This window comes from Acinetobacter sp. 809848 (assembly GCF_000581275.1).
Classification (GTDB): Bacteria; Pseudomonadota; Gammaproteobacteria; order Pseudomonadales; family Moraxellaceae; genus Acinetobacter; species Acinetobacter pittii.
This window is the reverse complement of the sequence record NZ_JEXG01000021.1, coordinates 1-57671: the sequence shown is the minus strand read 5'-3', so window position 1 is coordinate 57671 and position 57671 is coordinate 1. Positions and strand designations below refer to the sequence as shown.

The 57671-nt window shown below is 38.3% G+C and carries 55 protein-coding genes and 1 pseudogene (1 of these 56 running past the window's edge); 21 read left to right on the top strand and 35 right to left on the bottom strand.

Going from position 1 to position 57671, the window contains the following annotated elements:
- Positions 1 to 40, top strand: partial view of a hypothetical protein gene (locus J536_RS16285; protein WP_032063361.1) — the end only. The gene continues 431 nt to the left of window position 1, outside the view; only the last 40 of its 471 coding nucleotides appear in the window; its start codon lies beyond the left edge, outside the window; its stop codon occupies positions 38 to 40.
- A gap of 56 nt (positions 41 to 96) precedes the next feature.
- Here the strand turns inward: J536_RS16285 and J536_RS16280 are convergent, their stop codons facing one another.
- The 3 genes and pseudogenes from J536_RS16280 to J536_RS0104545 all read right to left on the bottom strand — a co-directional run bounded on the left by J536_RS16280 (position 97) and on the right by J536_RS0104545 (position 3757).
- Complete coding sequence (locus tag J536_RS16280) at positions 97 to 843, bottom strand: hypothetical protein (protein ID WP_032063360.1); 747 nt, start codon at positions 841 to 843, stop codon at positions 97 to 99.
- Positions 844 to 1071: 228 nt separating this feature from the next.
- Positions 1072 to 1248 (bottom strand): annotated as a pseudogene (locus J536_RS26200) (TetR family transcriptional regulator); the annotation flags it as partial.
- Between the two features lie 109 nt (positions 1249 to 1357).
- Positions 1358 to 3757, bottom strand: a complete 2400-nt coding sequence (locus J536_RS0104545) for a membrane-bound PQQ-dependent dehydrogenase, glucose/quinate/shikimate family (protein ID WP_032063358.1) — start codon at positions 3755 to 3757, stop codon at positions 1358 to 1360.
- Positions 3758 to 4290: 533 nt separating this feature from the next.
- Between J536_RS0104545 and J536_RS16275 the strand changes: the two genes are divergently transcribed.
- Positions 4291 to 5208, top strand: coding sequence for a LysR family transcriptional regulator (locus J536_RS16275; protein ID WP_032006253.1), 918 nt, complete (start codon positions 4291 to 4293; stop codon positions 5206 to 5208).
- Positions 5209 to 5327: 119 nt separating this feature from the next.
- On the opposite strand, the gene J536_RS16270 is transcribed toward J536_RS16275, so the two are convergent.
- From J536_RS16270 to J536_RS16265, 3 genes are all read right to left on the bottom strand, one after another.
- Entirely contained in the window at positions 5328 to 5939 is a 612-nt protein-coding gene (locus J536_RS16270) for a glutathione S-transferase family protein (RefSeq protein WP_032063357.1), read from the bottom strand.
- 249 nt (positions 5940 to 6188) lie between these two features.
- On the bottom strand, positions 6189 to 6428 hold the full coding sequence (locus J536_RS26190) for a DoxX family protein (RefSeq protein ID WP_228130716.1): 240 nt from the start codon (positions 6426 to 6428) through the stop codon (positions 6189 to 6191).
- A 12-nt stretch (positions 6429 to 6440) separates the two neighbouring features.
- A complete protein-coding gene (locus J536_RS16265) occupies positions 6441 to 7013 on the bottom strand; it encodes an FMN-dependent NADH-azoreductase (protein ID WP_017403365.1) in 573 nt (190 codons plus the stop codon).
- 158 nt (positions 7014 to 7171) lie between these two features.
- On the opposite strand from J536_RS16265, the gene J536_RS16260 reads away from it, so the two are divergent.
- A complete protein-coding gene (locus tag J536_RS16260) occupies positions 7172 to 8089 on the top strand; it encodes a LysR substrate-binding domain-containing protein (RefSeq protein WP_000654049.1) in 918 nt (305 codons plus the stop codon).
- A gap of 78 nt (positions 8090 to 8167) precedes the next feature.
- Here J536_RS16260 and J536_RS16255 read toward each other — a convergent pair whose 3' ends face one another.
- Both J536_RS16255 and J536_RS25865 read right to left on the bottom strand, forming a co-directional pair.
- On the bottom strand, positions 8168 to 9229 hold the full coding sequence (locus J536_RS16255; RefSeq protein ID WP_017481061.1) for an MBL fold metallo-hydrolase: 1062 nt from the start codon (positions 9227 to 9229) through the stop codon (positions 8168 to 8170).
- A gap of 193 nt (positions 9230 to 9422) precedes the next feature.
- The gene (locus J536_RS25865) at positions 9423 to 9599 is read right to left on the bottom strand and encodes a hypothetical protein (protein ID WP_017481060.1); all 177 of its coding nucleotides are present in this window, start codon (positions 9597 to 9599) and stop codon (positions 9423 to 9425) included.
- A 312-nt stretch (positions 9600 to 9911) separates the two neighbouring features.
- On the opposite strand from J536_RS25865, the gene J536_RS16250 reads away from it, so the two are divergent.
- The gene (locus J536_RS16250; RefSeq protein ID WP_032063354.1) at positions 9912 to 11246 is read left to right on the top strand and encodes an MFS transporter; all 1335 of its coding nucleotides are present in this window, start codon (positions 9912 to 9914) and stop codon (positions 11244 to 11246) included.
- A 49-nt stretch (positions 11247 to 11295) separates the two neighbouring features.
- Complete coding sequence (locus J536_RS16245) at positions 11296 to 12159, top strand: alpha/beta hydrolase (RefSeq protein ID WP_032052080.1); 864 nt, start codon at positions 11296 to 11298, stop codon at positions 12157 to 12159.
- 38 nt (positions 12160 to 12197) lie between these two features.
- On the opposite strand, the gene J536_RS16240 is transcribed toward J536_RS16245, so the two are convergent.
- From J536_RS16240 to J536_RS16200, 10 genes are all read right to left on the bottom strand, one after another.
- Positions 12198 to 12764: a TetR/AcrR family transcriptional regulator gene (locus J536_RS16240; protein WP_081404157.1), complete on the bottom strand. Its 567-nt coding sequence runs from the start codon at positions 12762 to 12764 to the stop codon at positions 12198 to 12200.
- A gap of 234 nt (positions 12765 to 12998) precedes the next feature.
- The gene (locus J536_RS25705; protein ID WP_153227538.1) at positions 12999 to 13160 is read right to left on the bottom strand and encodes a hypothetical protein; all 162 of its coding nucleotides are present in this window, start codon (positions 13158 to 13160) and stop codon (positions 12999 to 13001) included.
- A 349-nt stretch (positions 13161 to 13509) separates the two neighbouring features.
- Positions 13510 to 14412: a bile acid:sodium symporter family protein gene (locus J536_RS16235; protein WP_032063352.1), complete on the bottom strand. Its 903-nt coding sequence runs from the start codon at positions 14410 to 14412 to the stop codon at positions 13510 to 13512.
- 74 nt (positions 14413 to 14486) lie between these two features.
- Positions 14487 to 16127, bottom strand: a complete 1641-nt coding sequence (locus J536_RS16230) for an AMP-binding protein (RefSeq protein ID WP_032063351.1) — start codon at positions 16125 to 16127, stop codon at positions 14487 to 14489.
- A 137-nt stretch (positions 16128 to 16264) separates the two neighbouring features.
- A complete protein-coding gene (locus J536_RS16225) occupies positions 16265 to 17638 on the bottom strand; it encodes an outer membrane protein transport protein (RefSeq protein WP_032063349.1) in 1374 nt (457 codons plus the stop codon).
- 156 nt (positions 17639 to 17794) lie between these two features.
- On the bottom strand, positions 17795 to 19618 hold the full coding sequence (locus J536_RS16220; protein ID WP_032063348.1) for an acyl-CoA dehydrogenase: 1824 nt from the start codon (positions 19616 to 19618) through the stop codon (positions 17795 to 17797).
- Between the two features lie 3 nt (positions 19619 to 19621).
- On the bottom strand, positions 19622 to 20089 hold the full coding sequence (locus J536_RS16215; RefSeq protein ID WP_017386095.1) for a MaoC family dehydratase: 468 nt from the start codon (positions 20087 to 20089) through the stop codon (positions 19622 to 19624).
- Between the two features lie 2 nt (positions 20090 to 20091).
- Positions 20092 to 21003 carry an SDR family NAD(P)-dependent oxidoreductase gene (locus J536_RS16210; protein WP_032063346.1) on the bottom strand — a complete coding sequence of 304 codons (912 nt, stop codon included), beginning with the start codon at positions 21001 to 21003 and terminating at the stop codon, positions 20092 to 20094.
- A 44-nt stretch (positions 21004 to 21047) separates the two neighbouring features.
- Complete coding sequence (locus tag J536_RS16205; protein ID WP_032063345.1) at positions 21048 to 21803, bottom strand: SDR family NAD(P)-dependent oxidoreductase; 756 nt, start codon at positions 21801 to 21803, stop codon at positions 21048 to 21050.
- A gap of 12 nt (positions 21804 to 21815) precedes the next feature.
- Positions 21816 to 22580 carry an SDR family oxidoreductase gene (locus tag J536_RS16200; protein ID WP_032063344.1) on the bottom strand — a complete coding sequence of 255 codons (765 nt, stop codon included), beginning with the start codon at positions 22578 to 22580 and terminating at the stop codon, positions 21816 to 21818.
- 179 nt (positions 22581 to 22759) lie between these two features.
- On the opposite strand from J536_RS16200, the gene J536_RS16195 reads away from it, so the two are divergent.
- The 3 genes from J536_RS16195 (at position 22760) to J536_RS16185 (ending at position 25517) form a co-directional block, all read left to right on the top strand.
- On the top strand, positions 22760 to 23695 hold the full coding sequence (locus J536_RS16195) for a LysR family transcriptional regulator (protein WP_032063343.1): 936 nt from the start codon (positions 22760 to 22762) through the stop codon (positions 23693 to 23695).
- 93 nt (positions 23696 to 23788) lie between these two features.
- Positions 23789 to 24358 (top strand): TetR/AcrR family transcriptional regulator, encoded by a 570-nt coding sequence (locus J536_RS16190; RefSeq protein ID WP_000113715.1) that lies wholly within the window; start codon positions 23789 to 23791, stop codon positions 24356 to 24358.
- 139 nt (positions 24359 to 24497) lie between these two features.
- The gene (locus J536_RS16185; protein WP_017403376.1) at positions 24498 to 25517 is read left to right on the top strand and encodes an MBL fold metallo-hydrolase; all 1020 of its coding nucleotides are present in this window, start codon (positions 24498 to 24500) and stop codon (positions 25515 to 25517) included.
- Between the two features lie 57 nt (positions 25518 to 25574).
- Here the strand turns inward: J536_RS16185 and J536_RS25265 are convergent, their stop codons facing one another.
- Entirely contained in the window at positions 25575 to 25943 is a 369-nt protein-coding gene (locus J536_RS25265; RefSeq protein ID WP_079381131.1) for a hypothetical protein, read from the bottom strand.
- Positions 25944 to 26350: 407 nt separating this feature from the next.
- Here J536_RS25265 and J536_RS16180 point away from each other — a divergent pair, with 407 nt between their 5' ends.
- Positions 26351 to 26899, top strand: a complete 549-nt coding sequence (locus J536_RS16180) for an RrF2 family transcriptional regulator (RefSeq protein ID WP_017386088.1) — start codon at positions 26351 to 26353, stop codon at positions 26897 to 26899.
- A gap of 158 nt (positions 26900 to 27057) precedes the next feature.
- A complete protein-coding gene (locus tag J536_RS16175) occupies positions 27058 to 28263 on the top strand; it encodes an NAD(P)/FAD-dependent oxidoreductase (RefSeq protein WP_017386087.1) in 1206 nt (401 codons plus the stop codon).
- Positions 28264 to 28357: 94 nt separating this feature from the next.
- Here the strand turns inward: J536_RS16175 and J536_RS16170 are convergent, their stop codons facing one another.
- The gene (locus J536_RS16170) at positions 28358 to 29050 is read right to left on the bottom strand and encodes a type 1 glutamine amidotransferase domain-containing protein (RefSeq protein WP_002113715.1); all 693 of its coding nucleotides are present in this window, start codon (positions 29048 to 29050) and stop codon (positions 28358 to 28360) included.
- A gap of 156 nt (positions 29051 to 29206) precedes the next feature.
- Here J536_RS16170 and J536_RS16165 point away from each other — a divergent pair, with 156 nt between their 5' ends.
- Complete coding sequence (locus tag J536_RS16165; protein WP_002113932.1) at positions 29207 to 29623, top strand: MerR family transcriptional regulator; 417 nt, start codon at positions 29207 to 29209, stop codon at positions 29621 to 29623.
- A gap of 226 nt (positions 29624 to 29849) precedes the next feature.
- Here the strand turns inward: J536_RS16165 and J536_RS16160 are convergent, their stop codons facing one another.
- From J536_RS16160 to J536_RS16150, 3 genes are all read right to left on the bottom strand, one after another.
- Positions 29850 to 30917 carry a saccharopine dehydrogenase family protein gene (locus tag J536_RS16160; protein ID WP_017386086.1) on the bottom strand — a complete coding sequence of 356 codons (1068 nt, stop codon included), beginning with the start codon at positions 30915 to 30917 and terminating at the stop codon, positions 29850 to 29852.
- 15 nt (positions 30918 to 30932) lie between these two features.
- Positions 30933 to 32171 (bottom strand): NADH:flavin oxidoreductase/NADH oxidase family protein, encoded by a 1239-nt coding sequence (locus tag J536_RS16155; protein ID WP_032063342.1) that lies wholly within the window; start codon positions 32169 to 32171, stop codon positions 30933 to 30935.
- Between the two features lie 160 nt (positions 32172 to 32331).
- Positions 32332 to 33162, bottom strand: coding sequence for an alpha/beta fold hydrolase (locus tag J536_RS16150; protein WP_002113902.1), 831 nt, complete (start codon positions 33160 to 33162; stop codon positions 32332 to 32334).
- A gap of 323 nt (positions 33163 to 33485) precedes the next feature.
- Between J536_RS16150 and J536_RS16145 the strand changes: the two genes are divergently transcribed.
- Positions 33486 to 34385: an acetoacetate decarboxylase family protein gene (locus tag J536_RS16145; protein ID WP_032056041.1), complete on the top strand. Its 900-nt coding sequence runs from the start codon at positions 33486 to 33488 to the stop codon at positions 34383 to 34385.
- Positions 34386 to 34469: 84 nt separating this feature from the next.
- Here J536_RS16145 and J536_RS16140 read toward each other — a convergent pair whose 3' ends face one another.
- The 4 genes from J536_RS16140 to J536_RS16125 are packed head-to-tail and all read right to left on the bottom strand — an operon-like array spanning position 34470 to position 38587.
- Positions 34470 to 35939 (bottom strand): amidohydrolase family protein, encoded by a 1470-nt coding sequence (locus tag J536_RS16140; protein WP_032056040.1) that lies wholly within the window; start codon positions 35937 to 35939, stop codon positions 34470 to 34472.
- A complete protein-coding gene (locus J536_RS16135) occupies positions 35936 to 36730 on the bottom strand; it encodes an ABC transporter permease (protein ID WP_032063340.1) in 795 nt (264 codons plus the stop codon). The genes J536_RS16140 and J536_RS16135 overlap by 4 nt, the downstream gene beginning before the upstream one ends.
- On the bottom strand, positions 36723 to 37544 hold the full coding sequence (locus tag J536_RS16130) for an ABC transporter ATP-binding protein (protein WP_032063338.1): 822 nt from the start codon (positions 37542 to 37544) through the stop codon (positions 36723 to 36725). Before J536_RS16130 ends, J536_RS16135 begins: the two co-directional genes overlap by 8 nt.
- A gap of 50 nt (positions 37545 to 37594) precedes the next feature.
- Entirely contained in the window at positions 37595 to 38587 is a 993-nt protein-coding gene (locus tag J536_RS16125) for an ABC transporter substrate-binding protein (protein ID WP_032063337.1), read from the bottom strand.
- A 658-nt stretch (positions 38588 to 39245) separates the two neighbouring features.
- Between J536_RS16125 and J536_RS16120 the strand changes: the two genes are divergently transcribed.
- The 3 genes from J536_RS16120 (at position 39246) to hpxO (ending at position 42559) form a co-directional block, all read left to right on the top strand.
- The gene (locus J536_RS16120; protein WP_023187873.1) at positions 39246 to 40259 is read left to right on the top strand and encodes an isopenicillin N synthase family dioxygenase; all 1014 of its coding nucleotides are present in this window, start codon (positions 39246 to 39248) and stop codon (positions 40257 to 40259) included.
- A gap of 233 nt (positions 40260 to 40492) precedes the next feature.
- Positions 40493 to 41209 (top strand): FadR/GntR family transcriptional regulator, encoded by a 717-nt coding sequence (locus tag J536_RS16115; RefSeq protein ID WP_032063335.1) that lies wholly within the window; start codon positions 40493 to 40495, stop codon positions 41207 to 41209.
- A gap of 192 nt (positions 41210 to 41401) precedes the next feature.
- The gene (gene hpxO / locus J536_RS16110) at positions 41402 to 42559 is read left to right on the top strand and encodes an FAD-dependent urate hydroxylase HpxO (RefSeq protein WP_032063334.1); all 1158 of its coding nucleotides are present in this window, start codon (positions 41402 to 41404) and stop codon (positions 42557 to 42559) included.
- A gap of 97 nt (positions 42560 to 42656) precedes the next feature.
- Here hpxO and J536_RS16105 read toward each other — a convergent pair whose 3' ends face one another.
- From J536_RS16105 to abaQ, 6 genes are all read right to left on the bottom strand, one after another.
- The gene (locus tag J536_RS16105) at positions 42657 to 43952 is read right to left on the bottom strand and encodes a hypothetical protein (RefSeq protein WP_032063333.1); all 1296 of its coding nucleotides are present in this window, start codon (positions 43950 to 43952) and stop codon (positions 42657 to 42659) included.
- A gap of 175 nt (positions 43953 to 44127) precedes the next feature.
- Positions 44128 to 45501, bottom strand: a complete 1374-nt coding sequence (locus J536_RS16100) for a nucleobase:cation symporter-2 family protein (protein ID WP_032063332.1) — start codon at positions 45499 to 45501, stop codon at positions 44128 to 44130.
- 50 nt (positions 45502 to 45551) lie between these two features.
- Positions 45552 to 45887 carry a hydroxyisourate hydrolase gene (gene uraH / locus J536_RS16095; protein ID WP_032063331.1) on the bottom strand — a complete coding sequence of 112 codons (336 nt, stop codon included), beginning with the start codon at positions 45885 to 45887 and terminating at the stop codon, positions 45552 to 45554.
- A gap of 336 nt (positions 45888 to 46223) precedes the next feature.
- Complete coding sequence (locus tag J536_RS16090) at positions 46224 to 47798, bottom strand: aldehyde dehydrogenase (NADP(+)) (RefSeq protein ID WP_032063330.1); 1575 nt, start codon at positions 47796 to 47798, stop codon at positions 46224 to 46226.
- A gap of 10 nt (positions 47799 to 47808) precedes the next feature.
- Positions 47809 to 48807: an AraD1 family protein gene (araD1, locus tag J536_RS16085; RefSeq protein ID WP_032063329.1), complete on the bottom strand. Its 999-nt coding sequence runs from the start codon at positions 48805 to 48807 to the stop codon at positions 47809 to 47811.
- 10 nt (positions 48808 to 48817) lie between these two features.
- Positions 48818 to 50122, bottom strand: coding sequence for a multidrug efflux MFS transporter AbaQ (gene abaQ, locus J536_RS16080; protein ID WP_032063327.1), 1305 nt, complete (start codon positions 50120 to 50122; stop codon positions 48818 to 48820).
- Positions 50123 to 50291: 169 nt separating this feature from the next.
- Here abaQ and J536_RS16075 point away from each other — a divergent pair, with 169 nt between their 5' ends.
- Together J536_RS16075 and J536_RS16070 are read left to right on the top strand one after the other, a co-directional pair.
- A complete protein-coding gene (locus J536_RS16075) occupies positions 50292 to 52025 on the top strand; it encodes an IlvD/Edd family dehydratase (protein WP_032063326.1) in 1734 nt (577 codons plus the stop codon).
- Between the two features lie 83 nt (positions 52026 to 52108).
- Positions 52109 to 52825, top strand: a complete 717-nt coding sequence (locus J536_RS16070; RefSeq protein ID WP_005069141.1) for a FadR/GntR family transcriptional regulator — start codon at positions 52109 to 52111, stop codon at positions 52823 to 52825.
- Between the two features lie 67 nt (positions 52826 to 52892).
- On the opposite strand, the gene J536_RS16065 is transcribed toward J536_RS16070, so the two are convergent.
- Both J536_RS16065 and J536_RS16060 read right to left on the bottom strand, forming a co-directional pair.
- Positions 52893 to 53687 (bottom strand): TorF family putative porin, encoded by a 795-nt coding sequence (locus tag J536_RS16065; protein WP_032056029.1) that lies wholly within the window; start codon positions 53685 to 53687, stop codon positions 52893 to 52895.
- Between the two features lie 80 nt (positions 53688 to 53767).
- Entirely contained in the window at positions 53768 to 54682 is a 915-nt protein-coding gene (locus tag J536_RS16060; protein ID WP_032056028.1) for a LysR family transcriptional regulator, read from the bottom strand.
- Positions 54683 to 54782: 100 nt separating this feature from the next.
- Between J536_RS16060 and J536_RS16055 the strand changes: the two genes are divergently transcribed.
- The 4 genes from J536_RS16055 to J536_RS16040 all read left to right on the top strand — a co-directional run.
- Complete coding sequence (locus tag J536_RS16055; protein WP_025465977.1) at positions 54783 to 55889, top strand: muconate/chloromuconate family cycloisomerase; 1107 nt, start codon at positions 54783 to 54785, stop codon at positions 55887 to 55889.
- A gap of 23 nt (positions 55890 to 55912) precedes the next feature.
- Entirely contained in the window at positions 55913 to 56203 is a 291-nt protein-coding gene (gene catC, locus J536_RS16050) for a muconolactone Delta-isomerase (protein ID WP_000897236.1), read from the top strand.
- A gap of 160 nt (positions 56204 to 56363) precedes the next feature.
- A complete protein-coding gene (gene catA, locus J536_RS16045) occupies positions 56364 to 57284 on the top strand; it encodes a catechol 1,2-dioxygenase (RefSeq protein ID WP_032063324.1) in 921 nt (306 codons plus the stop codon).
- A gap of 135 nt (positions 57285 to 57419) precedes the next feature.
- Positions 57420 to 57671, top strand: a 252-nt coding sequence (locus J536_RS16040) for a 3-oxoacid CoA-transferase subunit A (RefSeq protein ID WP_032063322.1), incomplete at its 3' end; no start/stop codon positions are given.

Below are 57671 nucleotides of genomic sequence, written 5' to 3'. Positions count from 1 at the left end.
TTTTGACTATCCATGCAATATAACTATAAAGCCGCTTTGAGCGGCTTTTTATATTTACGAATAGATCTTAAAAGATGGATTTGAGCATTACATTTATTATTTATTGTTTTGATGAATTTTATAGTCTAATTTAATATCTGTTTTAGCTCCTAGTTCTTTTCTCAAACTATGTGTTATTGGTAAAGTTAAATCATTAACTTCATCCAACATTTCTCTAAGTTGGGTATGACATTCATTTTTCTTAGTAAAAGTATCTATTTCTTGATCTGAGATTAATTTCTCTAATTTTTCACTTTCTTTCAGATTTTCATCAATAAAATTTAGAATTTTAGGTATCCGTTCATCTCTAGGATTTTGAATTTGCAGATTATCTAAAAGTTCCATTTTTTTATTGAAGATTTCTGTTAGATTTTTTCTTTTTATTTTTAGTTGTTCTAATTCTTCAACTGCTTCCATAAACTCATTAACGGATTGAATTCTTCTATTCAAATTTTCATTAAAGCTTTCAAGAAACTCATAAAGTTCTTTTTTTGTTTCAGTAGTACTAATAAATGCTGCTTTATCTACCGTAATACAAAATTTAGTTATATTTTCAAAGAAAAAAGCCCAACTATGAGAGTCTAGAAGAAATTTTGAAAAGCCATTCACCATAAATGAGTAATGTTCAATCAACTCTAAATAAACATCTCGCCTTGTCTCAGCTAATCGTGCAACCTTTTGCAAATGTAAAGCTGTGTACCATGAGATTAAGATCCCTAAGATAATACCCACTGCACCTATAAATGCAGAGATCAAAGCGTAATTTGCCTGAATTTGAGCGGCTTTTATTGTTGCATCTATCACTTTCTTTTCCTAATTCATTTCAACTTATATCAAATATTCTTTTAAGTATATGTTTTACTCTTTCCCCAATAGCACATATATTATTCAAATAATTATATTTAATCTACTTACTCAAATTGGGGAAAATTATAAAAACTACTAATGATCAATGCAGAAGTATTTTCATTTCCTACAAAAAAACCTCACCACCACCACATCCCTTTTCTCCAAACTTTTTGAGCTTAAAATCTAAAATATCAAGCCATCAATTAGGTTTAAAACCATATCGGCACTTGGTTTCAACGAGCAGTTTTCCAAACTAAAAACCAAATCAAAAAGTTCTTTAAGCAGCTATTTTCTATACTCAATTGCCATGTGGTAGGCCTGCGAGTAAATCTGTTTAGTTTCAAAAATGGCTTTAAGTATGCGATGCCGCCCAATTATGCCACCACACCTCAAGCAGTAAAACTAAGAAAAAAGAGACCTTTTATGGCCTCTTTTTCTAAAAAATAGAACTTGGTAAAAAATTTAAAATTTATTTTTTCATTAGTTTAAAAGCAACTACATAGTCACCGGGCGGTGTTTGCATAAAGTAATGGCCACCTGCAACAATGACAACATACTGCTCTCCATCAATAGAATAAGTCATAGGTGTTGCTTGTCCACCCGCAGGTAATTTGGCACTCCAGATCGACTTACCAGTTTTACTGTCAAAGGCATGCAAACGGTTATCAGTTGCAGCAGCAACGAATACAACTCCACCATCTGTAATAATAGGCCCACCATTATTAGGTGTACCAATATTAATAGGTAAATATGTTGGCAATCCAAATGGACCATTGTGCTCTGCAGTTCCCAAAGGTTTTTGCCAAATCACTTTCTTGGTGTTCATATTAATAGCAGTAACCATTCCATATGGTGGTTCATTACAAAGCACATTGGTAATTGGAGCATAGAATGGTTGAACATTTACTGCATAAGGAGATTCAGCCATTGCTGCAATTGAGCCATTTTTCTTAGCACTAAATTTCGGATCATCCATCGGTAAAATACCTTCTTGATCTGCTTTAGCTCTTGCAACCAACTGGTTGTACATTGGGGTATTACTCCAGTTAGCGATCAAAATACCATTTTTAGGGTTATAGGCTATGCTTCCCCAATCACTACCACCATTAAATCCAGGATATTGAATCCATGGTTTATTAACCGTAGGAGGAGTAAATTCACCAACATAATATGCTTGTCTATATTTAATACGACAAAGCATTTGATCAATTGGTGATATGCCCCACATTTTTGATTCTGTTAAATCTGAAAACCCTAATCGAGGAATATCTACAGACCATGGTTGTGTAGGCGAACGCACATCATCTGGAATAACAGATTCAGGAGCTTGGCGCTCGACAACTTTTGAAATGGGTTTGCCTGTAATTCGGTTTAATACAAATGTTTGTCCTCTTTTTGTTGGCATAATGAGCGCTGGAACAATCTTTCCTGATTGATCTTTATAATCAAGTAGAGTTGCTTGTGATCCTAAATCATAATCCCATGCGTCCTTATGAACAGTTTGAAAACTCCATTTTTTTAAACCTGTTTGAGCATCTAATGCGACAACTGCGGTAGAAACTTGATTTTCTTCTTCTGTACGTAAAGCGCTATAGTAGTCGGGTGCTGAACTTCCTGTTGGAACATAAACTGTATTTAATTTTTCATCAACAGTCATAACTGTCCAAGAGTTAGGCGTACCACGGCTATAGGTTTCACCTTTTGGAGGTAATCCATGTCGATTTGGTTGTCTTACATCCCAAGCCCATTTAAGAGAGCCAGTATCAACATCGTATGCACGTATTACCCCGGATGGTGCTGTACGGCGTTGGTTATCTTGAACTTTATGGTTGACTACAATTACTCCATTTACTACAGGGGGTGGCGATGTAACAGCCATGAATCCTGGAACTGTATGACCAATTCCTTCTAGCAAGTTCACATGTCCGTTTGTACCAAATTGGGGACATGCCTTTCCTGTTTTTGCATCTACCGCTATAAGTTGCATATCTAGCGTGCCTTCAATCACCTTTTCATGACATATTTCATTCTCAGGAATTACTTTTGAAGTATAGAACGTGACACCGCGACACACTGCAGTCGACGGTAATTTCTCGTAAGCTAAATTGTGTTTATATTCCCAAATTTTCTTACCAGTACGCGCATCTAATTTCAGCATGTTATTGGTAGCAGTACACAAGTAAAGAGCATCATTGACTTTAATTGGTGTTGTTTGGGCAGCCCACTTATTTTTTTTATCTACAGGAGGCATATCTCCTGTACGCGTTACCCAGACTTGTTTTAATTGATTAATATTTTCAGGGTTAATTTGATTAGTGGGTGAAAAACGGGTTGCCTGCACATCTCTTCCATAATACCGCCAATCACTATCTGGTTGAGTACTATCCGCATGGTATACATTTGAAGTATTTTGAGGAATTTGGCTTGTATCGAGAGAAGTGAAATAGGGATACCATGCTAATGCACCTGCTATAACAAAACATGTAACAATTAAGCCGGTAAAACTATAAGCAACTCTTTTTCGTATACCATGCGCAATATATGGCAGGAGTAAAGATAAAAAAAATGCGAATACAGCTATGGTCGCTATACGAGGTATCCAGCCCCAAAATCTTGTACCAGACTCCCAAATTGTCCAAATGAGTGTGTACACAAAAACTATGCCAAAGATTTTAGCGCCTATAATCTTGTTTAGATACAGATATATACTTGATATTACGAGTAATAATCCAGTAATGCAGTAATACCAAGATCCATTTAATATTATTAAATATGCTCCACCACCAAACAAAGTCAGAGCAAACAATAACTGTATCACTGCATAAGCTTTTATAAAAAAGCTTGCACTCCCTATAGATTTAGAGCCCATTATTACCTCTTTTTAAATTATTTTTAAACATAATTCCAAGCCATATCTTTAAAATCACCGTATATAATTTCTATTCACAGTCACAGTATCTAGATTTAAAAATTTTGCGAAAGGTTAGGTGAATTTTAAAGGAATAGAGAGTGTGAATAATGCTTAAAAACAGTAGAATATAGATTTTTCTATAGACAAATACTTTTACAAAGACACTATTAATTATAATTTTTTTAAAAAGCTAAACTATCGCTAAAAATGAAATTATATGTTGCATTTTTTGCAACATAAAAAAATAAATAAAAAATAACAATAGTTTATATTAATATTTCTATAAAAATGTATTTAAAAAATATCTTTCATCCTCTCAAAATACATGGTAAAAATCATATATAAAAAACAAATAGATACACAAAAATTTCTTAAAAAATACTCTACTAAAATATACATTTATTTTTCAAGCTATTACTTATTTTCAGTAAAATTACAAAAAATAAGCATATTATAGAAAAATAAAAATCTTAATTTTTGATGCAGCCCCTATGAAAGACCTGAACGATTTATATATTTTTTCCCTAATTGTAGAGCATGGTGGATTAAGCAAAGTTGAAGAAAAAACTGGTATAAGCAAATCCAAATTAAGCCGTAGATTATCTACATTAGAAAAAAATCTAAATATTAAACTACTACAAAGGGACTCTCGACAAGTCAAAATGACTGCTATTGGCGAACAAATTTATCAATATGTTCAATCTATGCTTAAAGAGGCTCAAAATGTTTATGATTTAATTGATCAATGTCAAGAGGAGCCAATAGGTACTATTAATGTGAGTGTTCCAATTGGAGTTGCAGAAAGACAATTACCTTTGATTGTTCCAGAATTTATGGAGAAATACCCTAAAGTTGCAATAAACTTTATAGTGACTAATAAAAAAATTGATATATTAAAAGAATCAATAGATATTTGTATTAGGGTCGGCTCTAGCAAAGAAGTTGATAACAATTTAGTAATGAGACATTTAGGCTATCTTGAATCCGTTTTAGTCGCTAGCCCTGAATATATTCAACGGTATGGAATACCTAAACATCCAAATGAATTAAATAATCACAAATTATTAAGCAACAACCTGGATAATGAAAATCAGATTTGGTTTTTTGAAAATTTAGAACAAAAGTTAAATACAAGTATAAAACCATTTATTAAAGCTTCAAGCCTAACATTACTCATGTCATTAGCACAAGATAACCAAGGTATTGCTTTACTCCCTCTTATCAGATGCCGAGATTTAATAATTGAAAAGAAACTTATAGTTATTTTACCTGAATGGAAACTTCCTAAAGGAAATTTTCATATAATATTTCCACCTAGAAGTGGAGCCCTTCCAGCATCTAAAGTTTTTCTCGATTTTTTAATTGAAAAAATGCCAAATTTAATCAATAAAATGCAAGCTATAACATAATTTATCTTTAAATTATTTATTTAAATTTCATTCTACAAAATACGTTATTTCTATAATCTATTTTATGACTATAAAATATAAAAGAGGAACATACGGATGTTCCTCTTTTTACATAAAATTTATTGAGAAAAACTTGATTCAAACTTTAGAACTTCTTGTATAGAACTTCTTTTTTCCAAGTTATATTTCAAATTGAGAATCTTAGGCCATTTCTCTAAGTCTATAGAAAAATAGTCACACCAATGAAGCATTACAAAGAAATAGAAATCTGCGATTGAGATTTCATTGCCGTTTAAATACTGATTTGACTGAAGTTTATTTTCAATAAAATCAAAACTTCTTGATAACTTGTGTTTGGATACTTCAATCCAAGAATCAATCTTTTCTTTGTAGAAAAAAGCAGAGAAATTTTTATGTATATCCATACTAATAAATGACAATAGACTCATCATTTCATAACGTTCAAAAGAACTAGATTTGGGTATTAGATTTTTCTCTGGAACCAAGTCAGCTAAATAAGTCAGTATTGTTGTAACTTCAGTTATGACTTTACCATTTTCAAGTCCAAGTGCTGGAACTGCCCCTTTAGGATTAATCTTTAAATAATCCAATCCGGACCCAGTGACTTTTGTTGATAAGTCTACAAACTCTGTATCAAATACTTGCCCTGTTTCTTTTAAAGCAATATGAATCGCCATTGAACAGGCATGAGGATAAAAAAATAATCTCATTGATAACAACCATTATTAAAATAGAAAAATAAAGGTAAAAATACAAATATGTACCTTTACCTTTTGAAATTATTTAAGTTTCTTATCTACACTCAGGCCGCCTGCACCAAAGATAACAAGAGCCAGTAGACCTCCAGCCATTGAAATGTTTTTCATAAACATAATTTGGCTGTTCATATCAGAACCACTGTGAAATAGCACTGCTGCCACTAACGAGAAACCAAACAATAGAAATGCTGCAAGTCGCGTTTAAAGACCAATCAATACAAGGAAACCACCTCCAAACTCAACCAGAATTGCTAATGGCAATAATGCAGACGACACTCCCATAGACTCCATATATCCAGCATTACTCGAATATTGAAATATCTTTCCTAATCCGGATAAGACAAAAATTACAGATATCATTACCCGCATTAGAAGTGATGCAAATCCAAATACTTTTGGATGTTGGATAATTTTTTCGATTGCGTTATTAATTCTAGTCATGATTATTCTCTCTCAGTTTGGAGCAGGAATAGCAAACATTTGTGGAATACTATTAATTGCTTTGCTAATTGATTGAGAACGAGTTGGAAAAGCCATTCCTTCAGCACGTACTACAAATACGTCTTGTATACCTAAGAAATTAAAAATATCTTTTAAATAAGATTCTTGATGATCCATAGGAAATTGATCACCATAAGCACTACCGCGAGCACTCACAATAATAACTTTCTTACCAGAAACTAAGCCTTGTGGCCCATTCTCTGTATATCTGAAAGTCCGACCTGCAATTAAAATTCGGTCTATCCATGCTTTCAATGTAGTGGGAATACTCAAGTTGTACATCGGTGCCCCTAGTACAAAAATATCTGTTTCTTCAAATTGTTGAAGAATACGTTCATCAACTTGTGCTTCTTCACTCAAACTATCAAAGTGTTTTGAAAAATGTGGCAGTGGTTCTACATGCAAATCGCGATAGGTTACCTCTAAAGGACCATGTTTTTTTAACTCTTGAACTACTGCTTGCCCAATCTCCCGAGTAGCCGAGAATTCACCGAGAGCACTTGAGTCTAAATGTAAAAGTTTCATTTCATACCTATAAGGGTTTTAAGTCGTGAAATGAGTTTATTCGTTTTATATTTGCCACTTAAGCCCTATAATCGGGAACATATGTTGCAAAAAATGCAACCAACAAAGATAAAGTTCGAAGTAAGATAAATTATTGGTTCATTAAGGTTAGAACACCGATGAAAGATTTAAATGATTTATATATTTTTGCTTTAATTGTCGAACATGGTGGTCTAAGTAAAGTAGAACAAAAAACAGGTATATCTAAATCAAAATTAAGCCGAAGACTCTCAAATTTAGAGAAAAATTTAAACGTTAAATTATTACAACGAGACTCAAGACAAATTAAGCTTACTGCAATCGGCGAGCAGATTTATCAATATGTACAATCAATGCTTTTAGAAGCGCAAACTGTTTATGACTTAATAGATCAGTTACGCGGCGAGCCGATTGGATCAATTACTGTAAGCATTCCTATAGATGTTGCAGAAAGAATTATGCCTCTCATTCTTCCTGAATTTATGGATAGATACCCAAAAGTAGAAATTAAATTTATTGTCACTAACAAGAGAGTTGATATCCTTAAAGAATCTGTCGATATCGGGATCCGTATTCGACAGAACTTAGATAGCGATCACAATTTAGTGATGAGACATCTTGGTTATACACAATCAGTATTAGTCGCCAGTCCACAATATCTCAACCAATATGGTACACCTACGCATCCTAGCGATTTAAGTAAGCATAAATTGTTAAGTAATATCGAAAATGAAAATCAAACTTGGTTCTTTAGCAATCAAACTATTAATGAAAATGTAAGTTTGCCTATAAAACCATTTATCAAAGCTGCAAGTTTAACTTTGCTTAATTGTTTAGCTACCGATGGAAAAGGTATCGCTTTGCTGCCTTTATTAAAATGCAAAAGCCTGATATTAGAAAAGAAACTTATCGTCGTTTTACCTGAATGGGAACTTCCAACTGGAAATTTTCATTTAATCTTTCCATCTCGGAGCGGTGCTTTACCAGCATCAAAGGTTTTTCTTGATTTCTTAATCGAAAAAATTCCTCCTCTACTTAAAGAAATGCAGGATATTTAATTAAAATTAATATAAGCAATTGAATTTAATTAAATATATAAAATGTCTATACCCGATTTTAAGTATAGACATTTTTTACTATTGATAGGCATACATTAATAAAGCTGTGATTTCACCATTCTTTGGAACTGAAGTTTCAAACCCATAATATTGTCCATATTTTGGTCGCAAATATTCAGTTGCCTGATTACCTATTGCATCAAGATATGCTGGTAGCTGGGCCATATGTGAATTTGTTTTCTGAGGATCAGGAGCTCCTACTCCCCACTGCACTACGCCATATGATTGGCCCACTGCTTGTTTCATATCTTTTAGGAACTCTAAATAGAAATCTACATCAGCTTTAGATCCAACATTTCCATGGCCACCACTCAGAAATACCCAATTTAAACTTTTTAATTCTTTTAAATTTTCTTCAAAATAAAGAGGAACTTCAGCACCAGCGAAACCCCAATAAGGTAATTGATCGGCATTTATTAGATCGGGAATATGTGCAACTTTCTCACTTGGAATTAACCAAACACCTGTATCGGCAGTATGTGCTGCATATTTGAAACCATGTACCTGAACATTCACCCCTTCAAAATTAAAACTACCATTTTTAAAAGGAATTGTTTCCGTAGGTTTTGGTAATTTACTTTTAATTCGGTTTAAAAGCTCTGCTGTAGCATCAGATGAAATAATACGTACTTTGACACCTGCCTTTTTAGAAGCTTCAACAATTACTGGAGCTGAGCTGATATGGTCAGCGTGCGCATGCGAATAGACAATTGTTGTAACAGGTAGTTTTGTTACTTCTGAGATCGCTTTTAAAATCTTTTCTCCAGCATTTTCAACTGGGTCAAATAACAGTACTCCTTTTTCACCTACATAAAACATCGTTCCATAAAATTGAGATTGAAAAAAATAAGTATGTTCTGTCATACGTTGCAGTACATACTCTTGCTGAAGATTTCGGTTATATAGCCGGTCAATTTTTTCCGATGGATTTAAAGCTTTTTTACTCGATTGGGAAACATAAACCGCATTTACAGTAGAGGGAGCTTCTGGAATATCTATCGTACTTTGAGCATTGGCTCCATGACTTATGTTCAAATACATTAAGCCTAGTAGTGTGGTATTTAAAAAGATCTTTTTCATTCGAAACCTCAGATATACAATTAAATTAAATGTTCTATACTTGATAAACACATTCTTATATTTCTGATTTCGAAAGATTAAAACAAGCTACTAAAATAAGAACTTAAGTTGCAAAAATAAGAACAGTCAGCAGTTATTTTTTAACTTAATATTCTCGTATTAATAAATTTTTTTTAAATATAAATGCTCAACGCTATTTTCTAGATTCGTAACAGGCTTTTTTTAAGTTTTCCATTGCCTCTGCTGGCATAGGTGCTGTCATCATTGCATGATAATTCATACATTCTGGGGTCTCTTCCTTTTGCACATTCTGATTAGTAACACAGGCAGAGATAATAAAAGGGATAGATAATATTCCTAACAATTTCATAAGCAAATTCCCAAATTATGATGAAATAATTCTAAATAATTTTATTTTAATATATGTTTGATTTTGTTAAAAAAGAAAATTTACTTCATACAACAACTTTAAAAAAAATATTAATTTTTAAAATGAAAAAATTAATTGAAAAATATAACTTAATTAAAATTTGGAATTATCGGATATAAATCTGGATAAATTGGATATCTTATATCCTATAAAAAACAATAATAAAGCTTAAAAGCATCTTCATCTTTAACCTAAATTCATAAAACCTATTCTACATTTTTATGAATATTTAAATAAATTTCAGGAATGTATATGATTAAAATAGATGTGAACGATATTGTAGATAGAGAAAAACTAGCCCCCCTCCAGTGGGTAGTCTTTGTTTTAGGTTTCTTAGTATTTTTCTGTGATGGACTTGATACTGGAATCATAGGTTTTATAGCACCACCTTTGTTAGATGAATGGCAAATTTCAAAGGCCGAATTAGCTCCTGTATTTGGTGCTGCTTTAATCGGTATGAGTATTGGCGCCTTAATATCAGGTATTTTTGCAGATAAGTTTGGCCGAAAGAAAATAATGATTATCAGCATGCTAATCTTATCTATATTTACAATAATCTCTGCTTACTCGACCAATATAGCAGAACTCATTATCTATAGATTTATTACTGGACTTGGGTTAGGTGCAACAATGCCTAATGTTAGTACAATCGTTTCAGAATATATGCCTAAAAAGCATCGAGCATTTCTCACGGGTTTAGCTGGTTGTGGATTTCTAATGGGAGTATCTTCTGGAGGGTTCCTTTCAGCTTATCTATTAAAAATTTTTAGTTGGTCTGAATTATTAATTATTATTGGCTTGATACCTGCATTACTTACCCTTGTACTCATTTTCTCCCTGCCTGAATCCACACAATTCCTTATTATCAATAACCAACAGAATAAAGCACTTTTAATTTTAGAAAAAATACATGGAAAAAAAATTGAGAAAGAGTTTGTCTTATCTTTAGCGGAAAAGGAAGTTGTTGAACAAAATAATCCACTTAAAGATATCTTTAGCAAATACTTATTTGGTTCATTAATGTTATGGCTTTGCTCTTTTATGAGTTTATTAGTGTTTTATCTTTTTACAAGCTGGATGCCTACAATTTTAAAAACTGTTGGTTTTGATCTACAACAATTAAGTCTTATGTCTACTTTATTCCCATTCGGGGGTGTGATTGGAGCTATGATCATGTGTAGATTTATGGATAGATTAAATCCAACCAAAGTGATTACTTCTTCATATTTCTCGGCATTCTTATTATTCATTCTTCTTAGCTTTACGCATACAAACATTAGCCTCTTTTCAATACTGATCTTTATGATTGGAGGCCTATTAGCAGGTGCCCAAACAGCATTATTTCCGTTAGCTACTCTTTTTTATCCAGCGAACTGTAGGGGCTCTGGCGTTTCATGGATGCATGGAATAAGCCGTATTGGGGCAATTTTAGGATCATTTTTAGGTTCTTTCATTTTTACTTTAAAGCTAGATATGAGTTCAATTTTCTTAAGTTTAGCCGTACCTAGTTTTATTGCTTTTATTTGTTTAGCACTTAAGTGGTATCGGGAGCTAAATATAGCTAAACAAAAATTTAAAGTTGTCTGAACTAATTAATTACTATCCTTTTATTAAATAAATTGTTATCGAGGCTTATATGACAGACCTATTCTTCTCAAATCTTCAAGAAAGAGAAATTCAATACAATGCAAGAAATTCAGTGGCTGATTTTGATGCTTGTATGAAGGAATATGCACGACTTGCGCAGAAATCCAAAGATGCGATTACAGGCTTATATAATCTACATTACGGCTTAGCTAGAAGAGAAACATTAGATATTTTTCCAGCAAAGAAACAGCCTTCACCAATTTTTATCTATATCCATGGAGGCTATTGGCGGGCACAAAGTAAAGATGATGCTTGCTCTATGGCTGAAAATTTTGTAGCACATGGAATAGCGGTGTCTACAATTGAATATAGCCTCTGTCCTCAAGCATCACTTTTTGAAATTGTGAGAGAAGTAAGAACATCGATTGCTTGGATTTACCATAATGCTAAAAATTATGGCATAGACCCTGAGCAAATATATATAGGCGGGAGTTCAGCTGGAGGACATTTGGTTGCAATGCTGTGGAATGATTGTTGGCAAGAAGAATTTAATTTGCCAAAAAATGTCATTAAAGGTGTTCTTGGGTTAAGTGGCCTTTATAATTTATTACCCTTATGTGATACCAACATTAATGAATGGCTTAAACTCAGTCCAGAACAAGCAACTAACCTCAGCCCTTATGAAAATTTACCATTGCCAGAAAATGCTGCACCACTCATACTCAGTGTAGGAGAGCTAGAGACAGAAGGTTTCAAAAATCAAACCAATTTTTTCTACTCAATATGCAAAGAAAAAGGATTAAACGTTTCATTAATTAAAGATGAAGGACATAATCATTTTGATATTGTGAATACCCTTGCCGACAAAGATAGTCTGTTATTTAAAAAAATGTATGAAATAATCTCTGACTAAGTTTATAAGATTATGGCTCTTTCAATAGAGCCATCTATTTATAAATGTATTTGCTTATTTGTAAAAAACCTCTCCACCACCACATCCCTCTCTTCCAAACTTTTTGAGCTTAAAATCTGGAACATCAAGCCATCAATTAAGTTTAAAACCATATCCGCACTTGGTTTTAACGCATGATGGGTGTCCAAACTAAAAACCAAATCAAAAAGTTCTTTAAGCAGCCATTTTCTATATTCAAGCGCTATACGGTAGGCCTGCGGGTAAATCTGTTTAGTTTCAAAAATGGCTTTAAGTAATAGATAGTACAGGCTATTAAAACTGACATGTAAAACAATAATCTCTTTAAGTTTATCGCTTGAGGTTCGGTAACGGCTTGAGTAAATAATTGCCAGCACTTCTTCTTTGAGTTTGCTTTTTTGAAAGGATACGCACATTTCAATAAGTCGCTGTTTTGATTGAAAGTAGTTATAAAAAGTGGCTTTAGGAATTTTGGATTTTTTGACAATTAAGTCCACACCCGCATTGTGAAATCCATACATATTAAACAGCTCAATTGCTGTATGAAGAACCTGTAATTTTTTGGAAGATCTTTCTAAAGTTGGCATCGTTTTACCGTTATAAATTCTTGTTGTTGCTAAAAGAGATAAAAAAGCCTGTGCCTTTTCTGGGAGAAAAAAAGGCACAGCAAAGCCGTAAAGACTGTGCTTGGCAAATCTCAAGTTTTATTGTTGCTAAGTTTTAGACGTAATGATTTAAAGCCTGAAAAGCCTATAGCTCATCAAACTGCTTTAAAATTTTAAGTTGTGTCGAGATAGATTTTGACAGTGACTGCCAATAATTTATGAATGTGCATAGCCAACTCCTTCTTTTGGGAGTTCTGCCAAAGCATTATAAATTATGGTGGCAGAACGGAAGCGGGTTGACGGACTGGTTTCAACTCCAGCACACTCGAAAGTGTCCCACTCCCGTCCTACCGCTACGGGAGGGAACGAGGTGTGCACACAAGACTACTCCTCAGAAGAAATAATCCTGATGTGGTAAAACCGGCTGGCAATGTAGGCCAGCCCGCAAATGGTAATCTTCAATATTTGAGCTGTCAATGTGAAATTGGCTAGAAATTATTTAATTAAATTATTGTTTTTCATTTAATTACATAATTAAGGAAAACCTTAAATATTAGCTTAACAATTTGCTTTTATAACAGCACTCTAACGCTTTTTTTTATTGTGACTGCACTTGCTCGGCCATAAATATTTTAAATTTTGAGACTAAAAAAGGAGGTATTAGCCTCCTCTTTTAATTCAAACTATAAACGTTTGGTGGTAGTTAAATACCTTTATCTGCCAGATATTACTGAAGATTCTTTGAATATGTTTTAGTTGATATTTGTGTGATCTCTTTCTTTTCTAGACAATTTAACAATGTGCCAAAGATTGCTGCAACAATGTACATAAATAATGAATAAACGGCTGCTGGCATAGCGGCCATACTGCTTGCCATTACTGTAAAAGCAATAGTCATGGCTAAGGTACTGTTATGAATTCCAATTTCAAACGCGCAAGCTTTTGCCTGAAAGCTATTTACACCCAATAATCGTGGAACAAAATAGCCAACCATTAAACTACATACACAGAACAGCAAAGTTGCCAATCCAATTTGCCCAATATACGTCATCAGATTTTGGTAATCTCGTGCAACTGCTAATATGATGATCGATACGAGAAAAACGATAGCAAAGATACGCACAGGTTTATTGAGTTTTTCAGCCGTATGCGGCGCAAAATGACGAACTAACATCCCGATCCCAACGGGCACTAAAATAATAAGAAAAACCTGTATGATTTTAGAGAATTGCAATCCTACATTTTGCCCATTTTCCATAAAGTGTTGTATTGCAAAATTCACGATTAATGGAAGTGTAAAGGCAGCAATGACCGAATTTATAGCCGTTAAAGTAATATTTAAAGCGATATCTCCTTTATAGAGATAACTAAATAAGTTAGCTGTTGGCCCGCCCGGTGATGCAGAAAGGAGCATTAATCCAACAGCAAGCATTGGTGGTAAAGCAAGAACCTTACAAATAATAAATGCAATACCGACTAAAATAACCAGTTGGCAAAATAATGCGATAAACACGGCTTTTGGGTGTTGTCGCACGCGTTTAAAGTCATTTATGGTCAACTCTAGGCCCAAACCAGCCATGATAATTGCGAGTGCAATTGGTAAAAATACGGTAATTAATCCTGAACCCATAATCTCATTCCTTTTTTCATTTATTTATGGAGCTTCTAGTCCCATACGCTTATGTTTTTAATTAAAAGTTCTTATTAAACTTTTAGTTCTTTTCTTAAAATTTTACCCACATTTGACTTGGGTAATTCATTGATAAATTGAATATAGCGTGGTTGTTTGTAGCCAGTCAGGTTTTCTTTTGCATAGATTTGAATTTCTTCAACCGATAAAGAATCATCCTTTTTGACAATAAAGGCTTTCGGCACTTCACCCGATTTTTCATCTGCAATGCCAACCACGGCGACTTCTAAAATTTTTGGATGTTGGGCTAAAACTTCTTCAATTTCCTTCGGAAAAACATTAAAGCCTGACACTAAAATCATGTCTTTTTTACGGTCAATAATTTTGGTATAGTCTTTTTCATTCATGAAGCCAATATCACCCGTTCTAAAGAAACCATCAGCAGTCATGACCGCTTTCGTTTCTTCAGGTAAATTCCAATAACCTTTCATGACCTGCGGGCCACGAATTGCAATTTCTCCAGTTTCACCGGGTGCTAATTGATGACCTTCATCATCCAAAATTGCAATATCCGTGCTCGGTACAGGAATACCGATCGTGCCACTAAAAGTATTAGAGATTGGCGGGTTAAAGGTCGCAACAGGAGAAGTTTCTGATAAGCCATACCCTTCACGGATAATACGTCCTGTCAGTTTTTCCCATCCATCGGCAGTAGATTTCAAAATTGCCATACCGCCGCCTGTGGTAATTTCTAAACGGCTATGGTCCAGCTTATTAAAGCCTTCATGATTAATCAGTGCATTAAATAATGTATTTACAGCAGGAAAAACTGTAGGACGATATTTTTCAAAACAATGTACAAGAGCATCTAAATCACGCGGATTTGGAACTAAAACAGTGGCATAACCTTTATTCATTGCACTGTGCAATAAACAGACAGTAAAACCAAAAATATGATAAAGCGGTAAGGCACAGATCGCTATTTCATCTTCAAAAGCATCTCGGTCACCAAAGTAGCTTTTAAAAACCACATTATTTTGTAATAAGTTGGCGACAATATTTTTATGGGTTAATTCTGCGCCCTTGGAGACACCTGTTGTTCCGCCCGTATATTGTAAAAGCACAGTATCTTCAAGAATAAGCTTAGGACGTATATAGTCTTGGGCATTTGCCTTCAATAAGATTTGCTTAAAAGCGTATTTTTTAGAATCTAATGTGTCTAATTCAGTAGGTTGCTCGACTAACATTTCAGTCATGGTGGTGGTAATAATCTGCTCAACCGACACTTGCTCTTTAACAGCATCATAAACAGGTAAAAACTGTTCTAATATAAATAAGACTTTTGCGCCTGCATCATTTAATTGATGCTTTAACTCACGTGCTGTATAGAGCGGGTTAATATTGACCAGAATATAACCTGCACGAATGACGGCAAGTGAAATAATTGGGTACTGAATAATATTGGGCATCATCACGGCAACACGTGTACCTTTTTCTAGCCCTAAACTTTGCAAGAAAGTTGCTACTTGTCGACTATATAAATCAATTTCAGCATAAGAAAAAGATTGATCTGCAAATATAAAAGCCTTTCTTTGCTGGAACTTATTAAAACTGTTGTCCCAAAAATCGAGAAGTGAAGTGTGTTCATCCGGCAATGTAATCGTACTTTCTATATTCCATTGCTTATATTCATCTAACCAGATCTGATTTGTCATCTTATTGTCCTTTTATGAGAGGGAGAAATGGAACTGTTCCTACTCCCCTTTTTATATTTTCTTTAATCTCTTAATCTGCTTACTCTCGTAAAGAAATAAACTGTTTATATAACTAAGCGATCCATCAAATAGTTGAATTAAAATTTATAACCAATTTTCAAACCGTAACCGATTGAATAGTTATTTTTATATTCACCCACATAATATTCACTGCCTGCCTGAACACCAAGCTGACCTTTGGCGTCACCAAGCCATAGATACTTCATTCCACCTGAAATAAAGTATTTTGAAGTTGGACTATATTGCGCACCAAGACCAACACTGTAATAACCTTTAGCTGGCCCACCTGTGGACACGCGCTCACCTGCTCCCGAGTCCCAACCTACAGAAACTGAACCCGACCATTTATCACTTAGGCGTTGCCCAATTCCAAGGTTGGCAGACCATTGATCATCATAATAACGAACCAGATTAAAACCGTTTGGACGACTTGGCGTTGATAGAACCCCAACAACTTCTGAGATTTCACCAAAACGATACGGTTTAAACTCAAAATCGTTCCAGTGAACCCAGCGCACGTTACCGAACAATAAAGTACCTTTGCGTAATCCGGTCTGAAATTCCAAATTTACTGACTCTGGCGCTCTAAACTTAGTTGAGCCTGATGTTCCTGCTTCGGGTAAGCCCGCAACAATATGATTGAGTGCCTCCTTCCGCGATTCTGTGAGTTGTCCTATAGAAACCATATACGCCAAATGCTGATCAAGAAAATCACGGCCTTGCTGTGTACTTAACATATCAACCAGTGGCGCATTTTCATTGGCAGTCACTTCATGCATAATTTCTGAACGATAGGTCAATGAGGCTTTAATGGCTTTTTCGGGAATTTGATAACCAAATCCTGCCAGCCATCCCCAATCTCCAACTTCTTTGGCATTAAAGTCATAGCCATTATATAAACTGAAAACTTGACCTCTTAAATTGACGTTACTTTTAAATGTCTGATAAACAGGACCTGCATAAAAATTCCAGTTTTTATCCGGTTGATAACCAAAAATCAGACTAAAATTTTGCATAACAAAATTCGATTTGGTGTTCCCTGTTACGACTTCTCTACCGGTCTTTTGGGCCAGTGTTGCTGAATCAATGCCCGGTACTAAAATCGTATCACTCGGCTTAGCAACAAAGCTGTTATTTCCATAATATTCAGAGTCGGAAGTAAATGGCTGATCGTAAAGAAAACCAAATGAGAACTGAGGTGCTAACTGTAATTTCAAAGCTGCACTGGGACGATAATCAGAGTTTGCAATATCAGAAATACTATTACGCGTTGGGTTTGTACCTGCTTCTTGTCCTTCTAACGAAGTGTCTGAAACAGATAAACTTGCCTCAAAATAATTACCGGGTTGTAGAAATGCAGAAATTGATTGTCCTGTTCGATCAAATGCTGCTGCATAGAGTGGGCTCGTACAAAATGAAGCCATGACCATGACTAATGTTTTCTTTTTCATCTTTTAATCCGTCCTAGATTTTTATTTTTACTTATTAGGGCACTCTTTACTGAACGCCTGATGTTTGTTTTACATAGTGATTCTTATTAGGCATTTTCTATAAATTCGGGTTGTTCTCCCTTCCTTTCAAACAGCGCGTTTAAGGAATGGTCCTTACTAGAACCATTCTTCTGACATATTGAGTGGAGTCGTCTCTACCGGATCAAGTACCGCTAACCAACTCATAATTTTCGGCATTTCCCAGCCAAAGAAATAATCACACGCTGCAAGCTTCCCATGCAGAAAATCAGGGTCTGTTGAGTTCGGCATGAGTTTATGAATGACTACCGCTTGATCAAGCCATAACCACCCCACCACAAGATGCCCAAAAGCTTCTAGATAATTGGCGGCATTTGCCAGTTGAAGTTCTATATCGGTTAAGGCATGCAATTTCTCTGTTACATTTCGGATGAGTTGCCATTTTTGGTCTAATTGATCCGCATGATCTTTTAAAGAAGGCTCTGCTTTGGCTTGTTCAATCGTATTCATGATTTTTTCATGTAATAGCTTCATCGACAGTCCCTGATTAAGACGAGTTTTTCGTCCTAATAAATCGAGCGCTTGAATGCCAAATGTTCCTTCATGAATAGGGTTGAGTCGATTGTCCCGATAAAACTGTTCAACATTATATTCACGGGTATAACCGTAGCCGCCATGAACTTGAATGGCTAAATCATTTGCGACAAGCCCCCATTCAGAAGACCAGCTTTTCACCACTGGCGTTAATAGATCAAGTAATTGATGGGCTTGATTGCGTTGCTCGGCATCTTCAAGTGAGTGGATATCATCGGTTAATCGAGCTGCATATAGACACAGTGCCAACGCACCTGAGACATATGCTTTTTGCGCCAAGAGCATACGGCGAACATCCGCATGTTGAATGAGCGGAATTTGTGGAGAACTTGGATTGCGTTCACTACGAGAGCGACCTTGTACTCGAGTTTTTGCATAATCTAAAGCATGAAGATAACCTGTATATCCTAATGCTGCTGCCCCAAGTCCAACCGAAATTCGGGCTTCATTCATCATATGGAACATATAGGCCAGCCCTTTACCAGCTTCACCGACTAGCTCACCAATTGCGCCTGCTTCTCCTTCGGGTGTGAAACGACCTTCCCCAAAATTCAGCACACAATTCACAGTTCCCCGATAACCCATTTTGTGGTTAATTCCAGCTAATACCACATCATTACGTTCACTTGGCTGTCCATTTTCATCGAGTAATTTGCGCGGTACGGTAAACAGAGAAATGCCTTGCACACCTGCTGGTAATTGTCCATTTTCATCTGGAATTTTTGCCAAAACCAAATGAACAATATTGTCAGAGATATCGTGCTCGCCACCTGAAATCCACATTTTGTTTCCAAACAAACGATAACGACCATCTTTTGTTTTAATCGCACGTGTACGAATATCAGCCAGACTTGAACCTGCTTGCGGCTCCGATAAACACATCGTTCCGAAGCATTTGCCTTCCATCATGGCGTTGACATAGGGCTTAACTTTTTCAGGTTCTCCATGAGCCATTAATAAATTTGCATTACCAATGGTTAAAAAGGCGTAGCCCGCAGTTCCAGAATTGGCACCGAGTAGATATGCCATACCTGCACGCTCGATGGTATTGGGTAAGTTCATCCCATTCCAATCTGACGGAAACGCTGCACTCATCAAACCTGCATCAGCAAAAGCCTTAAGCGCTACCCCGACTTCAGGATTGACAGTTACACGCTCACCATCAAAAACAGGTTCGTTACTGTCATTTTTTTTATTATGAGGAGCAAATAAATCGGTTGCCAAAGCCTCGTAAACGTTTAAAACAGACGTATATTCAAAACGGTCCTGTCCTGCGAAAGAATTGCGTTGGCTGAGTTCTTCGACTTTTAGCCAATCGAATAGCAAAAAATCGACATCACGGCGAGAGAGAATTAATTCATTGCTCATGGTTTATTCCTCTACATTTACAAGTGTAAGCCACTCGGCCACAAGTGCCGGTTTTGCCTGATCTTCGATTTCAATCGTGACTTCCATGATCAACTGATAACTTCCCTTATTTTTTTGGGAAACATTTTTTAAGTGAAAATTTCCACGCACCCGCTTACCGCTATGTACAGGACTCATAAAACGCAAATTATTGATGCCATAATTCACGCCAGATTTCTGCCCCTGTACAGTCGGCAACACCTGAGCGGCCATTGCTGAAAGTAAAGAGAGTGTTAAAAAACCATGGGCAATCGTGCCCCCAAAAGGTGTCTGGCGAGCAGCTTCCTCATCCACATGAATAAATTGATGATCTTGTGTGACATCCGCAAAGGTATTAATCATGCTTTGATCAATGGTCATCCATTGCGAGCTACCTAATGCTTGGCCTTGCAACTCAACCAGTTGGTCGATGCTTAATGTATTTTTTGTCAAAATTATTCTCCTGCCATTAATGAAGCCTTTTTCAGCTCAAGCTCGCCCTGAGCGCCTCCTCTGGCAGGCACAAACTCATCTGTTCGGTCTGAAACATCAGCTAAACGTTGTGCTAAGACATGCGGAACTTGTTCATCCGTACCTAAATAAATTCCTTGCGTAAGGGTAATGTGGGCAGCTTCAAAACTACCTGCGCCCGCACAAAGAATCATACGGGTAGGTGCATCTTCGCTAACCAAAGTCGCGATTGCAGGACTGACCGCACTTGGAGCAAGAGCTTTAAGGGCTTCTTCGGGTAATAATCCTTCAAGCATACGAGTTGCAGCTGTTGGTGCTAGACAGTTCACCCGAACATTAGATTTTTCACCCTCTAAAGCCAGTGTCTGCATGAGCCCAACCAATGCCATTTTTGCAGCACTGTAGTTGGACTGCCCAAAATTGCCATATAGACCAGAGGATGAAGTCGTCATAACAATACGACCATATTTTTGCTCGCGCATGATATCCCATACCGCTTTAGTGCAATTTACTGCCCCCATTAAGTGGACATCAATCACGGTACGGAAATCATCTAGTGACATTTTACTAAAAGTTTTATCTCGAAGAATTCCAGCGTTATTAATTAAAATATCTACACGTCCCCAACGGGCAATGGTTTCATCTACCATCTGTTGAACTTGTTCAATATCAGTGACTGAAGCACCATTTGCCACCGCCTCACCACCAGCCGCAATAATTTCATCCACGACTTTTTGGGCCGCCATGGTTGAGCCACCTTTTCCGTTTACATCGCTACCAAGATCATTCACGACCACTTTTGCCCCCAAACGAGCCAGTAACAATGCATGTTCCCGCCCTAGACCTGCGCCTGCACCTGTAACAATAGCCACTCGATTGCTTAAATTAATTGTCATGATTTTTTCCTAAATATATGAATAAGATGTATTTAATAAATGTTTTAATAAGCTGTCACACCACCATCAATTGCAATGGCTTGACCTGTGAGATATGAGTTTTCTTTGGCACACATCATCAGCATCATTGCCACCACTTCGCTTGGATGACCCAGACGCTTCATTGGCGAGGCCTGCGCTAAAAAGTCTTGTTTCTCTTTGAGTTCACTGTCGACCACCATCGGAGTGGTTGTATAAAATGGACAAATTGCATTAACTCGAATGCCTTTATTTGCATATTCAATCGCTGCTGTTTTGGTTAATCCCACCACAGCATGCTTTGCCGCAGAATAGGCAGCCAATTTGGGAGCCGCACCTAAACCTGCAACAGAAGCAACATTCAGAATAATGCCACCCCCTTGTTGCAACATCTGACAAATTTGATGCTTCATTCCAAAGAACACACCTTTGGCATTGACGGCAAAACTCAAATCCAGATCTGCTTCATCGGTATCAATAAAGCTTTTCATAGGCGGACTCATACCTGCATTATTGATCCCGACATCGATTCTACCAAACTGAGTAACTGCACTTTGCACCAAAGCCTGTACATCTGCTTCACAGCTGACATCACACACTTGCGCAACCACCTCCACTCCTGCTTGGCGTAGCGGTTCAACTACAGTATTTAACCCTTCAATATTCAAGTCACCCAACACTAATTTTGCACCATACTTCGCCAGTTGCTCTGCCAGCAATGCACCAAATCCACTCGCCGCACCTGTGATTAAGACCACTTGACCTGAATAATGTTCGTACATTGCTATTCCTCCCTAAATAGTTAAACCGCCATCAACCACAATACATTCACCATTGGTGTAACTCGCAGCATCTGACACTAAATAAAGTACAGTTCCAGCCATTTCACGCGGTTCTGCGTGACGGCGTAATGGAATTGTGTCCATCCAGCTTTTATAAATATCTTCATTTTCAAATAGTGCCGAAGCAAATTTGGTCTTGGTAAGACCCGGCAATAAAGCATTCACTCGAATACCCAATGGTCCACATTCTTTTGCAAAAGCTTTAGTCATATTCACCACCGCAGCTTTAGTAATAGAATAAATACCTTGTCGGTCTCCGGGTTGCAGGGCATTTACAGATGCGGTATTCACAATTGCACCGCCACCCTGTTCTTTCATTAATTTACCCGCCTCGACAGACATGAAGAAATATCCACGAATATTGACTTCAACCGTTTTGTTATAGGCCCCAATATCTGTATCCAGAATATGACCAAAATAAGGGTTGGCGGCCGCATTATTGACTAAAATATCTAAACGACCGTGTTCTTTACGAATATATTCAAAAATTTCTGCAATATCTTCTAACTTACCTACATGACAAGCGGCTGCCTCCGCCTTTCCATTTGCTGCAATAATTTCATTAGCAACACGTTGGCAATCTTCAACTTTCCGACTAGATACAATTACATGTGCACCTTGTTCTGCTAAAAGTTTGGCAATTTCCTCGCCAATGCCGCGACTTGCACCTGTAACTAAGGCTACTTTTCCAGTCAAATCAAATAAATGTGTTGCCATATCATTTCCTTATGTTCATAGGTTTTATAAAAATTAGTTGTAATCAACGCTTTCTAAATGCTGTTACTACAAGCGCTACATTCAAAATTCACAGTATTAATCACTCTATTTCTTATGCTATTTCCTGACCATATCTAACTTGTTACAATGAATAAAATGAATTGTTTGAATAACAAACTATGAATGAAATGAATAATAATATTGCCTCTCTTGCTCGTATTGATCTCAATTTATTTCGTGTATTTGTGGCAATTTATAAAGAAAAAAATCTAACACGGGCCAGTGAACAACTTTTTCTAAGTCAACCTGCTGTTAGCCATGCATTAGCTCGTTTACGTGATCATTTTAATGACCCATTATTTATTCGAGATGGACACGGTGTTGTTCCATCACCTTTAGCCAAACGTTTATGGCCTAAAATTGAACAGTCATTACAACTTATGCATCAAGCAATTCAAAGCACGCATGACTTTGTCCCAGCACGAGATTTAAAGCATCTCACAATTGCTATGAATGATGAGTATGAAGGAATTTTTTTACCCTCTATTATTCAGCACTTAACTCAATTTAATCCTAATTTGCAGTTAAATAGCGTACGCATTGATCGTAAAAACTTAAGACATGAGCTTTCTACGGGGAAAATCGATTTTGCGATTGATGTGCAACATTCGGTTGAAGATAGCATTGGTTATGAATGCCTTACTAAAGATCAATTTGTAGTAATAAGTCGCAAGCAGCATCCTTTATTATCCACAACAAACCTAACCAAAGAAATTTATTTAGAAACTAAACACATTACAGTGTCCTCTCGTCCTACAGGTCGTGTCTTTGAAGATTTTTTCTTATCTAAACAAGGTATCAAAAGAACGATTAGTTTCCGCTGCCAACAATATGAAACGGCAATCCGATTAATTACACAAATGGACCATTTACTCACGATTCCTCAATGTCAAATTGCTCATTTTAAAGATGCTTACCCTCAAATTAAGGTGCATCCGCTACCGATAGATATTGTTGGATATCAGATGAATTTATATTGGGATCAGCAAAAGTCCCATGAACACCAAATCGTATGGTGTAAGAGCCAAATATTGCAGCTTATGAATAGTTTATAAAATAGTAAATTTATGACAGTAAAATTCTATTTCGCTTGCGCTACTCATATTTTTATGTATGATTGAGTAATCACTCAATTAATATTTTTATATATGGCTCGTCCTCGTAGTGAAGATAAACGTAATGCAATTTTAAGTGCTGCTATCGAAACATTGGCAGAGCTTGGCGAGCGTGCGTCTACCTCAAAAATTGCCAAAGTTGCTGGTGTGGCAGAAGGTACTTTATTTACCTATTTTAGTAATAAAGAAGAACTGCTGAACCAGTTATATCTTTCGCTAAAGGCCGAACTGCGTCAGGTGATGATGCTTAGTTACCCGACTAACGCTGACCTGCAAACACAAATGTCGCATATCTGGCAAAGCTATTTGGACTGGAGTTTAGAAGCTCCCCTTAAACGTAAAGTAATGGCGCAGCTTTCAACATCGGAACAAATTACTGAGCAAAGTAAACAAATTGGTATGCAAACCTTTTGTGACCTCACCCAAAACATTCAAGAATGTATTAATGACGGAAAATTAAGAGATTACCCACCGTTATTTATTGCTTCAATTTTAGGTGCGCTTGCTGAAGTTACACTCAATTTTATTGCCCAAGACCCTTCTCAAGCCGAGCGTTATCGCAAATCAGGTTTTGAAGCCTTTTGGCATGCAGTTTCAATATAGATAAAAGTAAGGATGCGCGGCGTCCTTATTTTTGAATGAATTAATGAGTGAGTAAATACTCATTTAAATAAATCAAAATAAGCACTTAGCCCAAGTTCTTATTTATACATATAGGTTTGTTCCAATAAGGAAAAACAAAATGACTATTTCAAACACAACAGACTTGCCTGCTCCCCTAATGCCATCTCAACAACACAATGGCAAATTTAGAAATACGCGTCCAAATCAACACAAGCCTTCTTTTGGTAAAACGCTTCAGCTCATGTGGAAGTTTTTATTTAATAAACCAAAAGACACCGTTCCAAATAGAGAAATTCCTGTTTTAAGTTTGTCGAAAGAACAGTTATTAAGTGCGCCCGATCGCTCTCTATTTCGTTTGGGCCACTCAACCATCTTGTTAAAACTGCAAAATGAATTTTGGTTAACCGACCCAGTGTTTTCAGAGCGTGCTTCGCCTTTTCAATGGCTTGGACCAAAACGTTTCCATCAGCCACCAATTAGCATTGCGAACTTACCACCTATTAAAGGCGTGATTTTGTCGCATAACCACTACGACCACCTCGACTACCATGCAGTGATGCAACTTCACGATAAAGTTGAGCATTTCTTAACACCGCTTGGTGTGGGTGACACACTCATTAAATGGGGAATTCCAGCAGAAAAAGTTCAACAACTTGATTGGTGGGATACTACCCATGTAGATGGACTAAAATTGGTGGCTACCCCTGCTCATCATTTTTCAGGCCGTGGTATGGGCGATAGCAATGCGACGCTTTGGGCCTCGTGGGTGATTATTGATAATGATTTACGTGTATTTTTTAGTGGAGATACGGGCTATTTTGATGGGTTTAAAGAGATTGGATATCGTTATGGCCCTTTCGATCTGACCATGTTAGAAACGGGTGCTTACGACCCCGAATGGCCTGATGTTCACATGCAACCAGAGCAAACTTTACAAGCACATATCGATTTAAAAGGACGTCATTTGCTGCCTGTGCACAACGGTACTTTTGATTTGGCCCTTCATGCTTGGGATGATCCATTTGAACGTATCGTGGCTTTGGCTCAACAAAATGAGTTAGCGATTAGCACACCGCAAATGGGAGAACTCTTGAATCTTAATGAACCAAATGTCGAAAATTATTGGTGGCGTTCGTAAGTTTGAAGAAATTATTTGGAGAGTAAAAGAATGCTTTTACTCTCCAATTTTAAAATTTTAACTTGTGTGGTGTGCCTTCCACGGAAACTTAATTGTGCACAAAACAAAAACCAGAAATAAAAATTGGGAAATATACATATAGTTAAGCAAGTCTCGCCCTACTTTTAATGTAATCCAAGTGTTGTGAATGACATCACTAAATATAATGAGAAAAGTTAGAATTAAGCCGATACGAGGTCTATAAAATAGAAGAATTGCTGCAAGTGGATCAATAAACGTTAAAGATGTCCAATAAATACAAGTAAATAAAGGCGCATTGTTATAGTCCCAAAACAAACCATGCATCAAAACTGTTTGTAAATGGTTGAACCCTGCACCAATAAGGCAAAGTGCATAAATACATCTAATAGTAAATTCAGTTTTCAAAAACAACTCTCTTATTCATTCATCATGCTATGTAAAAAATATTTTTATTTGGATAAAGCTATTCAATATTTTAATTGCAACAATCTACATAAATATAATTTAAAAGACTCTAAAAATAAATGATAAATGGCTATCCCCTTTCATCAATCTTACTTATAAGTTGTGAACTATTTGATTAAGCATCTATTAGAAATTCATACGATTAAAAGAACTCAATAAAATATTTTTTATAAATTATTAAAATTTTTTTATTTAATAAAATTTAAATTATTCAGTTAGATATATTCAAAATTAACACTTTTAAATAGCTTGCTTAAAACTAGGATTGGTTTTGTCTTAGTTTTATTATTGACTTAAAACACAGACTGCATTAGTCTGTGTTTATAATTGATCAATTATGAAATTAAATGGCTTATATCACTAGTAGCATTGAGTATGCGATTCACTGTCTTCTTTTTCTTGTGAACAATGAAGATAAACCTTTGAGTAGTAAGGACCTTGCTGAATTACAAGGAGTCTCTCCGAGTTTTATGGCCAAGATTTTTCCTAAACTTGAAAAGGCAGGTCTCGTTATTGCTCAAGAAGGTGTTCGCGGCGGCTATTTACTCGCCCGATCTGCTCATGAAATCAGTTTTTTAGATATTGTGAATGCCATTGAGGGTGAAAAACCGCTTTTTGAGTGCCAAGAAGTTCGTGGGAAATGTGCAGTCTTTAACACTGCCCCGCCAGATTGGGCAACCAGTGGTGTGTGCGCAGTACATGCAGTCATGCTACAAGCCGAAAAAGCCATGCGAGATGCTTTAGGTGCTCATACACTTGGCGATATTGCAGACCGTTTTGGCCGTTATGCACCTGACGTGTTTTTTAGTGATGTAAATGGCTGGATCAATGAACGCATCGAAGGAAGAACAGCAAAAATGCGTAAAAGTAAAATATCGCGGGATACCCCCGACTAATAAGTTAGTAGGGGTTCGCACCCTAATATAAAACACCCTTAATCCTTTTTAAATGCCTTCTCAGATTTTTTCGGACAATCAGAGAATGGATTCGCTCACCTTAAATTTTGTGATGAGTAGGAATATGTTGTCCGAAAATCTATCAAAAGGATAATCAAATGAGTAAGCGTATTATTATTGCAGGTTCTGGCTTTGCTGGCTTATGGGCTGCACTCGCTGCACAAAGAGCAATTCACTTAGCGTCGCAAGAACAAAACATTGAGGTACTGATTGTTTCCCCGAGCCCGAATGTTGGGATTCGTCCTCGTCTTTATGAAGCTGTGCTTGAAAACATGAACCCTGATATTTCAGAGTTATTAAGTGTGGTGGGAGTTAAATTTCTGGCAGGTTGGGTAAATAAAATTGATGTCGACCAACAGGCAATTGAGGTTTCAACCACCGATGACAACAAACAATCCTTAAGGTATGACCGTTTTATTCTGGCAACCGGAAGTACGACGTTTATGCCGCCTATATCGGGTCTTACCGAATATGGCTTTAGCGTAAGCACACTAGAAGATGCTGAAAAACTAGACCAACATCTTAAAAACTTAGCTAATAAACCTGCAAATGCAGCGCGTAATACGGTGGTCGTTGCAGGTGGTGGTCTTACTGGGTTAGAAACCGTTACTGAAATGCCTGAACGTCTGCGTAGCATTTTAGGTGAAACTGATGTCCGTGTAGTTTTAGTTGATTCCTCAACAGAAATTGGCGCGGCTATGGGGGATCAAGCAGCTACCGTTATTCGAGAAGCTCTTAGCGAGCTTGGTGTGGAAGGTAAAGCTGGGCTACGAGTTACAGCACTAGATGCATCAGGGGTAACACTTTCTAATGGCGAAAGAATTGAAACAGAAACCGTGATTTGGACTGCCGGTATGCGGGCTAATCCACTCACCTCTCAAATTGCTGGTGAAAAAGATAATTTAGGCCGTTTGATTGGGGATTCTTATTTACATGCACCTGAAGCAAAAAACATTTTTGTGACTGGCGATACTGTAAAAGTTCCAACCGATGATTTAGGCAATTTTAATGTGATGTCGTGTCAGCATGCTATGAGCTTAGGCCGTGTGGCGGGTTATAACGCTGCGGCAGAATTGGTTGATTTACCACTTCATCCATACAGCCAACCGAAGTATGTCACTTGTGTTGACTTAGGTCCTTGGGGTGCACTTTATACTGAAGGTTGGGATCGACAAGTTCAATTTGTGCGTGAGGAAGCGAAAAAAATTAAACAAGAAATTAATACCGTATGGATTTATCCACCAGTTGCTGACCGTGAAGCAGTTTTTGCAATAGCAAACCCTGATTTTGTAATTGTTCCTTAAATTTAACCTCGTAGGATCAATCCATTTATTTAAAAACCCTAAAAGCAAGCCCATCGCTGGTCCTACTTTTAGGGTTTATATTTGAATTATTAAATTATGACTTTTCTAGCTCTTCTATTATTGCTAGAGCCGTCTTTTTAGCTGAAAAAGGGTTTTGACCTGTAATTAACTTGCCATCTTGAACGACATATGGTGCAAAAGGAATAAAAGCCTTTTCATAACGAGCGCCATATTCTTTCGCTAACTCTTCGGCATTGTACGGCACTTTTTTTGCCACCCCTGCCAAAACCTCTTCACTCCATGCAAAGCCTGTTAATTTTTTGCCTGTTATAAGTCGTTCACCATTTGAAAGTCTGACATTGAGCAAGCCACAATAGCCATGACAAACACTTGAAACAATACCGCCTTTTTCATAAATATTTTTGGTGATTTCTTGAAGTTCAGGATTATCTAAAAAATCCCACATCACCCCATGGCCACCTGTGTAATAGATCACGTCATAATCTTGCCAATTAATATCGGAAGGCTTAAAGGTATTTGCCAGCAGCGTAATAAAAGCCTGATCTTTTTCTCGGTCTTTAACAGATTTATCTGCTACTAAAGGCACAAGCGATTTTGGTTCAATTGGAGTTTTTCCGCCATTTGGACTCACAATATCTTGCACATAACCTTGTTTTTCAAATTCGTCATAGGCATGGGTGAGCTCACCTAACCACAGTCCTGTTTGTTGATCTACATCCTTATAGCGTGAAACATTGGTCACGACGTGTAATATGCGTTTAGACATTTTCTCACCTCATTTTTCATATTTATAATTCTATTCTTTCGTCTATCAAAGCATAGAAAGTTGTTACTGAAAGTGTGTGCTTGGTAAAGTTATGAACCTTGCTTTTGTGTTACTATAAGTCTAAAGTTAGCTTGAATGTCAAGAGAGTATGTAGCTATGAATATTAGCGAGTTATCGAAATTAAGTGGTTTAAGTACCCCTACTATTCGTTATTACGAGCAAATTAAACTCTTGCCTAAAGCAAAAAGAAAATCGAATGGCTATCGTGAATATACTGATAACGATTTGAAACAACTTTCTTTAATCCAGCAAGCTCAACAAGTCGGGTTTTCTTTAGCAGAAATTAAAGCATTTTTGCCATCGAAAGTTGTCGCTTGGGACCATGATGCTCTCATTCAAACGATTGAAACCAAAATTCAGGAAATAGAAATTTTAGAACAAAAGCTAAAAGTCAGTAAGCAAAACTTACATACCATGATTGAAGCTATTAATAACAAACCAGATGAAATTACATGTGAGCAAAATGCAGAACGTCTGATGAATCTCTATTTTGACAACGCAAAAACACCATAATTTCAATTAGAGTTAATCGCTCTCGCGTTGTATAGATGGGTACTGGTATCAACTAAGTAACCAAAGCGTTTAAGTATCAATCTATAAATCTAAAAAAACGAATTACGGACCAACGCTGTAATTCGTTTTTTCATGCAAATACTATAGAAAAAAATCAGCCAATCTTTTGATAGCGAAAACCTTATTCGGGACCATCAATAAATGTGCTGTTTTAATAAAGGCTTTATTAATTAATGACCAGTGGACCAGAACCCGGTAGTTCGGTCACTAGCTTATAACCCATCAATTTTGCAGGTGTGTATGTACCACCCTTAACGGTATTTTTGAGCAAATAATTCACTACAGTCAGTGAACCATTTACGGTAAGGCTATAAGCGTTTTCCGTTTGGATGCGGGCGGTTTTGATTTCCCCACGTGAATTTCTTGCTTCACCCCAAACATAGGTGGGTACTTTTGCGCGGAGTTCCTCATTTGGCCCAACAACCGTTTTTTCTATACGCGATTTAATAAACTTCTGTACAGCATTTAGTTTTAATACTGGGCGTAAATAGTTCATCATTTTCGCACCAAAAATCATTTTGGGAAATGCGGGTACAAACACTTCAATGTTTGGAATACCTGTTGTATAGAACGCTGTAGATACGTCTCCCCATGGAACACTCATGGCACTTTTTTTACCATCACCAAAATCAATGGTCCGAACATAATGTGCTAATGGAACGGTAGTAATTTTTCCGTTTTTACGAATTTTTCCGCCTTCGGCCATGCCTTCTGTACTTGTTTTAGCAGTACCCGGTGAGAACCCTGTTCTAGAGTCAAAACCAAGCGCTAAATGGGTCGCATCTGGCAATGCTTCTTTGAGCGCAGCAGCAACACAATCTGTCGGGATCACATCGAAACCGACACCCGGACAAAGCACAACATCGGCTTTTTCAGCTTGACTATTAAGTGACTGTGCCAATTCAAATACAGCGATTTCACCAGTAATATCTAGATAGTGAGCACCAGCCTTTATACAAGCTTCCATCATGGGTTTTGATGTTGCTGAAAATGGCCCTGCACAGTGCATCACCAGTTTAAAGCCTTGGAGTTGTTGACTTACCGCATCTATGTTATCCAGCCCAAAAGCTTTATAGTCAAGTCCCAACTCTTGAGCTAATGTTTCAACCTTAGCGTTGTTACGACCAGCCAGAGTTGGTTTTAGACCTTGGCGTACAGCTTCACGAGCGATTAACTCGCCCGTGTAGCCATTTGCTCCATAAATTATCCAGTTTGAATCGTTAGGATTTGTCATAACACAACTCACTTATTAAGAAGCAAATGAATAGTCACGCATGCCTTTTTTGTATTGGCGGGGACGGCATGACATCGCTGATTGTTGCAAAATTAAAGCCCAAGCTGGTGAAACATTTGGTTTTGTTTTTTTACCAGAGCTTAAATTACGTAACTGGAATTTGACCACCGCCATATTGGCAAGTGAAGCAAGTGTTTTGTTCTTCCAAGTAATCGGTTTTAATTCAGGGCTAAGATTCTGGCCTTGTTTCCAAGCATTTGGCAAATTAGGTTCAATCGCTAGAGCTGTGGCAATACCGACCATATCTACACCGCTTTCAACTACTTTTTCTGCCACTTGTTTACGGCGTATGCCACCTGTCACCATAACAGGCATTTTGGCAACTTTACGAATCTCTTGCGCAAATTCTAAAAAGTAAGCTTCACGAGCAAGTGTACGGCCATCACGTGCTTGACCTTGCATTGCAGGTGCTTCATAGCTACCGCCTGAAAGTTCAACCAAATCGACTGCATGCTCATTTAACATTTTAACCACTTGTTGAGCATCTTCAGCGCTAAACCCACCACGTTGGAAATCGGCTGAATTTAGTTTCACTGCAACAGTAAACTGAGGCGAAACCACTTTACGAACAGCTTCAACAATCTCAATTAAAATGCGAGCGCGGTTTTCTAAAGAACCACCCCATTGATCTTGGCGTTTATTGCTCAGTGGAGAAAGAAACTGGCTTAATAAATAACCATGCGCTGCATGAATTTCTACACCTGTAAATCCTGCTTTTTCACCTAAACACGCCGTGTTTGCAAAACGCTGAATCACCTCTGCAATCATAGATTCCGTCATTTCGATTGGCGTGTTAAAACGATTTGACATTTTGCCAAGATCAAGTGAAATAGCTGATGGTGCCCACGTCTGCTGACCAAGATTGGCCTGCATCTGGCGACCCGGATGGTTAATTTGAAGCCACATCTGAGCGCCTTTTAAGCGCCCAATTTGTGCCCATTTTTTAAAAGTATCTAGATGCTTTTCATCTTCAAGCACTACGCCGCCCGGTCCAGTCATCGCTCGGCGGTCTACCATTACATTTCCGGTAATGATTAAACCTACGCCACCATTTGCCCAAGCCTGATATAAACGCATTAATTCTTCTGATGGTGCATGGTTTAAATCAGCCATATTTTCTTCCATTGCCGCTTTAGCAATACGGTTTGGAACATATGAGCCATTTGGGAATACTAATTTTTCGAACACTTTCATTGGAATGACCTCATTCAGTATGGCTTTACTTTAAGATTAAAGCTAACTTTAATGTCAATACCTTTTAGCATTTCTATATTTATTACTTTCAATTTCATTTACTTATAAATAAAAAAAGAGGCACTTAATAGGCCTCTTTTTTAAACTTTAAAGCTTTAAATTATTCGCGAATAAACGTCAACAAGTCAGCATTAATCACTTCATGGTTTACAGTTAACATACCGTGAGAAAAACCCGGATAGATCTTGAGTTGGCTATTTTGAAGTAACTCAGCAGATTTTACGCCAGACGTTTTATAAGGCACGATCTGATCGTCATCACCATGTAACACCAAAACAGGAATGGTGATTTTCTTTAAATCTTCGGTAAAGTCAGTTTGTGAGAACGCCACAATACCATCGTAATGCGCTTTTGCACTACCCGTCATACCCTGACGCCACCAGTTAGCAATAATACCTTCAGATGGTTTCGCATCTGGTCGGTTAAAACCATAGAACGGACCAGATGGAAGATCTCGGAAAAATTGCGCACGGTTGGTGAGAACCTGATTTTGCAGATCATCAAAAACTTCTTTTGGTAAACCTTCAGGATTATTTTCAGTTTTAACCATCAGTGGCGGAACTGCACTGACAAGAACAGCTTTCTTAACATTGTCTTGGCCATGACGTGCAATATAATGAGCTACTTCACCACCGCCCGTTGAGTGGCCAATGTGAATTGCATTTTTAATATTCAGATGTTTAACCACTTCTGCAACGTCATCTGCGTAGTGGTCCATATCGTGACCATCCCACACCTGACTTGAACGTCCATGTCCCCGTCTATCATGAGCAACTACACGAAAACCTTCTTTAAGGAAAAAAAGCAACTGTGTGTCCCAATCATCTGAACTTAAAGGCCATCCATGATGAAAAAATAAAACTTGGGCATCACGTGGTCCCCAATCTTTATAGAAAATTTCTACGCCGTCTTTTGTGGTTACATATCCCATCTTTGTTCTCCTGGTGAAAAACTGCTTGTTGATTCGTTATAAAGGATTGAATATTTATACTAAGTTTAAAGTTAACTTTAAGGTCAACTATCTTAATCGTCTTTTAAAAATAAAATTTATATGAAGACGCTAGGCGATATTGTATCTTTTTAATCTTTAATTGTTTTTATTTCCCTTAAATGTCAAAGACTTTACACCTCAAAATTAAAGACTTGACCTTAAAGTTAGCTTTAATCTTATAGTTTCTGTATTGATTCTAAATTAACACGTCTTGAAATATACAGCATTAGCTACTCGGTCAATTAATGTAAAGGTGAACTTTCATGAATACAAAACAACAGTTTACTGAAGTTGAATTTGGGCAACAAAAAGTCAAAGTACCCAAAGGTGGTTATTATGACCGTTTCAGAATGAACCCCGATTTAGATGAAGTCGCGCAAGATCCTGCTGTTGGCAACATCGATTTTTTCCGTCATATACCTAAAAAAATTGTGGAATCCCGAGTAGGTCCTGTTTGGGCACCCAATTTTTATTATCGTAGTGCAAATGTACAACTGCTCATGCTTGCACCTATTAAGCAAATTAAAGCAAAACTTCCTGCTGACTTAACGCCATTACAACCATTTCCGGGTTACGGGTTGGTTGCTGTTACGTTTTTTACCTATTCTGTTTGTGACAATGACCCTTATAACGAAGTGTCGATTGCGATTGTTGTCCGTAAGCCTAATGCTCGTGGTTCACATATTGCAGAGTTAATGAAATCGATGCGTCAACGTCATTTTTATGCTCATGTTTTAGCTTTGCCTGTTGATACTGAAATCGCCAGAGTGCGTGGTGTATATGGTTACCAGCTACCAAAATGGTTAACTAAAATTGACGTCAACATTAACTCAAAAGAAGTGCAAGCCGATATTTTTGATGTTAATGGCAAATTGGATTTAAGCTTAAAGACCGCTGTACCGACTTTAAAACATGTTGATTCTGAAACACATATTAATAAAGCAACTATGCTCCATGTAGTTGATGGGAAATGGCACCAGACAGAGGTTCAGTCCAACATTCTTTCTTTTGCGCAAAAGCTTTTTCCAAAGAATGTTCAACTCGAGAAAAATGAGGGGCCTTTAACTACATTGCTAAATGAATTAGGTGCTTCAAAAATTTTACGTCTAGATGTTGTTGAAGATGCTCAGGTGATACTTAATTTGCCGATTAAACTTCTTTGATATTTTGGCGGTATGATTACCGCCTCCCTTTAATTTAAAATAAACTTAAAGCTATTAATATCATAGTCTAATCACATATCTAAGTTAGGCTATTTTCGCCATTTCGACACTACGCTGCTGCAACAGTTTCACCGATTGCTTCGCTTGCCAAGCTAATTCCATCATATCAACATCAGGAATTTGATCATTTTCCACCACCATTTTTCCAGCCACAAACATGGCTTTAATATGTGCTCTCCCACCACTTGCCACAGGGCCAATCGCCATATCATGTAAGCCGAAATAACGCGGATCATCTAATTGATAAGCCACTAAATCTGCCTGTTGTCCAACCTCAATTGAACCCACTTGATCTAAACCTAAAATCTTAGCTCCACCTAAAGTTCCCCAACGAATGATATCCTCAATACTTGCAGCATCTGCTCCTCCTTCAAATAACCCACCCTCATATTGAGGTAGAGCCGACATGCCCTTTCTGGCCCGTTGTAACAACCATGCAGCATGGGTTTCAGATAACATATCTGCGGCTTCATTCGAGCCCGCACCATCTACTCCAATCGAAATGGTCATACCCGCTTGTTCTAAACTGACAAGATCGGCAATACCACTCCCCAAACGTGCATTACTCTGAGGACAATGTGCAATCCCTGTTTGTGTTTGACCCAACAGCTGTATTTCTTCAGGTAATAGCTTAACCAAATGGGCAAACCAGACATCGCTTCCAACCCAATCCTGCTCTGCACAAAACTGTACAGGTGTCATACCAAATTTAGCTCTAGCCGCATCCAGATAATCTACTGTTTCAGATAAATGGCTATGCATGCGGATACCGAATTGTCTAGCAATCTTGGCGCTTTCTCTTAATTGCTGTGCAGTGGTCGAATGCAAAGCTGTGGTGGGTGCCATCACAATTTTCCGGAATGCATCGGAACTTGGTTGATGATATCGCTGTACTAGGAGTTCTATATCCTCCATATAGTCTTCAAATTTCTCAGGACGTAATGCTTGCGGTAATTCGCTTTCTAAGCCACGCGTTAGAGTTGCGCCACCTCGGCATAACACAAAACGCATGCCTAACTTTTCAGCTTCATCAAATAAAATCGCAGCCCCATCGAACGGCATTTGTGGCCAGTAAAGATAATGATGATCGGCTACTGTTGCACAACCTGACCTTAATAATTCAATCAACCCAATGCGTACTGCCACCCGAAATGTAGCTTCATCGAATGCACCACGAAATCTATAGGGTGTACTGGCAAGCCAAGAGGTTAGGTTTTGATTTAAACCTTGCGGTTCTCCCTTCAATAAGGATTGAAATAAATGATGATGAGTATTTACCCAAGCTGGATAAATTACACAGTCTTTCGCATCGATAATTTGTTCATTCGATTGTGCGGTCAGTTGTCCCAATTCAATAATTTTACCGTCTTGAATACGGATATCAGTAAATGAAGAACGTGCTGCATCCCCCGATAACCCTGTCAAAATGGCATAAGCATTTTTGATTAAATAGCGATGATTTAAAGAACCATTATTTGAAAGATCAGGACTCATACTTGTTCACTCTCATGCCATTTACTTAAAAAGAAATGACTTAATAAAGACATCAGCACAAATAAACCCAAGCCTGTGCACGTGATAAGAAATAGTGCGGCAAACATTAATGGTAAATCGAGCTGAAAACCTGCTTGCAAAATTTGGTAAGCCAAACCTGCACTAGTCCCACCAGCTCCAGCCACAAACTCCGAAACCACGGCGCCAATAAGTGCCAAACCAGAAGAAATACGCAACCCACCAAAGAAATAAGGCAAAGCATTCGGCACACGTAAGCGTATTAAAATTTGCCAACGACTGGCTTTATTGATCTGAAAAAGATTAAGCAAACCTTTGTTGACGCTACGTAGACCTAAAGTGGTGTTAGTCAATATTGGAAATACTGCAACTAACATGGCACAAACGACTAATGCTAATGTTGTATTTTGAATCCAGATAATCACCAGAGGGGCAATAGCGACAATTGGAGTCACCTGAAATAAAATGGCATAAGGCATAAAACAGGCTTCTACTACACGGCTTTGTACAAAGACGAAAGCAATCAAGGTGCCAATGACTACAGCACAGACAAAAGCTAATAAGGTAATTTTTAGTGTGATCAACAAGCTTCCAAATAACACACTGGACTCTTTAATCATTGCCATAACAATATCGCTGGGTTTTGGTACGACATAGACAGGTACTTCAAGCTGTTGAAAACTCAACTGCCAAACTAGTAGGAAAATCAGACCTAACCCTAGTGGAGCTGCAATACGTTGTACCTTTGGATGTTCCATTAATGGTTTAATCATGACCATGCCCTCCGCTTGCCTCAGCTAATACTTGGGATAGATGTGAACATTGTTGAATAAAGACTTCAGAACTACGGAAAGCTTCATCACGCACATAAGGCCCCTCAATTTCAAGGTCAGCCACCACACGTCCTGGTCGTGCCCCCATCACAATGACCCGAGAAGATAAATACACTGCTTCATAGATGCTATGAGTAACAAAAACTACGGTTAAATCTCGCTCAGACCATAATTGACGAATATCACTGTCAAGTTTATGGCGAGTAAATTCATCTAAAGCTCCGAAGGGCTCATCCATTAACAGTAAATCTGGTTCAGTCACTAATGCACGAGCCAAGGAGGCACGCATTTGCATGCCCCCCGAAAGCTCGCGGGGATAAGCCTGACTAAAGTTTTCTAAACCAACGGCCTTTAACGCGGCCATAACTTTGGGTGTACTAGTTGATTTCGAAATATGCTGCAAATCCAAAGGTAAGCGTACATTTTCTGCAATATTAGCCCAAGGCATCAGGGTTGCTTCTTGAAAGACCATTGCCATTTTGCATTGTGATTGAATCTCGGCCTTGCCATTCCAACGCACTAGTCCTGCAGAAGGTTGCTCCAGATCGGCAAACATTTTCAGTAAAGTACTTTTCCCGCAACCTGACGGTCCAAGTAATGAAACAATCTCACCACGTGCAATATTTAAATCCAAACGTTGTAAAGCATTAGTACCATTTGGATAAGTCTTTTCTACCCCTCTGACCATAATCATTGGCGTAATAAAATTTGAAGATTCATGTATAGAAGTATCAATTGTTAATGCAGAATTCATATGGTTTCCCCTCCGCGCGAATGCCTTATTTCTTAACCCTATAACCCTGACTACTTGGCAGTTTTAACAAACTGTGTGGTATAAGCAGTTTTCCAGTTGGTTTGAGCTTTTAACAAACCAGCGTTCACCATAAAATCTCGTGTGGCTTTCCAACGCGCATCGGTCATGACCCCGATTCCTTGCGTTTTAGCATCTCCCCCATCAATCAGTTTGAGTTTGCGCATTTGACCTACTGCAAAGGCCAGCAGATCATCTTTCATATTTGGGTTTTCTTTTTTAATCAGACTATTCCCTAATCGAGGATCAGCTAAATAGTTTTTCCATCCTTCCATCGATGCCTGAACAAAACGACGCACAACATCTGGTTTGTTTTGAATCACATCATTGCGTGTAACTAAAATACCGCCATAAGCTGGATAGCCAGCATCAGCAAATAAAAAGAAATTACTTGAAGGCTCTGCTTTTTTTGCCTGAAAGACTTCAGAGGTTGCATAGGCTTGCTGTGCCACATTTTTGCCAGCTAAAAATGGCTGCATATTGAAGGTATAAGGGCGAGCCTGTGCTGCATTTAATTTATATTTCCCTTTTAACCATGGCCACCAGCTTGCTTGCCCACTGGTTGAAACAAGAATTGTTTTGCCTTTTAAGTCCGCCAAAGACTTTACATCGCCATGAGTTAATACACCTTGTGGGTCAAACTGAAATGGTGCCGCAACTGCTTTGATTGGAAAATTACTTTCAATACCCTTTAAGACCTGTAAATCATAATTAATTATAATGTCGGCACGTTTGGACAATAGTAAGGTCATATTATTGACCTGTGGCCCACCAATTTTAATATCGACATCGAGTCCGTATTTTTTATAAATCCCTTGTGCAAGTGCCTGATAATATCCACCTTGCTCGGCTTGTGCATACCATGTGGTTTGTAGAACAAGTTTATCGGCAGCATAACTGGTTGAACTGAAAATTGTTCCTAGCCCCAATAATGTACTCACAATAACAGTACGTCGCCCTTTGCTTACATAGTGCTGAATATTCATAAATAAGCCCCCTAAATCTGTATTGATTTATCTTGCTATTCTTTTTAGGGGGGCAATCAATGTATCAAATGTACATTTCTCTCAAAACCAAGATGGTTTTGTCCCCAAAAGAGGAACAGCAAACGCTGTAGAGCAATGTCCCGCATGTTTACTACACACTGACCGCTTATACTCAGGAATGAACTAGCAAGCTCTGTGCCAATTTTGATTTCATTTTGTTTTTCATAGTAATAATCTAATTTGGGCTTATTTTTAATCATGCCTAGATGAATAAACTGCGTTAATTAATTTGTTTTATATGCGGCTTAGTGGTGCACCAGGTCATCATTCATGCACTCCACAGGTGCTTTTCTAGAATAAAAGCTTTTTAATTATTCATCGCTGATTCCTCTATAAATGCAATATTGCTCTCCCCATCCCAACTTCATAACCTATCCTTAGAAATTGGCACAAAAAGTGCTACATGCTCTATATCAGAGTAGAAGCGTTCAGCATAGTAGTAATATCAATTGCTATGTGGGTCATTGCTCAGAAAACAGCTCATGTTCTTTACATAAAGTTATCTTTTATTAAGAACGTGTGGCTCTTTTTTGAATGTGACCCATCTATTTCAATCTATTTGATTGGGTCACGATTATCCAAAATATGAGGTTGAAATATGAACAGCGCCAATATGACTCCAGTAGCTGAAAATGACTACAGCTTAGAAGAACTGCAAAAAGAAGCTCGTATGGGAGCTTTTGGTCAAGAGACCTTTGAACGGGAAGTCCGGGTCATTGATTTATCAAATTTTGAACAACGTAAATATGAAATTGCGGACCAACTTTGGTCAGCAGCTACCGATATTGGTTTCTTTCAAGTATCGAATCATGGCATTCCACTTGAACAGATTCAAACTGCATTTGAAATGACACAACAGTTTTTTAATCTGCCAGAATCGATTAAAGCTCGCTACCCACTCAATCGCAATGCAGGTTGGGAAAGTAAGGCACAGGTTCGTCCATCGACCAGCACACCAGACCAAAAAGAGTCTTATCAAATTACCCGCCCACGTATGGAAGGTCTTTATCCTAGTCAAGAGGAATTACCTAATTTTAAAGATACCATGTTGGAGTTTGAACATGCATGCTGGCAAGTCGGCATGAAAATTTTATCTTGCTTTGCTTATAAACTAGGCTTTGCCGATAACTTCTTTACTCTTGCTCATGACCCTGATCAAGAAAGCTACCAAAGTACTTTAAGAATGCTGCACTACTATGCAATTGACCCTGCTCTTAAAGATCAATTAGGTCTATGGCGTGCAGGAGCGCATACAGATTTTGACTGTTTAACGCTACTGTTCCAACGTAAAGGACAAGGTGGCCTGCAAGTTTGTCCGGGTAAAGATATGGAACAACAGCAATGGACCAGCATTGAGCCACGTGATGATGTAATTACCTGTAATATCGGTGATATGCTCACGCGTTGGAGCGATGATCAACTACCTTCTAATTTTCATCGTGTTAAAAATCCTGAAACAAATGAATATCAAGGCGCACGTTATAGTTTGGCGTTCTTCTGCCAAGCCAATGAAGATATGATCATTGAAGGACCACAAAAGAAATATCCGGCCATTACAGCTAAAGAATATTTAAAACAAAGAATTAGCGCAAACTTCAACGGAAAGTATTAAAATTACTGTGTACGGTCAGAGATAAATAGTCTCTGACCGTTCTGAAGTTTCAGCAATACATATTGTCATTAATCATTCTTAAACTTTTTATCCTTATTCAATAACGTAATATCCAGTTCAACTGGTCTGATCTGTTATTAAAAATACGGCTAATTTTAAGCACGTGCACCAACAAATAGATAAATTTTGTGTAGAATCAAATTATTTATTTATATATTTATGGTGTGTTGCTTATGAGCCCACAAGCTATGCTCAATGGAAAATCATCTCAGGTGACTGAGCAAGCGGTGGAAATCATTTATCAACGCATTCAACAAAATACTTATGCAGTCGGGTCTGCCTTACCCTCACAACGTGAGCTTGCCATTCAATTAGGAATCAGCCGTGCTTCTTTACGTGAAGCATTAACCCGCCTCGCCGCTTTAGGTCTATTAGAAATCAAAGCAGGCAAAGGTGTTTACGTTATTTCACAGCATAGCCAAGCGGCAGAACAATGGGATGGTGAACATCGTGTATCACTTAAAGATTTCTATCAATTACGCTATGTACTAGAAAGTTTTTGCGCACTTCTCGCATGTGAGTATTTAACTGAAGATGATAAGTCCATCTTACAGCAACATTACCAATCATTAGCAAGTGCAATCAAAGAACAAAATTGGCAAGCAGCCTCTGAATTTGATTATGCATTTCATCAACATATTATTGAACTTAGTCATAATCAATCGATTATTCAAACACTTAAAATACATACCGACTGGATTAAAAAGAGTCAGATCCTACCCTTTGTTCAACCCAATCTGGCATTTAAAACCATTCATGAACATGAATTAATTCTGCAAGCTTTATTTAATCAGGACTCAACAGCAGCTGAAAAAGCTATGCAAGCACATATTATTGGTGCCGCACAGCGTGCTGGTGTATATTTTTCCAGACATAACAGCACAATATAATCATAAATTCCAAATTTGTAGTGCTATGCACTACTTTGCTCCATACTTTGAACCACATCAATACCACTTTATTAAGATTGCTTTTTAATGAGGCAATATTACTGGTATGACCAGTAAAACCAGTTAATAAAATTGGCACACTTCTCGCTTAGAACGGTTTAGAAACTTACTTAAATACTTAGGATCTGAACAATGAATATCGCGATTGTAGGTGCAGGTATGGGCGGTTTAACTGCTGGTATCGCTTTAAAAAAATTTGGTCATCAGGTCACAATCTATGAGCAAGCAGCCGAAATATTACCTGTTGGCGCTGCCATCTCACTTTGGTCAAATGGTGTTAAGTGTCTTAACTATCTTGGTTTAACGGATCAAATCCAGAAACTAGGTGGACAAATGGAGTCTTTAGCATATCTTGATGGTCTTAACCAACAAACCATGACCCAATTTAGTTTGTTACCTCTATATAAAGAAGTAGGACAACGTGCCTATCCTGTCGCTCGCGCTGATCTACAACAATTATTAATGCAGCAATTTGGTCTGGAAGACATCAAACTCGGTATGAAAATGACTGCAATTGAAGCACATCAAGATCATGTCACCATTCATTTTCAGGATGGTTCGCAAATTACAGCTGATCTACTGATTGGTGCAGATGGTACACATTCTCTTACACGGCAGTTTGTATTGGGCCATCAAGTTGAACGTCGCTATGCTGGCTATGTAAATTGGAATGGATTGGTTGATATTGATGAGCAGATTGCACCAGCCATGCAATGGACCACATATATTGGTGAAGGTAAACGTGTATCACTCATGCCCGTTGCACAAAATCGTTTCTATTTCTTCTTTGATGTACCGCTTGAAGCTGGACTGTCAAATCAGCGTGAACATTATAAGCAAGACCTTAAAATGCATTTTAGTGGTTGGTGTGAACCAGTACAAAAACTCATTGAGCGTTTAGATGAGAAAAAAACCAATCGTGTCGAGATCCATGATATCGAGCCTTTTATGAATTTCTATAAAGGACGTGTAGTGCTCTTAGGTGATGCTGCCCATAGCACTACTCCGGATATTGGACAAGGTGGCTGCCAAGCCATGGAAGATGCGATTTATCTCGCTCGTGCCTTACAAATCAATACTTTTGGATTGGAAGATGCTTTGAACCGCTATCAAAACAAACGCAATGATCGTACTAAGGAAATGGTGTTAAGAGCACGCAAACGTTGCGATGTGACACAAATGAAAGACCCGAAAATCACCCAAGAGTGGTATGAATCTTTATATCAAGAACAAGGTACTCACATCATGCAAGGGATCATCAGTAATATTATCGGCAATCCTCTCGACTAGATATTTAAATACTTTCCCCCTCTATAGGGGGATTTTTTAACCTATAAAAAAAGTGCATATTTCGATTTAAATATGCACTCGATGCTATAAAACACAGTTAAAACTTATAAGACAGTGCAAAACGGTTTTGTAAGAAATTTTTGTCATAGCGTGGTGATGTTTGGATACCTGCAAAATTGCTGACACTAAAACCTTTTAAGGCTCCCGTAAAATTATAAATACCAAACAACATATATTCAGATTGATTTCGACTCGCGACATTTTCCGACTCTTTTAAGTCCATAAATGAATAACGCGCGCCAGCTATTAACTGATCTGTCAATTTACCTTCTAAAGACAACATCAATGCATTACCTGCACCTAAATCTTGAGTGCTGGTGAAAAATGGCTGGGCAAAAAGTTCACCTGAAGAGGTTTTAGCTGCATAGGGTGTTAATAATGCCCCATTCAAATAACTTCCCTGATCTGGTTTTATATAGTTATACGCGACTTTTAGACTGGCGGTAGGCATAACCTTAAACGCAGCCTGTACACCGAAAATGTGGCTATTAACCTCTCCAGCAAGTGCTTTGCCTTGATCTTTACCTGAAATATACTGGATTGAAAATTCAGGACTATAATTGAGCTTTGGAATTGCTAAATCAGCTTGGGTATAGATTAGACGCGTATAGTCATCATAATTTTGATACCAAAATTGCGTTTTTAAACTTTTATCATTGGCTAAATTAAAGCGCTTCCCTGCACCAACCGACCAAACCCCATTGGTTTCCACATTTGAATTTTGACGAGAAGTTTTATTGAACTCATCCTCGCCATAACTTTTATATTTATTTACTTTAGTGAGTCGTAAGAAATCATAATTATTCCCGATCTGTACATCAGCGGCCTGATATAAAAACATCAATACACGACGGTCAGCATAATCGCCCATAAAAGGTAAATTTAGCCGCTGGTTACCAATCGTCACTCTAGCCAAATCGTTTTTCCAGCTTACATAAGCTTCTGCTAGACCATCCCTATCTTCTTTTAATTCTGGCACTTCATCATTTTCATTTTTATCATCCAGTCGGCGTTGTATGTCGTATCCCACAGCTGCCTGTATGCCATAAAAAGGAGCTGTTTCATATTTAATATATCCACCAATGACGGTCGTATCCTGATTTAAATTATTCACAAAATAGCCATTATTAAGTGAGTAATATGCAGATTTAACTACCCCATGAATACTGCCGCACGCAAATGCTGCCCCTATACGGTCCATTGCATCATTACTCGTCTGACAATCCTGCTTTAGATTAAATAGGCCATTCAGACTGGTATCAGCAGCCCATACCGGCACAGTAGCAACCATGCTCAGCATAAGTAATGCCGATTTTAATTTAAAATTTCTCATAAAATTCCCCTGTAAGATTTGGTTTAAAAGTCGCTTATGGTCTTTCAAAAGACCTGTTTTTGACCTTTTAAAGTCAAAATCCCCCTAACCTATTCATCATTGAATAAGCGACCTTTAAATTTTTGCGAGTGAAAATGTGGTTAAATTAGAATGTCTAATTCCTAACCGGTGTCGATCAATGCCCTGAATTTATGGGCGTAGTTGCAACATCAACGGACTTTTTACTAAACGATAAGTGGTTAAAAATAATATTGAGCAAAATGGCAGTGATACAGGCAGAACTAATACCTGAATGTAATAGGGTTTTTACCCATGTCGGGAATTGGGTATAAAACTCTTGGTTTACAATTGGAATCATGCCGATTGTGAGTGAAGTAGCGACAATAATCAGATTTTTATGATCGTTATAATCTACTTTGGCTAAGGTTCTTATCCCACTAGCGGCAACAGTACCGAATAATACAATGCCCGCTCCACCTAAAACTGGCATCGGAATTGATGCAACAAAGCGGCCAATAACAGGTAATAAGCCCAAGATAATTAAAATTCCACCAGCTGTTGCGACTACAAAACGGCTTTTAATACCTGTAATTGCAACCAGACCTACATTTTGAGCAAAGGCGGTTTGCATGAATGAACCAAAGATTGGGGAAATTGCACTCGATAGCATATCTGCACGTAGACCATCACCAATTCGTTTTGAATCAACTTTAGTTCCAACGATTTCACCAATCGCAATAATATCGGCCGTGGTTTCAGTCATGATTACCAAAGTAACAATTACCATGGAAAGAATGGCAGAAAATTCAAATACAGGAGAACCAAAATGGAAGAAACTTGGAAAAGCAAAAATAGGACCTGTACTTACTCTTGAGAAGTCAGTAAAGCCTGCAATATAGGCAATTACCGTACCCAAAACAATTGCTACAAGGATCGCAAGGCGGCGCAGAATCTGATTTCGTAACATACTAAAAATAATCACAATCGCTAGCGTAATTACCGCCAAACCAGTATTAGTCGGATCTCCCCAGTTTTCAGCTTTCGGGTTTCCCCCCATAATCCAGCGGATCGCAACAGGTGTGAGCGAAATACCAATCATGGTAATGACGCATCCTGTGACCACAGGTGGAAAGAAGCGGATAATTTTTGCAAAGAATGGTGTAATCAACAAACCAATTAGAGATGCGACAATCACAGCACCAAACGCAGATGGCAAACCACCACCGGTACTCACAATTGCCAAAATAGTGGCAACCCCAGCAAAAGACACCCCTTGCACAATCGGTAATTTTGCACCGAAATATTTAAAACCAATGGTTTGTATAACTGTGGCGAGGCCTCCCACAAATAAGGCGGCAGCTACCAATAAGCCAATCTCTGAAGCATCTAGACCAGCAGCTGCACCAATAATCAATGGCGGTGCAATAATTCCACCGTACATGGTCAACACATGCTGCAAACCATATAAGATGTTTTTATTCATCCCTAAATATTGATGTTCTGCTGAGATATACGAATCTCTCTCTGGATTTATGCTGTCTTGATGCATGGGTTAGTTCCTCAAATTAAATTCATGATGTCCATATTGCTTGGGTTAATTTAGCTGCCACGATATGTTGAATATGAAAAAGGACTGATCAATAGAGGCACGTGATAGTGCTGGTGAATATCATTGACTTTAAAATCAATACAGACTCTCGGGTAAAAGCTATTGGTATTTAGAGCCTGAAAATAATCCGCTACTTCAAAAACCAATTGATAATGACCACGAATAAAGGAGTCGACATTAAATGCTTGAATACGTCCATCTGCATCAGTGAATTGTTCATCGATTAAAATATATCCATGGCTCGTTTCCTCGAACAATTTCACCAATACTTGAGTTGCTGGCTCGCCGAGTGATGCACTTAAAATATGTGTGCTGATCCCCGCCATTATTGAATCTCCTGATTTGAGCGAAGAAGGACGTTTCTGAATCAATTCAGAAACCCAAGTTGGGATATGCACACAGGCTTGTAAGACCAGCCGAGCCTGACTAGAAGCTAATTGATTAAAAGTTTCGAGTTGCATATCCGCTCCAATTTAATGCATTGTCTGACTGGTCTGACCAGATACATTAAATTAAGCAACAAATATGCCAGTTTAAATGAGATAGGCTTTTTAATAGTTATACATACAATAGAACTTTATGTAGACTTTTGAACACTATCCTTAAGGATAGAAAACAACAATAAAAAAAGAGACCCGTTTGTGGCCTCTTTTTTAAATTGATTAGATTGCTTCTCTGGTCATCTCACCATTCACCAATCTTAAAATCTGCAACGGGTTGCTGTCTTTTAAAGCCTCTGGCAATAAATTTTGTGGATAGTTCTGGTAACACACAGGTCTTAAATAACGGTCAATGGCCAAGGTTCCAACTGAAGTACCTCGGGCATCTGAAGTGGCTGGGTATGGCCCCCCGTGTACCATCGCATCACAGACCTCAACACCTGTTGGGTAGCCATTTATAAGTAATCGACCAGCTTTTTCCTCTAGCACAGGGACCACATCTGCAAACTCGATTAAGTCTGCTTCGTCGGCAATTAAAGTCGCTGTCAGCTGTCCATTCATGCTTTGTAGCGCCTGAATGAGTTGAGCTTTATCTTCAACTTCAATGATGACCGTGGTAGGCCCAAAGATTTCTTCTTGTAAAAGCTGGTCACCCGCCAGTAAAAGCTCAACATCAGCTTTAAAGAGTTGTGGCTGTGCCTGATTGTCTTGTTGAGTATTGCCAGCCAAGTGTTCAATGCCTTGATGCTCGGTTAAGTGCTCAAGACCAGCGGTATAACTTTTTAAGGTTCCGGCATTCAGCATAGTCTGTGCAGGTTTGCCACCTATAATTTCGGTTAGGTTACTAATGAGCTGATTAAACTCGGCTGATTTAATTCCCAAGATTAAGCCCGGATTGGTACAGAACTGACCACAGCCTAAAACCACTGAATCAGCCAAGTCCTGTGCAATTTTGTCACCACGGTTTTTTAAGGCTTCTGGCAACATCAGCATCGGGTTAATGCTACTCATTTCAGCAAATACGGGAATTGGTTGTGGACGGGCTGCGGCCATGTCACATAAAGCGCGACCACCACGAAGTGAACCGGTAAAACCCACAGCCTGAATTAAAGGATGTTTCACTAAAGGTTCACCCACGCCATTACCGTAGATCATGTTAAATACACCTTTTGGCATACTTGATTTTTCTACGGCACGCTCAATTGCCTGAGCTACAAAATCTGCTGTCGCCATATGTCCACTGTGGGCTTTCACCACCACAGAACAACCTGCGGCGAGTGCCGAAGCAGTGTCACCACCTGCAGTTGAAAATGCTAAGGGGAAGTTACTTGCCCCAAAGACCGCAACAGAACCAACACCGATTTTAATCTGACGCAGGTCTGGACGTGGTAAAGGCTGGCGCTCAGGCAAAGCGGTATCAATACGGGCACCTAAAAAATCACCACGGCGTAATACTTTGGCAAACAGGCGCATTTGTCCACTGGTACGGGCACGTTCACCTTGCAAACGTGCCAGCGGTAAAGCGGTTTCCTGTGAGACAATTTCAAGAAAATCTGTACCTAATGCATCGAGTTCATCGGCAATATTTTCTAAAAAGGTAGCGCGCTGTTCAGGTGATGTATGGCGGTAAGTTTTAAACGCTTGACTTGCTGCTTCACAAGCTTGATTTACTTCTTGCTCGGTTGCATGGTGAAACTCATAAGGTAGAGCCTCACCAGTCGTAGCATGAATGCTTTTTAATAAGGTTGTACCTTGTGCGCTGCGTGAACCGCCAATAAAGTTGTGTCCAATGACCATTTTAAATTCCTTAAAGAGTAATAACTGAACCAATCGGTAGCTCTGGTTGGGTATGGGCTAGTTTGTTTTTAAGAGGAAGACCGAACTCTTTCATCTCTATTTCAAACTCATCGTTGACTTGCGCTTGAATACCGTCGGCAAAAGACAAAGTGGCTGTACCGAAATAGTGAATATGAACATCCCCTGCTTTTAAGAATTGTTGATACTTAAAGTGGTGATATTCCAGATTTGCCAAGCTATGACACATATTGTCTTCACCCGACAAAAATTCTTTTTCCCAAATGATTTGTCCATCACGGCGTAAGCGGCTGGTTCCCACTAAATGTTTCGGTAATTCGCCTGTTCGTAAAGCTGGACCAAAACTACAAAAACGTAATTTTGAATGCGCCAGATATAAATAATTACGACGTTCCATCACATGGTCAGAATATTCATTGCCCAGCGCAAACCCGATTCGGTAAGGCTTTAAGTCTTCTCCAATCACATAGAGGCCTGCGATTTCAGGTTCTTCGCCGCCATCTTCAGCAAATGGGGGTAAAGGTAATTCAGCTCCCGGCCTTACCACAATTGAACCGTCGCCTTTATAAAACCATTCTGGCTGCGCCCCGATCTGACCTTGTGCTGGACGCCCCTTTTGTAGCCCCCATTGAAATATCCGCATGGTGTCGGTCACCGAGCTGTCATCGCTTAAATTTTGTTGATGCATTTTGTCGCGTGCAGATGCAGAACCTAAATGGGTTAAGCCTGTACCGGACACTAAACAGTGTGTTGGGTCTGGATGGTCTAAAGGCGGCAGTACCTTTAAGTTTGCTAATAAAGATGAATAATCATAGGTCTCCGCTTCAAAGCCTAACGCCTCAATTTGTCGTTCCAATGAAATTTTATTGCGGATTGCCAAAAGTGCTAAATCACGAACCGATTGAATATCTTTAACCGGATATGCCATGTTGCCTTCTACTTTGGCGACGGCACGTTGATTTGCACGATTTTCAAATTGAATAATTTGCATGTTTTATTCCTTACAAAGGCTTTTGAATATTCACTGTTTGTGTTTTTTGACGTTCGAGCTTGGCATACACGATGTAGGTCAGAATCAAGCCAAAAAGCATAACGATAGATAAGAAATACAAACCAGCAGCCATATTTCCCGTGTATTCTTTTAAAAGTCCGATACCAAATGGCCCGACATAGCCACCTAAATTTCCAACAGAGTTAATTAAGGCAATACCAGCCGCTGCACTTGCACCTGTTAAGAAACGGCCAGGTAATGTCCAAAACACGGCAGTTGAAGAAAATAGGCAGAACGCAACCACAGCCAAAGCAGCCAACTGCATGACTGGAGAATTTAGCCAACCACTTAAAAACATTGCACAAGCGCCTAGTGCGTAGAGAAAACTTAAATGTCCGTAGCGGTCATTTAGACGATCGGTACTACGTGGAATAATTAACAAACCAATAATTCCAAAAACGTAGGGAATGCTAGATAGGAAGCCAATTTGAAGATCAGTACCACCTCCAAATTGCTTAATAATGGTAGGAAGCCAAAGATTTAAACCATAAATACTTAAAGTCACTGGTAGGTAATACAATGCCAATAAAAGTACGCGTTTGTCTTTTAAGGCATGCAGTGGATTGGCATGTCGGGTTTGGTCATATTCGGCTTCATCTTTAACAAGTTCATTTGTAAGCCATTGTTTTTGTTCAATACTCAACCATTTCACTTTATCAATATTATCTGGCAACCACAGGAATGTCGGTAAAGCCAATAAAACCGCGGGCAAGCCAACTGCAACAAACAACCATTGCCAGCCGTGCAAATTTGCAATGCCATCCATTCCAAGTAATAGACCCGCTAAAGGCCCTGCAATCATCATGGCAATCGGTTGTGAAAGCACAAACATTCCCATGATTTTTCCGCGATGCCGCACCGGATACCACTGTGTAATTAGGTATAAAACACCAGGGAAAAAACCTGCCTCAGCTACACCAAGTAAAAACCGTAACAGATAAAAACTTTTAGGGCCTTGAATGAGCGCCATGGCCATGGTGATGAGGCCCCATGTTAATAAAATGCGGGTAAACCATTTACGAGCACCAAATTTGTCTAAAAGCAAATTACTTGGAACTTCAAAAAGAAAATATCCAATAAAAAATAAGCCAGCTCCTAGACCATAGGCAGCATCACCAATTCCAACATCTGCACCCATATGCAAATGGGCAAATCCGACAGCGGCCCGATCAATGTATGCCACCAGATATAGTATGACTAATGCAGGTATCAGCTTAAACGTGACCGTCCGTATTACATCCTTTTCGAAATCCATGTTCGACTCCATTTCCTATTATTTACTTATAGAGCATCTTGCTCGTAAATTATCCTTTTAATTTAAAATATAGTAATACTATTTAAATTTCAAACCTTTTAAAAATAAAATTTATGGTGTATTTTTAAATTAATTAATTCTAATAGTAATACTATATAGGGAAATTTGTATGAATAACAAACAAGTTCTTCGCTCGGCTGCCTGGTTTGGTACAACGGATAAAAATGGCTTTATGTATCGCAGCTGGATGAAGAACCAAGGAATTCCAGATCATGAGTTTCAAGGCAAACCGATTATTGGAATTTGTAATACGTGGTCTGAACTCACCCCATGTAATGCGCATTTTCGAAAAATTGCCGAACACGTAAAAAAAGGGATTTTAGAAGCGGGCGGCTACCCTGTTGAGTTTCCTGTGTTTTCAAATGGTGAGTCGAATTTACGTCCCACCGCCATGTTTACACGCAACTTGGCTAGTATGGATGTTGAAGAAGCTATCCGTGGTAACCCTATTGACGGCGTGGTGTTACTAACAGGTTGTGACAAAACCACCCCTGCATTATTAATGGGAGCTGCAAGTTGTGATATTCCAGCCATTGTAGTGACTGGCGGTCCCATGTTGAATGGTAAGCACAAAGGCAAAGACATTGGTGCAGGTACTATCGTTTGGCAAATGCATGAAGAGTTAAAAGCAGGCAAAATTGATTTAAATGAATTTCTATCTGCTGAGTCTGGTATGTCGCGCTCGGCTGGTACATGTAACACCATGGGCACAGCTTCTACAATGGCCTGTATGGCTGAAGCCCTAGGCACTTCTTTACCACACAATGCAGCCATTCCAGCGGTAGATTCGCGCCGTTATGTGCTGGCTCATCTGTCTGGTATGCGTATTGTTGACATGGTTCATGAAGATTTACGCCTTTCTAAAATCTTAACCAAAGAAGCTTTCGAAAATGCCATTAAAGTCAATGCAGCTATTGGTGGTTCAACCAATGCAGTCATTCATTTAAAGGCAATTGCCGGACGTATTGGGGTTGATTTACAACTCGATGACTGGAACCGTGTCGGCCGTGGCATGCCAACCATTGTTGACTTACAGCCTTCGGGTCGTTTTTTAATGGAAGAGTTTTATTATAGCGGCGGTTTGCCAGCCGTGATTCGTCGTATGGGTGAAGCCAATCTTTTGCCACATCCACAGGCTTTAACCGTAAATGGTCAAGGCATTTGGGAAAATTGTCAGCAATCACCTATTTATAACGATGAAGTGATTCGGAAAATAGATAATCCAATTCGACAAGATGGCGGTATGTGTATTTTGCGCGGTAATTTAGCGCCTAAAGGTGCGGTACTTAAACCATCTGCTGCCACACCTGAACTGATGAAACACCGTGGTCGTGCAGTCGTATTTGAAAACTTTGATGATTATAAAACCCGTATTAATGACCCAGACCTTGATGTCGATGAAACTTGTATTCTAGTCATGAAAAATGCCGGCCCTAAAGGCTATCCGGGCATGGCCGAGGTTGGAAATATGGGCCTACCACCAAAAATTTTAGCCAAAGGCATTACCGATATGGTTCGTATTTCCGACGCACGTATGAGCGGAACAGCGTATGGCACGGTGGTTTTACATGTTGCCCCTGAAGCCATGGCTGGCGGACCTTTAGCTGTAGTTCAAAATGGTGACTTTATTGAACTCGATGCCTATGCAGGTAAACTTCACCTAGAAGTAAGTGATGAAGAACTTAAGCAACGTCTTGAAAATTTAGCACCATCAGCTCCACCAAGTTTTATTGGCGGTTACCGTAAGCTCTATGTAGAACATGTTTTACAAGCCGATGAGGGCTGTGATTTTGATTTCTTGATCGGTTGCCGTGGCTCAGAAGTTCCACGTCATTCTCATTAATATTTATTCTTGAAAAAGATGATCTTGTTAAAACACAAGGTCATCTATACCATAGGATATTCAACATGTCGTAATAGTGAAATATGAGTAAAGCTGACTATAAAAATCCTATTCCAAGCAAAAGCCAACATGCATTAATTGTTCAACAATTGGGATTAAAAATTGTTTCTGGAGAAATTTCAGAAAATGAAAAGCTCCCGAGTGAAGTTGATTTATGTGAGGAATATAAAGTCAGCCGCCCTGTCTTTCGCGAAGCAATCCGTGTTTTAAACGCTAAAGGCTTAACTTACTCAAGACCCAAAATTGGAACTGTGGTGAGACCGAAAGAAGAATGGCATTTACTCGATCCAGATGTATTGTTTTGGTTGATTCAAACCACGCCTGAACACGAATTTTTTAAAACACTTTCTACCGTACGACGCGTTTTGGAACCAGAGCTTGCTTATATTGCGGCAAGTACGGCAAACGAAGAAGATATTGAACGTATTAAACATGCCTATGAAGGGATGGAAAAAGCGACAACAGTTGAAGAATTTATAGAGCCAGATATTCAATTTCATTTGGCAATTGCCAAAGCAACTCATAATGACTTGCTGGCTTATATGTCAAAAATGTTGGTTTTACCTTTGCAGCAATCCATTCAAGTCACTAGTCTGCGCCCAAATTTACAAGGCCATTCACTACCTAGACATAAAGCGATTTTAACCGCAATTGAAAATAAAGATCCGCTCTCGGCTCGCCATGCTTCACTTGTTCAGCTTGATGACACCAAAATGGCTTACGATTTAATTAAAAAATAATCTTTATATATTCACTATTTAAAGCCTGATGCTCAAAATAAAGTCATCAGGCTTTTTTATTTATAAATTAGAATACCTTTTTAACTGAGACAGTAAATGTCGAATCAATCGGATTTGAAATTGGCGCATCATGTTCACCATTACTATACTTTTTATAGAAACCATCTTTGTCCCAAGCTTTGGCATACGCTAAACCAGTAGTCCAGCCATCCCCTAAATCCTTAATCAGCTCGATTTTCATATCTTGAAAGTTAGCTTCCGAGAAATTTTTAATTCTTTCATAGCCATAGTGAGCACCAAAAGTCCAAGACTCATTGATAGGCTGAGTAAAAGTTAGATCTAGATAAGTTGTTCCTCGTGAACGTTTACCTGCTGGGCCACCCATCGTATCTGAGTTATAGCCTGCATAATCTGGAGTGTAGGTAATGAAATATTTAAGAGTCAAAGGCCCATAACCAATTTGAGGCACAATTTCGCCATAGTTATAACTGGTACTCCCTGTTTCAGGTGTACTTTTAGCTCCTGGATAATAGTAATAAAAAACCGTCATTCCAGCTGAAAACTTATCAAAAGTTTTTATATAACCTGTGTAAAAATCCCACTCAACTGAAGCATCACGAAGATAGTTAGAGCTTACATTCGATGCCCAAGTCCCCACAAATAATCCATTCGGATTTGCATAATCTAGACCAATTTGTAAAGCAGGCTTGCCCCAAGTTTGTTGAAAACCACGTGAAATATATTGACTTGCGAAGGTTACATTAGCACTGTATGGAGAAATTTGTTCTTGTTCATTTAATTGTTCAGCATGTACAACACCAGTAGACATAATAAGAGAAGCTATCCCTAAAATTTTTCTCATCTAATAATCCTTTTAAATATTACCTATAGGTTTAAAGTTTTAAAATAACATGATAATTCAATTTAAAACTTATTAAAAAGTTATAAATTTAAATTTCTGGATACTTCTTCTTCGCTATAGATCTCTTCAATACAATCTAAGATTTTAGGAATATATGAACTTTGGTCCATATTGCGCATCGATAGAGAAATGGGACTATAGGCTTCTAAGTCTAAGATATTTAAATAAGTTAGATTCTTCATTCCAATATCACAGGCGCTTTCTGGAATAATACAAATACCCTCTCCAGATGCCACTAAGCCAAGAGCCATATGAATTTCGCGGACTTCAGTCAGTTTGGCGGGAACAAGACCTAATTTGGTAAATAAAGCTTGAATAGTGGTCGAAAAATTCGGCTTAGGTGTTGTGGGATAAGAAAAAATTGTCTCATTGATAATTTGAGATAAATAAATTCCTGATTCTTGGAGCTCACTTAAAGGATGTTTTTTATGAATCGCGAGTTTTAATTTTTCTTTTCGAAGTAGAAGTCGCTTAATGGCAGGATCGCTAATAGGTAATCGACCAAAACCTAAATCGATTTTGCCTAACTTTAAAGCTTCGACCTGATCTCGTGTACCACATTCAATAAGCTCGACATGAATGTCAGGATTTTTTTGTCTAAATAGATAAATGACCTGCGGTAATCGCCCGTAAAGAAGCGAACTCACATAGCCAACTTTAACAACATTCTCGACCAGCTTCATTTTTTTAGCCATAGAAGCTGCTTGAGCCGTATGCGTTAGAATTTGTACTGCATGTTGGTAAAAAAACAGCCCTGCTTCTGTCACTTTTAATGGACGCGACCCTTTCACAAACAAATCAATACCTAATTCTTCTTCTAGTTTTTTGATTTGACGCGTGAGCGGTGGCTGGGCAATAAAAAGTTTCTCAGCGGCTTTTGTCAGACTTTGTTCTTCAACAACGGTAACAAAATAACGTAGATGTCTTAATTCCATTAATATACCTTTTTAGTATCTTAAAATACCGTTCTATATCTATTTTAGGCTATTACATTCTTCTATGGTATGTAAACAAGTTTGAAATAGTTGAAACTTCATGTATAGAACCATAGAAACCATACTTGTGGATATTCCAACTATCCGTCCTCACCAGTTGTCTGTAACTACCATGCGTACTCAGACTTTGGTGCTCGTTAAAATTACGACCACGGATGGTATTGTAGGTTGGGGTGAAGCGACCACCATTGGTGGACTGAACTATGGTGAAGAAAGTCCTGAAAGTGTCAAAGCCAATATTGATACTTACTTTGCACCATTACTCGCATCAGTTAAAGATTTAAATGTTGCTCAAACACTAAAACTGATTCGTAAGAATATTAATGGTAACCGTTTCGCGAAATGTGCCATTCAGACTGCTCTACTTGATATTCAGGCAAAACGTTTAGGCGTGCCATTAAGTGAAGTTTTAGGTGGCCGTCTGCGCAATAGTTTACCTGTACTTTGGACGCTCGCGTCTGGTGACACAGAAAAAGATATTGCTGAAGCTCGAAAAATGATTGAGTTAAAACGTCATAACACGTTCAAACTCAAAATTGGTTCACGCCCTTTGCAACACGATGTTGATCATGTGATTGCAATTAAAAAAGCACTCGGTGCAGATATTAGTGTACGCGTTGACGTAAATCGTGCATGGTCAGAGCTGGAATGTATTCAAGGTATTCAACAGCTACAAGATGGCGGGATTGATTTAATTGAACAGCCTTGTGCTATTCAAAATACTGAAGCACTTGCTCGCCTCACCCATCGTTTTGATGTCGCAATCATGGCGGATGAAGCTTTAACTGGTCCTGACAGCGCATATCGTATTGCAAAAAGTCATGGTGCAGACGTATTTGCCGTGAAGATTGAACAATCTGGTGGTCTGATCGAAGCGTGTGAAGTTGCCAAGGTTGCAGGTTTGGCTGGAATTGATCTTTATGGCGGCACTATGCTTGAAGGCCCTGTAGGTAGCATGGCTTCTGCTCATGCGTTTGCAACCTTTGAAACATTAGCGTTTGGTACTGAATTATTTGGTCCGTTATTGCTTACCGAAGAAATTCTGAAAGAACCGCTACGTTACGAAAACTTTGAATTGCACTTGCCAACGGCTCCCGGCTTAGGCATTGAAATTGATGAAGATAAAGTCGAGAAGTTACGTCGTTGAGGCAATAGGATAAGGAGTTTCCCATGTTATTTCATGTACGTATGGATGTGCATATTCCACTTGATATGCCAGCCGACAAAGCAAATGAAATTAAGGCTGTTGAAAAAGCCTATTCGCAAGACTTACAGCGTCAAGGTAAATGGCGTCATATCTGGCGTATTACAGGCCAGTACTCAAACATCAGTATTTTTGATGTCGAGAGTAATGAAGAATTGCACAATATTTTACAGGGTTTACCTCTCTATCCCTACATGAACATCGAAGTGATGGCACTTAATCGTCACCCGTCTTCTGTTCGTGATGATGATTCGTAAACCAAAAGAATTTTTTAAATGTGATCTCTGAAGTCCATTTAAAAACCAAGCAGATTATTCAGAAGGTAACAAGGAATGTGGCGGCACTTATTCGCTAGCAAAACAAAATGCCCGCAGCGCTGCCACCCAAAACCGTATTGCATACTTAAGGAGTTTTAGTATGAACCGTCAACAAATTGATGCGCTTGTAAAACAAATGAATGTCGACACTGCAAAAGGCGAAGTTGATGCACGTGTTCAACAAATTGTAGTGCGCCTTCTTGGGGATTTATTTCAAGCCATTGAAGATTTAGATATTCAACCTTCAGAAGTATGGAAAGGTTTGGAATATTTCACAGATGCTGGTCAAGCAAACGAACTTGGTCTTTTGGCAGCTGGCTTAGGTTTAGAGCACTATCTTGATTTACGTGCAGATGAAGCTGATGCCAAAGCTGGTGTTACGGGTGGCACACCACGTACCATCGAAGGCCCACTTTATGTAGCAGGTGCGCCTGAATCTGTTGGTTTTGCACGTATGGATGATGGTACAGAATCTGGCAAAATCGACACCTTAATTATTGAAGGTACTGTGACCGATACTGATGGCAATATCATTGAAAATGCCAAAGTTGAAGTATGGCATGCCAACAGTTTGGGTAACTACTCATTCTTTGATAAGTCTCAATCTGACTTCAACTTACGCCGTACTATCTTGACTGATACTGATGGTCAGTATGTTGCATTAACCACTATGCCTGTAGGTTATGGTTGCCCGCCAGAAGGTACAACTCAGGCCCTTCTTAACAAATTAGGCCGTCATGGTAACCGTCCATCTCACGTTCATTACTTCGTTTCTGCACCGGGTTACCGCAAGCTTACAACTCAATTCAACATTGAGGGTGATGAGTACTTATGGGACGACTTTGCTTTCGCAACTCGTGACGGCTTAGTTGCAACAGCAGTTGATGTAACTGACCCAGCTGAAATTCAACGCCGTGGTTTAGATCACGCTTTCAAACACATCACATTTAACATCGAACTTGTTAAAGATGCTGCTGCCGCTCCTTCAACTGAAGTTGAACGTCGTCGCGCTAGCGCTTAATTGAAAGTGTATGTGAGTTAAAAGTTCGCTTTTGACTCACAAAATTTATTCCATTTATTACTACCATTAAGAATTTAAATAAATTTTTAGCGGTAGTAATAACATCACGTTACCTCATGCTCTAAGGTTTCTCACATGATTGACAAAAGTAAGTCCTCACTAAGCGAGGTTTTATCACAGATTAAAGATGGTGCAACCATTCTAATTGGTGGTTTCGGTACCGCAGGACAACCCGCTGAACTCATTGACGGTCTTATTGAACTCGGTGTTAAAGATTTAACCATTGTCAGCAACAATGCCGGTAATGGCGATTATGGTCTGGCGAAATTGCTAAAAGCCGGTTCGGTTAAAAAAGTGATCTGTTCTTTTCCGCGTCAGTCAGATTCT

What these genes read in the sequence shown, in the direction of transcription:
- J536_RS0104545 (WP_032063358.1), bottom strand. Translation starts at nt 3,757, where the DNA reads ATGGGCTCTAAATCTATAGGGAGTGCAAGCTTTTTTATAAAAGCTTAT.
- J536_RS16275 (WP_032006253.1), top strand. Translation starts at nt 4,291, where the DNA reads ATGAAAGACCTGAACGATTTATATATTTTTTCCCTAATTGTAGAGCAT.
- J536_RS16270 (WP_032063357.1), bottom strand. Translation starts at nt 5,939, where the DNA reads ATGAGATTATTTTTTTATCCTCATGCCTGTTCAATGGCGATTCATATT.
- J536_RS26190 (WP_228130716.1), bottom strand. Translation starts at nt 6,428, where the DNA reads ATGACTAGAATTAATAACGCAATCGAAAAAATTATCCAACATCCAAAA.
- J536_RS16265 (WP_017403365.1), bottom strand. Translation starts at nt 7,013, where the DNA reads ATGAAACTTTTACATTTAGACTCAAGTGCTCTCGGTGAATTCTCGGCT.
- J536_RS16260 (WP_000654049.1), top strand. Translation starts at nt 7,172, where the DNA reads ATGAAAGATTTAAATGATTTATATATTTTTGCTTTAATTGTCGAACAT.
- J536_RS16255 (WP_017481061.1), bottom strand. Translation starts at nt 9,229, where the DNA reads ATGAAAAAGATCTTTTTAAATACCACACTACTAGGCTTAATGTATTTG.
- J536_RS25865 (WP_017481060.1), bottom strand. Translation starts at nt 9,599, where the DNA reads ATGAAATTGTTAGGAATATTATCTATCCCTTTTATTATCTCTGCCTGT.
- J536_RS16250 (WP_032063354.1), top strand. Translation starts at nt 9,912, where the DNA reads ATGATTAAAATAGATGTGAACGATATTGTAGATAGAGAAAAACTAGCC.
- J536_RS16245 (WP_032052080.1), top strand. Translation starts at nt 11,296, where the DNA reads ATGACAGACCTATTCTTCTCAAATCTTCAAGAAAGAGAAATTCAATAC.
- J536_RS16240 (WP_081404157.1), bottom strand. Translation starts at nt 12,764, where the DNA reads ATGCCAACTTTAGAAAGATCTTCCAAAAAATTACAGGTTCTTCATACA.
- J536_RS16235 (WP_032063352.1), bottom strand. Translation starts at nt 14,412, where the DNA reads ATGGGTTCAGGATTAATTACCGTATTTTTACCAATTGCACTCGCAATT.
- J536_RS16230 (WP_032063351.1), bottom strand. Translation starts at nt 16,127, where the DNA reads ATGACAAATCAGATCTGGTTAGATGAATATAAGCAATGGAATATAGAA.
- J536_RS16225 (WP_032063349.1), bottom strand. Translation starts at nt 17,638, where the DNA reads ATGAAAAAGAAAACATTAGTCATGGTCATGGCTTCATTTTGTACGAGC.
- J536_RS16220 (WP_032063348.1), bottom strand. Translation starts at nt 19,618, where the DNA reads ATGAGCAATGAATTAATTCTCTCTCGCCGTGATGTCGATTTTTTGCTA.
- J536_RS16210 (WP_032063346.1), bottom strand. Translation starts at nt 21,003, where the DNA reads ATGACAATTAATTTAAGCAATCGAGTGGCTATTGTTACAGGTGCAGGC.
- J536_RS16205 (WP_032063345.1), bottom strand. Translation starts at nt 21,803, where the DNA reads ATGTACGAACATTATTCAGGTCAAGTGGTCTTAATCACAGGTGCGGCG.
- J536_RS16200 (WP_032063344.1), bottom strand. Translation starts at nt 22,580, where the DNA reads ATGGCAACACATTTATTTGATTTGACTGGAAAAGTAGCCTTAGTTACA.
- J536_RS16195 (WP_032063343.1), top strand. Translation starts at nt 22,760, where the DNA reads ATGAATGAAATGAATAATAATATTGCCTCTCTTGCTCGTATTGATCTC.
- J536_RS16190 (WP_000113715.1), top strand. Translation starts at nt 23,789, where the DNA reads ATGGCTCGTCCTCGTAGTGAAGATAAACGTAATGCAATTTTAAGTGCT.
- J536_RS16185 (WP_017403376.1), top strand. Translation starts at nt 24,498, where the DNA reads ATGACTATTTCAAACACAACAGACTTGCCTGCTCCCCTAATGCCATCT.
- J536_RS16180 (WP_017386088.1), top strand. Translation starts at nt 26,351, where the DNA reads ATGGCTTATATCACTAGTAGCATTGAGTATGCGATTCACTGTCTTCTT.
- J536_RS16175 (WP_017386087.1), top strand. Translation starts at nt 27,058, where the DNA reads ATGAGTAAGCGTATTATTATTGCAGGTTCTGGCTTTGCTGGCTTATGG.
- J536_RS16170 (WP_002113715.1), bottom strand. Translation starts at nt 29,050, where the DNA reads ATGTCTAAACGCATATTACACGTCGTGACCAATGTTTCACGCTATAAG.
- J536_RS16165 (WP_002113932.1), top strand. Translation starts at nt 29,207, where the DNA reads ATGAATATTAGCGAGTTATCGAAATTAAGTGGTTTAAGTACCCCTACT.
- J536_RS16160 (WP_017386086.1), bottom strand. Translation starts at nt 30,917, where the DNA reads ATGACAAATCCTAACGATTCAAACTGGATAATTTATGGAGCAAATGGC.
- J536_RS16155 (WP_032063342.1), bottom strand. Translation starts at nt 32,171, where the DNA reads ATGAAAGTGTTCGAAAAATTAGTATTCCCAAATGGCTCATATGTTCCA.
- J536_RS16150 (WP_002113902.1), bottom strand. Translation starts at nt 33,162, where the DNA reads ATGGGATATGTAACCACAAAAGACGGCGTAGAAATTTTCTATAAAGAT.
- J536_RS16145 (WP_032056041.1), top strand. Translation starts at nt 33,486, where the DNA reads ATGAATACAAAACAACAGTTTACTGAAGTTGAATTTGGGCAACAAAAA.
- J536_RS16140 (WP_032056040.1), bottom strand. Translation starts at nt 35,939, where the DNA reads ATGAGTCCTGATCTTTCAAATAATGGTTCTTTAAATCATCGCTATTTA.
- J536_RS16135 (WP_032063340.1), bottom strand. Translation starts at nt 36,730, where the DNA reads ATGATTAAACCATTAATGGAACATCCAAAGGTACAACGTATTGCAGCT.
- J536_RS16130 (WP_032063338.1), bottom strand. Translation starts at nt 37,544, where the DNA reads ATGAATTCTGCATTAACAATTGATACTTCTATACATGAATCTTCAAAT.
- J536_RS16125 (WP_032063337.1), bottom strand. Translation starts at nt 38,587, where the DNA reads ATGAATATTCAGCACTATGTAAGCAAAGGGCGACGTACTGTTATTGTG.
- J536_RS16120 (WP_023187873.1), top strand. Translation starts at nt 39,246, where the DNA reads ATGAACAGCGCCAATATGACTCCAGTAGCTGAAAATGACTACAGCTTA.
- J536_RS16115 (WP_032063335.1), top strand. Translation starts at nt 40,493, where the DNA reads ATGAGCCCACAAGCTATGCTCAATGGAAAATCATCTCAGGTGACTGAG.
- hpxO (WP_032063334.1), top strand. Translation starts at nt 41,402, where the DNA reads ATGAATATCGCGATTGTAGGTGCAGGTATGGGCGGTTTAACTGCTGGT.
- J536_RS16105 (WP_032063333.1), bottom strand. Translation starts at nt 43,952, where the DNA reads ATGAGAAATTTTAAATTAAAATCGGCATTACTTATGCTGAGCATGGTT.
- J536_RS16100 (WP_032063332.1), bottom strand. Translation starts at nt 45,501, where the DNA reads ATGCATCAAGACAGCATAAATCCAGAGAGAGATTCGTATATCTCAGCA.
- uraH (WP_032063331.1), bottom strand. Translation starts at nt 45,887, where the DNA reads ATGGCGGGGATCAGCACACATATTTTAAGTGCATCACTCGGCGAGCCA.
- J536_RS16090 (WP_032063330.1), bottom strand. Translation starts at nt 47,798, where the DNA reads ATGGTCATTGGACACAACTTTATTGGCGGTTCACGCAGCGCACAAGGT.
- araD1 (WP_032063329.1), bottom strand. Translation starts at nt 48,807, where the DNA reads ATGCAAATTATTCAATTTGAAAATCGTGCAAATCAACGTGCCGTCGCC.
- abaQ (WP_032063327.1), bottom strand. Translation starts at nt 50,122, where the DNA reads ATGGATTTCGAAAAGGATGTAATACGGACGGTCACGTTTAAGCTGATA.
- J536_RS16075 (WP_032063326.1), top strand. Translation starts at nt 50,292, where the DNA reads ATGAATAACAAACAAGTTCTTCGCTCGGCTGCCTGGTTTGGTACAACG.
- J536_RS16070 (WP_005069141.1), top strand. Translation starts at nt 52,109, where the DNA reads ATGAGTAAAGCTGACTATAAAAATCCTATTCCAAGCAAAAGCCAACAT.
- J536_RS16065 (WP_032056029.1), bottom strand. Translation starts at nt 53,687, where the DNA reads ATGAGAAAAATTTTAGGGATAGCTTCTCTTATTATGTCTACTGGTGTT.
- J536_RS16060 (WP_032056028.1), bottom strand. Translation starts at nt 54,682, where the DNA reads ATGGAATTAAGACATCTACGTTATTTTGTTACCGTTGTTGAAGAACAA.
- J536_RS16055 (WP_025465977.1), top strand. Translation starts at nt 54,783, where the DNA reads ATGTATAGAACCATAGAAACCATACTTGTGGATATTCCAACTATCCGT.
- catC (WP_000897236.1), top strand. Translation starts at nt 55,913, where the DNA reads ATGTTATTTCATGTACGTATGGATGTGCATATTCCACTTGATATGCCA.
- catA (WP_032063324.1), top strand. Translation starts at nt 56,364, where the DNA reads ATGAACCGTCAACAAATTGATGCGCTTGTAAAACAAATGAATGTCGAC.